The sequence below is a fragment of the Streptomyces sp. BE20 genome, from assembly GCF_036322525.1.
Taxonomy (GTDB): Bacteria; Actinomycetota; Actinomycetes; order Streptomycetales; family Streptomycetaceae; genus Kitasatospora.
Genome location: NZ_JAQYWW010001119.1, coordinates 57363 through 100168, shown reverse-complemented (window position 1 = coordinate 100168; position 42806 = coordinate 57363). Strand labels below are relative to the sequence as shown.

General features: G+C 73.1%; 45 protein-coding genes (1 of these 45 only partly in view). 15 read left to right on the top strand and 30 right to left on the bottom strand.

Annotated elements, in window-relative coordinates:
• Window positions 1-416: 416 nt before the first annotated feature.
• Entirely contained in the window at window positions 417-1682 is a 1266-nt protein-coding gene (tyrS, locus tag PUR61_RS34445) for a tyrosine--tRNA ligase (RefSeq protein ID WP_329883466.1), read from the bottom strand.
• A 316-nt stretch (window positions 1683-1998) separates the two neighbouring features.
• Between tyrS and PUR61_RS34440 the strand changes: the two genes are divergently transcribed.
• On the top strand, window positions 1999-2535 hold the full coding sequence (locus PUR61_RS34440; RefSeq protein WP_329883461.1) for an HNH endonuclease: 537 nt from the start codon (window positions 1999-2001) through the stop codon (window positions 2533-2535).
• 98 nt (window positions 2536-2633) lie between these two features.
• Here PUR61_RS34440 and PUR61_RS34435 read toward each other — a convergent pair whose 3' ends face one another.
• From PUR61_RS34435 to PUR61_RS34405, 7 genes are all read right to left on the bottom strand, one after another.
• Window positions 2634-4529, bottom strand: a complete 1896-nt coding sequence (locus tag PUR61_RS34435) for an outer membrane protein assembly factor BamB family protein (RefSeq protein ID WP_329883460.1) — start codon at window positions 4527-4529, stop codon at window positions 2634-2636.
• 153 nt (window positions 4530-4682) lie between these two features.
• The gene (locus tag PUR61_RS34430) at window positions 4683-4985 is read right to left on the bottom strand and encodes a 4a-hydroxytetrahydrobiopterin dehydratase (protein WP_329883459.1); all 303 of its coding nucleotides are present in this window, start codon (window positions 4983-4985) and stop codon (window positions 4683-4685) included.
• Window positions 4986-5027: 42 nt separating this feature from the next.
• Window positions 5028-5204, bottom strand: a complete 177-nt coding sequence (locus PUR61_RS34425) for a DUF1272 domain-containing protein (RefSeq protein ID WP_329883458.1) — start codon at window positions 5202-5204, stop codon at window positions 5028-5030.
• Window positions 5205-5221: 17 nt separating this feature from the next.
• On the bottom strand, window positions 5222-5980 hold the full coding sequence (locus tag PUR61_RS34420) for a sulfite exporter TauE/SafE family protein (protein WP_329883457.1): 759 nt from the start codon (window positions 5978-5980) through the stop codon (window positions 5222-5224).
• A gap of 198 nt (window positions 5981-6178) precedes the next feature.
• Window positions 6179-7234 carry an SPFH domain-containing protein gene (locus PUR61_RS34415; protein WP_327682004.1) on the bottom strand — a complete coding sequence of 352 codons (1056 nt, stop codon included), beginning with the start codon at window positions 7232-7234 and terminating at the stop codon, window positions 6179-6181.
• A 10-nt stretch (window positions 7235-7244) separates the two neighbouring features.
• Complete coding sequence (locus PUR61_RS34410; protein ID WP_329883456.1) at window positions 7245-7667, bottom strand: NfeD family protein; 423 nt, start codon at window positions 7665-7667, stop codon at window positions 7245-7247.
• A gap of 206 nt (window positions 7668-7873) precedes the next feature.
• On the bottom strand, window positions 7874-8665 hold the full coding sequence (locus PUR61_RS34405; RefSeq protein WP_329883455.1) for an ABC transporter ATP-binding protein: 792 nt from the start codon (window positions 8663-8665) through the stop codon (window positions 7874-7876).
• A 148-nt stretch (window positions 8666-8813) separates the two neighbouring features.
• Between PUR61_RS34405 and PUR61_RS34400 the strand changes: the two genes are divergently transcribed.
• On the top strand, window positions 8814-9611 hold the full coding sequence (locus tag PUR61_RS34400; protein WP_329883454.1) for a hypothetical protein: 798 nt from the start codon (window positions 8814-8816) through the stop codon (window positions 9609-9611).
• Between the two features lie 126 nt (window positions 9612-9737).
• On the opposite strand, the gene PUR61_RS34395 is transcribed toward PUR61_RS34400, so the two are convergent.
• From PUR61_RS34395 to PUR61_RS34385, 3 genes are all read right to left on the bottom strand, one after another.
• Complete coding sequence (locus tag PUR61_RS34395) at window positions 9738-10391, bottom strand: response regulator transcription factor (protein ID WP_329883453.1); 654 nt, start codon at window positions 10389-10391, stop codon at window positions 9738-9740.
• Window positions 10384-11481, bottom strand: coding sequence for a GAF domain-containing sensor histidine kinase (locus PUR61_RS34390; RefSeq protein ID WP_329883465.1), 1098 nt, complete (start codon window positions 11479-11481; stop codon window positions 10384-10386). Before PUR61_RS34390 ends, PUR61_RS34395 begins: the two co-directional genes overlap by 8 nt.
• Before the next feature lie 337 nt (window positions 11482-11818).
• Complete coding sequence (locus PUR61_RS34385) at window positions 11819-14422, bottom strand: FHA domain-containing protein (protein WP_329883452.1); 2604 nt, start codon at window positions 14420-14422, stop codon at window positions 11819-11821.
• Between the two features lie 315 nt (window positions 14423-14737).
• On the opposite strand from PUR61_RS34385, the gene serB reads away from it, so the two are divergent.
• Window positions 14738-15994: a phosphoserine phosphatase SerB gene (serB, locus tag PUR61_RS34380; RefSeq protein ID WP_329883451.1), complete on the top strand. Its 1257-nt coding sequence runs from the start codon at window positions 14738-14740 to the stop codon at window positions 15992-15994.
• A 150-nt stretch (window positions 15995-16144) separates the two neighbouring features.
• On the opposite strand, the gene PUR61_RS34375 is transcribed toward serB, so the two are convergent.
• From PUR61_RS34375 to PUR61_RS34365, 3 genes are all read right to left on the bottom strand, one after another.
• Window positions 16145-16672 carry a SixA phosphatase family protein gene (locus tag PUR61_RS34375; RefSeq protein WP_329883450.1) on the bottom strand — a complete coding sequence of 176 codons (528 nt, stop codon included), beginning with the start codon at window positions 16670-16672 and terminating at the stop codon, window positions 16145-16147.
• A 111-nt stretch (window positions 16673-16783) separates the two neighbouring features.
• Window positions 16784-16906 (bottom strand): SGM_5486 family transporter-associated protein, encoded by a 123-nt coding sequence (locus PUR61_RS34370; protein ID WP_329883449.1) that lies wholly within the window; start codon window positions 16904-16906, stop codon window positions 16784-16786.
• Between the two features lie 118 nt (window positions 16907-17024).
• Window positions 17025-18341 carry a CynX/NimT family MFS transporter gene (locus tag PUR61_RS34365; RefSeq protein WP_329883448.1) on the bottom strand — a complete coding sequence of 439 codons (1317 nt, stop codon included), beginning with the start codon at window positions 18339-18341 and terminating at the stop codon, window positions 17025-17027.
• 86 nt (window positions 18342-18427) lie between these two features.
• Here PUR61_RS34365 and PUR61_RS34360 point away from each other — a divergent pair, with 86 nt between their 5' ends.
• The 3 genes from PUR61_RS34360 to PUR61_RS34350 all read left to right on the top strand — a co-directional run bounded on the left by PUR61_RS34360 (window position 18428) and on the right by PUR61_RS34350 (window position 21751).
• Window positions 18428-19102: a FadR/GntR family transcriptional regulator gene (locus tag PUR61_RS34360; protein WP_329883447.1), complete on the top strand. Its 675-nt coding sequence runs from the start codon at window positions 18428-18430 to the stop codon at window positions 19100-19102.
• A 139-nt stretch (window positions 19103-19241) separates the two neighbouring features.
• Window positions 19242-19589, top strand: a complete 348-nt coding sequence (locus PUR61_RS34355) for a WXG100 family type VII secretion target (protein WP_329883446.1) — start codon at window positions 19242-19244, stop codon at window positions 19587-19589.
• 2 nt (window positions 19590-19591) lie between these two features.
• Window positions 19592-21751 carry a DUF6571 family protein gene (locus PUR61_RS34350; RefSeq protein ID WP_329883445.1) on the top strand — a complete coding sequence of 720 codons (2160 nt, stop codon included), beginning with the start codon at window positions 19592-19594 and terminating at the stop codon, window positions 21749-21751.
• A 175-nt stretch (window positions 21752-21926) separates the two neighbouring features.
• On the opposite strand, the gene fabI is transcribed toward PUR61_RS34350, so the two are convergent.
• Entirely contained in the window at window positions 21927-22694 is a 768-nt protein-coding gene (gene fabI / locus PUR61_RS34345) for an enoyl-ACP reductase FabI (RefSeq protein WP_329883444.1), read from the bottom strand.
• A gap of 1 nt (window position 22695) precedes the next feature.
• Entirely contained in the window at window positions 22696-23415 is a 720-nt protein-coding gene (gene fabG / locus PUR61_RS34340) for a 3-oxoacyl-[acyl-carrier-protein] reductase (RefSeq protein ID WP_329883443.1), read from the bottom strand.
• A 333-nt stretch (window positions 23416-23748) separates the two neighbouring features.
• Between fabG and PUR61_RS34335 the strand changes: the two genes are divergently transcribed.
• The 6 genes from PUR61_RS34335 (at window position 23749) to PUR61_RS34310 (ending at window position 29611) form a co-directional block, all read left to right on the top strand.
• A complete protein-coding gene (locus tag PUR61_RS34335; RefSeq protein ID WP_329883442.1) occupies window positions 23749-24894 on the top strand; it encodes an MBL fold metallo-hydrolase in 1146 nt (381 codons plus the stop codon).
• A 141-nt stretch (window positions 24895-25035) separates the two neighbouring features.
• Window positions 25036-26583, top strand: a complete 1548-nt coding sequence (locus PUR61_RS34330) for a TldD/PmbA family protein (RefSeq protein ID WP_329883464.1) — start codon at window positions 25036-25038, stop codon at window positions 26581-26583.
• The gene (locus PUR61_RS34325; RefSeq protein ID WP_329883441.1) at window positions 26583-27986 is read left to right on the top strand and encodes a metallopeptidase TldD-related protein; all 1404 of its coding nucleotides are present in this window, start codon (window positions 26583-26585) and stop codon (window positions 27984-27986) included. The genes PUR61_RS34330 and PUR61_RS34325 overlap by 1 nt, the downstream gene beginning before the upstream one ends.
• Window positions 27987-28017: 31 nt before the next feature.
• Window positions 28018-28563 (top strand): RNA 2'-phosphotransferase, encoded by a 546-nt coding sequence (locus PUR61_RS34320; protein ID WP_329883440.1) that lies wholly within the window; start codon window positions 28018-28020, stop codon window positions 28561-28563.
• 105 nt (window positions 28564-28668) lie between these two features.
• A complete protein-coding gene (locus PUR61_RS34315; RefSeq protein ID WP_329883439.1) occupies window positions 28669-29052 on the top strand; it encodes a DUF3099 domain-containing protein in 384 nt (127 codons plus the stop codon).
• Window positions 29053-29350: 298 nt separating this feature from the next.
• Window positions 29351-29611: a hypothetical protein gene (locus PUR61_RS34310; protein WP_329883438.1), complete on the top strand. Its 261-nt coding sequence runs from the start codon at window positions 29351-29353 to the stop codon at window positions 29609-29611.
• 42 nt (window positions 29612-29653) lie between these two features.
• On the opposite strand, the gene moaA is transcribed toward PUR61_RS34310, so the two are convergent.
• The 4 genes from moaA to PUR61_RS34290 all read right to left on the bottom strand — a co-directional run bounded on the left by moaA (window position 29654) and on the right by PUR61_RS34290 (window position 34040).
• Entirely contained in the window at window positions 29654-30643 is a 990-nt protein-coding gene (gene moaA / locus PUR61_RS34305) for a GTP 3',8-cyclase MoaA (RefSeq protein WP_329883437.1), read from the bottom strand.
• A gap of 92 nt (window positions 30644-30735) precedes the next feature.
• On the bottom strand, window positions 30736-32394 hold the full coding sequence (locus PUR61_RS34300) for a solute symporter family protein (protein WP_329883436.1): 1659 nt from the start codon (window positions 32392-32394) through the stop codon (window positions 30736-30738).
• A complete protein-coding gene (locus PUR61_RS34295; RefSeq protein ID WP_329883435.1) occupies window positions 32391-32747 on the bottom strand; it encodes a DUF485 domain-containing protein in 357 nt (118 codons plus the stop codon). The genes PUR61_RS34300 and PUR61_RS34295 overlap by 4 nt, the downstream gene beginning before the upstream one ends.
• A 249-nt stretch (window positions 32748-32996) precedes the next feature.
• Window positions 32997-34040, bottom strand: a complete 1044-nt coding sequence (locus tag PUR61_RS34290) for a zinc-dependent alcohol dehydrogenase family protein (protein WP_329883434.1) — start codon at window positions 34038-34040, stop codon at window positions 32997-32999.
• 182 nt (window positions 34041-34222) lie between these two features.
• Between PUR61_RS34290 and PUR61_RS34285 the strand changes: the two genes are divergently transcribed.
• A complete protein-coding gene (locus tag PUR61_RS34285; protein WP_329883433.1) occupies window positions 34223-35221 on the top strand; it encodes a DEDDh family exonuclease in 999 nt (332 codons plus the stop codon).
• A gap of 31 nt (window positions 35222-35252) precedes the next feature.
• Window positions 35253-36050: an SURF1 family cytochrome oxidase biogenesis protein gene (locus PUR61_RS34280; RefSeq protein WP_329883432.1), complete on the top strand. Its 798-nt coding sequence runs from the start codon at window positions 35253-35255 to the stop codon at window positions 36048-36050.
• Between the two features lie 15 nt (window positions 36051-36065).
• On the opposite strand, the gene trxA is transcribed toward PUR61_RS34280, so the two are convergent.
• On the bottom strand, window positions 36066-36398 hold the full coding sequence (gene trxA / locus PUR61_RS34275) for a thioredoxin (protein ID WP_329883431.1): 333 nt from the start codon (window positions 36396-36398) through the stop codon (window positions 36066-36068).
• A 3-nt stretch (window positions 36399-36401) separates the two neighbouring features.
• On the bottom strand, window positions 36402-36839 hold the full coding sequence (locus PUR61_RS34270) for a MerR family transcriptional regulator (protein WP_329883430.1): 438 nt from the start codon (window positions 36837-36839) through the stop codon (window positions 36402-36404).
• Between the two features lie 165 nt (window positions 36840-37004).
• Here PUR61_RS34270 and PUR61_RS34265 point away from each other — a divergent pair, with 165 nt between their 5' ends.
• A complete protein-coding gene (locus PUR61_RS34265; RefSeq protein ID WP_329883429.1) occupies window positions 37005-37778 on the top strand; it encodes an SDR family oxidoreductase in 774 nt (257 codons plus the stop codon).
• Window positions 37779-37844: 66 nt separating this feature from the next.
• On the opposite strand, the gene PUR61_RS34260 is transcribed toward PUR61_RS34265, so the two are convergent.
• The 8 genes from PUR61_RS34260 to abc-f form a co-directional block, all read right to left on the bottom strand.
• Complete coding sequence (locus PUR61_RS34260; RefSeq protein WP_329883428.1) at window positions 37845-38489, bottom strand: alkaline shock response membrane anchor protein AmaP; 645 nt, start codon at window positions 38487-38489, stop codon at window positions 37845-37847.
• Window positions 38486-39019 carry a DUF6286 domain-containing protein gene (locus PUR61_RS34255; RefSeq protein WP_329883427.1) on the bottom strand — a complete coding sequence of 178 codons (534 nt, stop codon included), beginning with the start codon at window positions 39017-39019 and terminating at the stop codon, window positions 38486-38488. The genes PUR61_RS34260 and PUR61_RS34255 overlap by 4 nt, the downstream gene beginning before the upstream one ends.
• A gap of 254 nt (window positions 39020-39273) precedes the next feature.
• A complete protein-coding gene (locus tag PUR61_RS34250; RefSeq protein WP_329883426.1) occupies window positions 39274-39633 on the bottom strand; it encodes a hypothetical protein in 360 nt (119 codons plus the stop codon).
• Window positions 39633-39824 (bottom strand): hypothetical protein, encoded by a 192-nt coding sequence (locus PUR61_RS34245; protein WP_329883425.1) that lies wholly within the window; start codon window positions 39822-39824, stop codon window positions 39633-39635. Before PUR61_RS34245 ends, PUR61_RS34250 begins: the two co-directional genes overlap by 1 nt.
• 55 nt (window positions 39825-39879) lie before the next feature.
• Window positions 39880-40389: an Asp23/Gls24 family envelope stress response protein gene (locus tag PUR61_RS34240; RefSeq protein ID WP_329883424.1), complete on the bottom strand. Its 510-nt coding sequence runs from the start codon at window positions 40387-40389 to the stop codon at window positions 39880-39882.
• 158 nt (window positions 40390-40547) lie between these two features.
• Entirely contained in the window at window positions 40548-41354 is an 807-nt protein-coding gene (locus PUR61_RS34235; protein ID WP_329883423.1) for an enoyl-CoA hydratase/isomerase family protein, read from the bottom strand.
• Window positions 41355-41576: 222 nt separating this feature from the next.
• Entirely contained in the window at window positions 41577-41810 is a 234-nt protein-coding gene (locus tag PUR61_RS34230; protein WP_030059940.1) for a helix-turn-helix domain-containing protein, read from the bottom strand.
• Window positions 41811-42201: 391 nt separating this feature from the next.
• On the bottom strand, window positions 42202-42806 hold the end of the coding sequence (gene abc-f / locus PUR61_RS34225) for a ribosomal protection-like ABC-F family protein (RefSeq protein ID WP_329883422.1). It continues 994 nt past the right edge of the window; the window shows 605 of its 1599 coding nt (coding positions 995-1599); the start codon falls outside the window, past its right edge — the gene reads right to left on this strand; its stop codon occupies window positions 42202-42204.

Below are 42806 nucleotides of genomic sequence, written 5' to 3'. Positions count from 1 at the left end.
TGGCACGCTGTTGAGTTCTCAAGGAACGGACACTTCCTTCAGGCGGCTTTCACACCGGCCCTCCGGGCGCTTCGTTCTTTCGTGTTTCCAGCTTACCAGACGTTTTCCGCTCCGTTTTCCGGAGTTTCATTCATCCGATTTCCCGAACTGGCCGGGTCCGCTTTTTGCGGCGACCTCCACATTAGCGCATTCCGAGTGTTGCTCGAAATTCACTCCCGCCTCGGCCGGCGGAAAAGCCGACCGACCCAATCGAAATGAGATTCGAGTAGGGGTGGGACTTGCTGGGTGGGGTGGCCGCTCCAGCGACTCGTTCAACACTAGGCCACCTGGAGGACATCGTCAAACATCGAGGGCGGGATCCGGCTGGATCCCGCCCTCGATGGTCGAAGCCGCAGCTCAGCGGCGTCGAGATTCAGTCACGAAGCGGTCAGCTCCGCCGCCGCCAGGTTCCGCTTGCCCCGACGCAGGACCAGCCACCGACCGTGCAGCAGATCGGCCTCGGTCGGGACCGCCTCCTCGTCCGTCACCTTGACGTTGTTGAGGTAGGCGCCGCCTTCCTTGATCGTCCGACGGGCCGCCGACCTGCTGGGCGCCAGACCGACGGCGACCAGCAGGTCGACGATCTGCTGAAGCTCACCGACCTGGGCCTTCGGGACCTCGGCCAGTGCCGCCGCCAGGGTCGGGGCCTCCAGGTCGGCAAGGTCGCCCTGGCCGAACAGCGCCTTGGACGCGGCCACCGCGCGCTCGTACTGCTCGGCGCCGTGGACGAGGGTGGTCAGCTCCTCGGCGAGCGCGCGCTGGGCGAGGCGGGCGGCGGGGCGCTCGCTAGTCTCGCGCTCCAGTTCCTCGACCTCCTCCTTCGAGCGGAAGCTGAAGATCCGCAGGAAGTTGGAGACGTCCCGGTCGTCCGCGTTCAGCCAGAACTGGTAGAAGGCGTACGGAGTGGTCAGCTCCGGGTCGAGCCAGACCGTGCCGGACTCCGTCTTGCCGAACTTGGTGCCGTCCGCCTTGACGATCAGCGGCGTGGCCAGCGCGTGCACCGACTTGCCGTCGGCCTTGCGGATCAGGTCCGTGCCTGCGGTGAGGTTGCCCCACTGGTCGCTGCCGCCGGTCTGCAACGCACAGCCGTAGCGGCGGTTCAGCTCCAGGTAGTCCATGCCCTGGAGGATCTGGTAGCTGAACTCGGTGTAGCTGATACCCGCGTCGGAGTTGAGCCGCCGGGAGACGGCCTCCTTGGCGATCATGTTGTTGACCCGGAAGTACTTGCCCACGTCGCGCAGCAGGCTGATCGCGGACATCCCGGAGGTCCAGTCGAGGTTGTTGACCATGCGCGCCGCGTACGGGCCCTCGAAGTCGAGGAAGCGCGAGATCTGGCCACGCAGGCGCTCCACCCAGCCGGCCACCGTCTCGGGGTCGTTGAGCACGCGCTCGGCGGTGGGCTTCGGGTCGCCGATCAGGCCGGTGGCACCGCCGACCAGGCCCAGCGGGAGGTTCCCCGCCTGCTGGATGCGGCGCATGGTGAGGATCTGCACCAGGTTGCCGAGGTGCAGGCTGGGGGCCGTCGGGTCGAAGCCGCAATAGAACGTGACCGGGCCGTCCGCGAACGCCTTGCGCAGTGCGTCCTCGTCGGTGGACAGGGCGATCAGCCCACGCCACCGCAGCTCGTCGACGATGTCCGTCACGGTCACGCTTCTCCTTCGGTCGGGCGTCCGCCCGGTGTGGGCCCGGTCCGGTCGGGCCCCGGTGCAGGACGGCTCCAGCGTGGTAGAGCCTACGCGGTCGGGGCCAGCGAGTTTCGCCCGGACCGACATGAACACGCTCCCGCCTCGGGCTTCGCGGGAACGGCCCCGGAAGGGCCCGGCCCCGCACCGCCACCGGAAATTCCGTTGTTCGACTGCCTTGAGCCCCTTCACAGTGGTCCCACCGCCGTGCGGCGGCAGTGACGTGTGTAGAGACGGTCGTGCCGCCGTGGCACGCCCGTTGAGAAGGGTGGCCGAGGTGCGCAGCACGCTGGTTCTGAACGCAAGCTACGAGCCGCTGACGACGGTGTCGCTCCAGCGCGCCGTGGTCCTGGTGCTCCAGGACAAGGCCGTGGTGGAACAGGCGCATCCCCTGCGCACCATCCGCGGGACGGGGGTCTCCGTGCCGGTACCCCGGGTGATCAGACTCCAGCGGTACGTCCGGGTGCCGTTCCGACAACAGGCTCCGTGGTCACGGCGTGGGGTGCTCGTCCGGGACCAGTACCTGTGCGCCTACTGCGGGCGGCGGGCCACCACCGTGGACCACCTGCACCCCAAGTCGCGGGGCGGTGAGGACAGTTGGCTGAACACCGTGGCCGCCTGCGCCGAGGACAACCAGCGGAAGGCCGCCAGGACGCCCGAGCAGGCGGGGATGAAGCTGCTGCGCAAGCCGTTCGTGCCGACGCCGCAGGCCACCCTGATGATGGCGCTGGGGCTGCGTGGCTCGGACGTCCGGGAGCTGGCCGACTGGCTGCCCGCCCAGGTCGCCCCGGCCACCGTGCACTCCGCGGCCTGAGCCCGGAGCCCGGCCCGAGCGCGCCACGCACGAGCGGTCGGGCCGGGCGGGTGAGCTGGCCGGGCGGGCTGGCCGGGCGGGCGAACCGAACGGCCCGGTCAGCCCTTGGCCTGGTATCCGGTCGCGGTGCCGAAGTTGGTGGAGTGCTCGGGGACGGCGACGACCCGGCCGCCGCCGATCAGCACCCGGCCGGAGACCAGCAGGGAGCCCGTCCCCGGCGGGAAGTTGCCGCCGACCGTCTCCCGGCCGCCGTCCAGGGCGAAGCGGCTGAGGTGCGCGGGCTGGTCCAGGCGTTCGTCGAAGGCGAGCACCAGCGCGCCGCCGTCGATGCCGACCGCCCTGGCCGCGCCCTTGCCGGAGGCGACCGTCCTCCAGCGCTGCTTGCCGCTGTCCAGGTCGTAGCCGACCACCGCGGCCCGACCGCCGCCGTTCGGCACCGGTGTGACGGTGGTGACCATGGTGCGGTCCCGGAAGTACACCCCCGGGGTGGCCGAGAACGCGCCGTGGGCGACCTCCAGCCGGCCCCCGGCGTCGGCGACCGGGATCTCGACCGCCGGGTCGCCGGCCTGGCCCCAGGCGAACACCCGGTCGTCCTCGGGCTTCTCCCCGGTGGTGAGGACGACAGCCGGCTCGGCGGAGAGCACCGTCGCCGTCCTCGGCCGGTTGTTCAGGCCGCGCCACCAGGCGACCGTGCCGTCGACGGTGTTCAGCGCGACGGCCTGGTCGACGGGAGTGGAGTCGGCGCAGGAGCTGGCCACCAGGACGGTCCGGCCGGCCACGCCACCGGACAGCGTGCAGAACTTGCCCTGCCCGGTGTACTGCCAGACGTCCTTGCCGTCGGCCGACTCCCACGCGACGACGTGGTCGTCGCCGACGGCTATCACCTTGTCCTCGGTGACGCCGATCCGGGAGTTGTAGGGGCCCTTGGCCTCGGAGAGCGTCTTGGTCCAGGCGGTCTTCCCGGCCTTGGTGTCGACGGCGGTCACCAGGGCGCAGGGGCTCTTCGGGTCGGCCTGGGCCCGGAACAGCACCGCTCCCACGCCCGCCGCGTTGACGTCCGGGGAGAGCCCGCAGGGCACCGCACCCGCGGCGGGCGGCTCGACCGACCAGACGGGCGTGCCGGCCTCCAGGTCGTACGCGTGCACGCCGGTCGCGTCGGCGCGCACCACCGAGTCGGCGAGCAGCCAGCTGCCGACCAGGGTGTCGTCACCGACCGGCCGGTCGGACCCGGACCGGGCGGACCACGTCTTGGCATGGGCGACGGTGAACCCCGGCTCCCCGCCGGCGGCGGCGCCGGCGGACGCGCGGCCGCCGCCCTCCGAGCCGACCGTCAGTCCGGCCGCGACCAGGACGCCGAGCGCGGCGACCCCGGCTCCGGTCCGGACGGCCAGGGCCCGCCTGCTCGGCGCGTGCTCGGCTGAGACGACGGCGCCGGTGGCGGCCCGGGCCCTGGCCGCGAGGCCGGTCCGGGTGGGCGACGCGGCGGCGGGACCGGCAGCCGGTACCGGCCGCTCCGCCTCCGGGTCGGCGTCGGGGGCCGGCTCGGGATCGGGCTCCGGTTCCGGTTCGCGATCGGGTTCCACGTGCACGTAGCCGTCGGCGGAGTACTCGGCACCGACGGGCGCGTACAGCTCCTCCCCCGCCGGCTGCGGCTGCTGCGGGACGGCGTACGGGGCGTACTGCTGCTCGTGGTCGGGGTACTGGTAGTACGGCTGGTACTGCTGATAGGGCTGGTACGGCCGGTTCTGGTCGTACTGGCTCTGGTCGTACTGGCCGTAGGGCCCCTCGACGTACCCGCCCTGCCCGTAGGCGGCCTCGCCGTACCCCTGTTCCGGGTGCTGCGTGCCGGGACCGTACGCGTACCCGGGCTCGCCAGGCCGGCTCTGGTCGGCGTACTCGCCGTGCCCGGCGGGCCACTCCTGCGGCGCGTGCTGCGTCTGCCACTGGTCCTGGTACTGCTGCGGCCGACCGTCACCGAGGGGGTCCTGAGCCATCCGTTCCGTCCCTCCCGACCGCCTGTACTACGGCAGTCAGCATCTCACGGCCCCGGAGCGGACGGTTCCGGTGTGCCCACAGGGGCATCGGACCGCCGGCCGGGGCAGCGGAAGGGGCAGGACCGGGCAGGACGGGACCGGGCTTCGCGCGCGCTAGCGGGCGGACTCCGTCCGCAGGATGGTGTCGATCCGGGCCGCGAGGGCGAGGTCGAGGGCGGTGAGCCCGCCGGCGCTGTGGGTGGAGAGGGCGAAGCGCAGCGTGCGCCAGCGGATGTCGATGTCGGGGTGGTGGTCCATCGCCTCGGCGGCCTCGGCGACGGCGGTCACGGCCCGGATCCCGGCCGGGAAGTCGGGCGCCTCGGCGGTGCGGACCAGGGAGTCCCCGTCGCGCGACCAGTCCGGCAGGCCGGCCAGTCCGGCCTCGATCTCGTCCTCGGTCAGCCGTGCTCGGCTCATCGGCCCGCTCCCATCACCAGAACCAGAAGGAGAAAAGGGGTGTCAGCTCCGCCGGCGCGGACGGGGCACCAGTTCGCCGCCGCAGTTGGGGCAGGCGGCGGCCGTCGCCTCGGTGCACGCCGGACAGAAGGTGCACTCGTAGGAACATATAGAGGCCGGGCCGTCCGGTGTCAGCGACACCTCGCAGCGCTCGCAGATCTCCCGCATCTCCAGGGCCATCGGGGTCCTTCCCGGTTCTAGGTCGCGAGCAGTTTGACGACGGCCGCGAGGCCGACGACGACGATCACGGCGCGCAGGGCCTGCGGCGGCAGCTTCCGGCCGACCTTGGCGCCGACCAGGCCGCCGACGAGCGAGCCGACCGCGATCAGTCCGGCGGCCGCCCAGTTCACGGTCGACGTGAAGAGGAAGAACAGGGCGGCGACGCCGTTGACGATCATCGCCAGGGCGTTCTTCACCCCGTTGATCCGCTGCAGGTCCTCCTGGAGCATCATCCCCATCAGGGCCAGCAGCAGGACGCCCTGGGCGGCACCGAAGTAGCCGCCGTAGATGCCGGTGAGGAAGATGCCGACGAGCAGCAGCGGGCCGCCGTGCGGGTCGCCGTCGGGCCGGCGGCGGGCGGCGACGGCCTTGGCCACCCGGGGCTGGACGATCACCAGGACCAGGGCGAGCAGGATCAGGACCGGGACGATCGCGTCGAAGGCGCTGCTGGGCAGCTCGATCAGCAGGTAGGCGCCGAGTACGCCGCCGAGCAGGGAGGCCGTGCCGAAGCGGGCGAGCCGGCGGCCCTGGCCCGCCAGCTCCCGGCGGTAGCCGATCACGCCGCTGAGCGAGCCGGGGACCAGACCGAAGGAGTTGGAGACGTTGGCGGTGACCGGGGGGAGCCCGACGGCGAGCAGGACGGGGAAGGTGATCAGGGTTCCCGAACCGACGATCACATTGATCATTCCGGCACCGACACCTGCCACCAGGACGGCGATCGCCTCCCAGGTCGTCATGAGCCACCTCCCGCGCTGGTCCTGTCCCGTCCGCGGCGATCATGCCGGACCACGGGGTGGGCGATCCAGCCTCGCCCACGATTCGGGATGTTCGACACACCCTCGCGGAAAACGCCCGAGGGCCCGCCCCGTGCGGTACGGGAGGCGGGCCCTCGGGCCTCGGGCGGTCCCCCGGCCACCGGGGCCGGGGGCGGAGGATCACTCCGGGTCGCTCTTGCGGTACTCGCGGAGCGGGTCGATCCGGGGCCGGGCGGAGCCCTTGGTGTCGGTGTCCAGCGGGCGCGGACCGGCCGCCGGGTCGAGCGGCACCTGGGTGGCGGCCGGCGGCGCGGCCGGGGCACTCGGGGCGGCGACCGCGGCGCCGTTGGCACCGCCGCCGAGGCCGGACGCACCGGTGAACGCGCCGCCGATGCCCTTGAGCGCGTCGCCGATCTCGCTCGGGATGATCCAGAGCTTGTTGGCGTCGCCCTTGGCCAGCTCGGGCAGCGTCTGCAGGTACTGGTAGGCGAGCAGCTTCTGGTCGGCGTCGCCCTCGTGGATCGCCTCGAAGACGGTCCGGATGGCGGCAGCCTCACCGTCGGCGCGCAGCACCGCGGCCTGGGCCTCACCCTCGGCCTTGAGCACCTCGGCCTGCTTCTCACCCTCGGCGCGCAGGATCTGGGACTGCCGGTTGCCCTCGGCGGTGAGGATCGCGGCGCGCTTGTCTCGCTCGGCACGCATCTGCTTCTCCATCGAGTCCTGGATGGAGGTCGGCGGCTCGATCGCCTTCAGCTCGACGCGGTTGACGCGGATGCCCCACTTGCCGGTGGCCTCGTCCAGCACCCCGCGCAGGCCGGCGTTGATGACCTCGCGCGAGGTGAGGGTGGACTCCAGGTCCATGGAGCCGATGATGTTGCGCAGCGTGGTGACGGTGAGCTGCTCGATGGCCTGGATGTAGCTGGCGACCTCGTAGGTGGCCGCGCGGGCGTCGGTGACCTGGTAATAGATCACCGTGTCGATGTTGACCACCAGGTTGTCCTGGGTGATCACCGGCTGCGGCGGGAACGGCACGACCTGCTCACGCAGGTCGATCCGGTTGCGGACGCGGTCGATGAACGGGACGACGATGTTCAGCCCCGCGTTGAGCGTCCGGGTGTAGCGGCCGAAGCGCTCCACGATCGCGGCGCTGGCCTGCGGGATGACCTGAATCGTCTTGATCAGCGCGATGAAGGCCACCACGACCAGGACGACCAGGACGATAAGGACGGGTTCCACGGACTCTCCCCTAGACGACCAGGGCGGTCGCGCCCTGGATTTCGACGACGTCGACCTGCTGCCCCGGCTGGTAGACCTGCTCGGGGTGGAGCGCGCGGGCCGACCAGATCTCACCGTTGAGCTTGATCCGTCCGCCCTCCCCGTCGACCCTTTCCGCGACGACCGCGGTGGCGCCCTTCAGCGCCTCGATGCCCATTCTGATCTGCGGGCCCTTCCGCAGCGCCCGGTACGCGATGGGGCGGACGACGACCAGCTGCGCGACCGTGGCCGCGACGAAGGCCAGTACCTGCCAGACCGGGTCGGCGCCCAGACCGGCCACGCCGGCCGCGACGAGCGCGCCGACGGCGAACATGGCGAACTCCGGCATCACCGTGATCACCAGCGGTATACCGAGGCCGACGGCGACCAGAAGCCACCAGATCCAGCTGTCCACGTGTCCATCCTAGGGAGGGAAGGGCCTACCAGGCGGTCAGTTCCCGCAGGTGGAGGGGCGGAAACCGGTCGCACGTGCGACCGGTTCCAGTTCAGTGGAGTTCAGTGGGTCCGGTGCCTCCCCGGTGCCTCCCCGGGGCGGCCCCGGCCCGGCCCCGGGAAACCGCCGTTCGCCGGCCCTTCCCGGACGCCGCCGACCGCCGCCGGTCAGCCGAGCGGCAGGCCCTGGGCGGACCAGCGGTCGCCGTGCCGCTCCAGCATGAGCGGCAGGCCGAAGCACCTGGACAGGTTGCGCGCGGTCAGCTCGGTGTCGATCGGCCCGGCGGTGAGCACCTTGCCCTGGCGGATCATCAGCACGTGGGTGAAGCCCGGGGCGATCTCCTCGACGTGGTGGGTGACCATGGCCATGGCCGGCGCGAACTCGTCCTGGGCCAGGGCCCCGAGGCGGCGGACGAGGTCCTCCCGGCCGCCGAGGTCGAGGCCGGCGGCGGGCTCGTCCAGCAGCAGCAGCTCGGGGTCGGTCATCAGGGCGCGGGCGATCAGGGTGCGCTTGCGCTCGCCCTCGGAGAGGGTGCCGAACTTGCGGCCGGTCAGGGCGGACATGCCGAGGCGGTCGAGCAGGGCCAGCGCCCGGGACTCGTCGGACTGCTCGTAGGTCTCCCGCCAGCTGACCGTCATGCCGTAGGCGGCGGTGAGGACGGTCTGCAGCACGGTCTGCTCGGCGGGCAGCTTGTCGAACATGGCGGCGCCGGCCAGGCCGACCCGGGAGCGCAGCTCGAAGACGTCGACCTCGCCGAGCTTCTCGCCGAGCACGGTGACCTTGCCGGAGGTCGGGAAGAGGTACGTGGAGGCGATCTGCAACAGGGTGGTCTTGCCGGCGCCGTTCGGGCCGAGGATGACCCAGCGCTCGCCCTCGGAGATGGACCACGAGACCTGGTCGACCAGCGCGCGCTCCTCCCGGACCACGGATACGTCCACCAGCTCCAGCACGTCGCTCATGACCTACGCCTTCCCCAAAACAGAAATACGGCCGTCGGTGCGGGCGGGCAGCCTACTCCGGCGGCCGGTGGGCACGGAGTGGGTGCGCCGCACGCGCATGGGCAAACCTACGCCACGCGGATGACCGCCGATTCCGTAGGCTGGCCGGATGCTCGCGACTCCTGCCGACAATCCGTACGAAGAGCCCCGTTCGGGACGGCTGGCCGCCTGGGGCAACGCCCTGCTGGCCGGTCTGGTGCCGCCCGACAACGCCGCCGCGGCGGTCCTGGGGGGCGACGAGAGCCACCGGGTGGCCGGTCTGCCCGGGGACGGCCCGGGCGAGCGGCACGGGCTCACCTGGGCCCTGGGCCGGCTGCGCGTCCTCGGTGTGAAGGGGCTGCGGCTGGCGCTGCCGTCGGCCGGGCACCCGCTGGGCCTGACCGGACCGGCCCCGTTCAACGCGAGCGCGCTGGCCGCCGGCGAGGCGGTGCTGGCCGTCGGGGTGCCACTGGGGCTGGTGCCCGAGGTCGAGGTGTTCGGCCCGCCCGGGGACCGCTCGGCGACCGTGCTCTGGCGCTGCCTCGACGTGAACGACGCCCCGCCGGCCGACGTGCCGTCGCTGCACGAGGCCGAGTTCGAGCTGACCGACGGGCTGCGCCAGGCGACGCTGCTGCTGACCCGGCTGGACGTGGCCGGAGCGGGGCCGGAGGCGCTGCGGGCGCTGGAGGCGTACCGCCGGCGCGGGCACGCCGAGCTGCTCGCACCGGGTTACCCGCCGCGCGCCGTCCGGGTGCTGGAGTCCGCGCGCCAGGTCGCGGCGTTGTTGTCGATCGCCTCCGGCAGCCACGGCGCGGCGGTCAGCGCCTCCGAGATCGCGGCCCGGCAGGCGGTGCTGGCGCCGCTCTGGCGGACCGCCCGCCGTGCGCAGGTGGCGGCGTACAACGCGCTGGTGGACGAGCGCCCCTAGGAGCGGTGCGGGCCCGGGAGCGGTGCGGCCCCGGCGGGCCTCCCCGGGGCCGACCCCGCCGACGTCCGCCGAGATCGGCCGGAATCGGTCGGGTCGGCCGGCCGGCCCGGGCTTCGGCCCGCGGGTCTACGGCCGGGACTCACCGTGCCGGACGGCCCAGAGCGCGGCCTGGGTGCGGTCGGCGAGGTCCAGCTTCATCAGGATGTTGGAGACGTGCGTCTTCACCGTCTTCTCGGACAGGTGCAGGCTGCGCGCGATCTCCCGGTTGGAGCGGCCGTCCGCGATGTGCCCGAGCACCTCGCGCTCGCGCTCGGTGAGGGTGCCGCCGCGGCCCTGCGGGGCACGCGGGCCGTCGTCGGCGAGCAGGGCCTCGGCCAGCTCCGGCTGGAGCAGCACGTGGCCCGCGTGGACCGAGCGGATCGCACCGGCCAGCGCCTCCGGGTCGACGTCCTTGTAGACGTACCCGGCGGCGCCGGCCCGCAGGGCGGGAACCATCGTGCGGTGCTCGGTGAAGCTGGTGACGATCAGGATCCGGGCCCGGCTGCCCTCCTCCTTGAGCGTGCGCAGCGCCTCGATGCCGTCCACGCCCGGCATCTTGAGGTCCATCAGCACGACGTCCGGGTCGAGCGCGCGGGCCCGGTCGACGCCCTCCGCGCCGTCGGCGGCCTCGCCGACCACCTCGATGTCGTCCTGCACCTCCAGGAAGGTGCGCAGGCCCCGGCGGACCACCTGGTGGTCGTCGACCAGCAGGACCCGGATCGCGGACACGGTGTCAGGCACCGGGGACCTCCATCTCGACGACCGTCCCCCTGCCGGGGGCCGAGTCCAGGGTGAGCCGGCCGCCGACGGCGGCGGCGCGGTCGCGCATCGAGGCCAGGCCGAGGTGGCGGCCGGCCCGGCGCACGGAGTCGGGGTCGAAGCCCCGGCCGTTGTCGCTGACCCGCAGCACGGCGCCGCGACCGGGCGTGCCGGCCAGGGTGACGGTGACGCGGCGGGCCTCGGAGTGGCGCAGCGCGTTGTGCAGGGCCTCCTGGGCGACCCGCAGCATGGCCGCCTCCTGGGCCGCCGGCAGGGCGCGCACGCCGTCGGCGGCGAAGGCGATGTCGGCGCCGTGGGCGCGGTCGAGGACCTGTACCTGGGAGGCGAGGGTGGCGCTGAGGCCGTCCTCCTCCAGGGCCGCGGGGCGCAGCTCGACGACGACGGCGCGCAGTTCGTCGGCGGCCTCCGCGGCGAGCCGGCCGACCTCGGCGAGTTCGGCGCGGGCGCGGACGGGGTCGCGGTCGACGAGCTTGGCGGCGGCCTTGGCGGTGAGGCGCAGCGAGAACAGCTTCTGCGAGACGGCGTCGTGCAGGTCGTGGGCGATCCGGGCGCGTTCGCCGGCGAGGGTGAGCTCGCGGCTGCGCTCGTACAGGCGGGCGTTGTAGAGGGCGAGGGCCGCGTGGGCGGCGAGTATCCGCAGGAGTTCCTCGTCGTGGTCGGTGAAGCCGCCGCCGCCCTGCTTGTTGGCGAGGTAGATGACGCCGAGGACCTCGGGCTCGTCGTCGGCGTGGTCGGTGTCGACGATGGGCATGCCGAGGAAGGCGCCGAGCTCGGGGTGGGCGGAGGGCCAGCCGCCGAAGGAGGGGGCCTGCCGGACGTCGGCGAGCCGGACCGGGCCGCTCTCGTGGAGCATCGCGGCGAGGACGCCGTGCTGGCGGGGCAGCGGGCCGATGGCCTTCCACTGCTCGTCGGTGACGCCGTCGACGACGAACTGGGCGAAGCCGCCGTGGTCGTCGGGGACGCCGAGGGCCGCGTACTCGGCGCCGAGCAGGCGACGGGCGGAGGCGGTGATCCGGCGCAGGACCTCGCGGACCTCCAGGTGGCGGCTCATCCCGAGGAGGGCCTGGCTGACGGCCTCGATGCCGGCGAGGCACGGTTCACAGGCGGGCAGGGAGCCGTCCGGCGGCGGGCCGACCGGGATGCGGTCGACGGGCAGCAGGCCGGCGTGCCGGTGGTTGCTGGGCACGGGGGGCATACGGCCAACCTACCGCCGCCCGCACGGCGGTCGCGTCGGTCCCCGGCAGGGCGGGGCCCGGGTCCGGAGACCTAGGTCGCACGGCGCGGTCGTGCCCGGGCACTGCCCTGAAACGGCCCGGGAACGGCCCGGGAACGCCGAGGGGCGGCCCACCCCGGTCGGGTGGGCCGCCCCTCGGCGGAACGTGAAGGGGTCAGCCCTTCTGCATGACCTCGGGCTCGTGCCGGCGCTGGAGGCGGGTCACGATGACGCCGATGACGACCGACATCGCGATCAGCACGCCGGCGTCGAACCAGAACTGGCCCGAGTTGTGGCCCCAGAGCGCGTCGTACTCGGGGTTCTGGAAGTCCTTGTTCCAGGGGCCGAGCAGGTGCGAGAGGTCGAGCGTGGTAGCGACCATGCCGGTGCCCCAGCGGGCGGGCATCAGCCAGGCGAACTGCTCCAGGCCGGGCTTGGAGAAGATCTGGAAGAGGCAGCCGGTGAAGACGACCTGGATGATCGCGAACATGACCAGCAGCGGCATGGTCTTCTCGGCGGTCTTGACCAGGGCCGAGATCGCCAGGCCGAACATCATCGAGGCGAAGCTCAGCAGGATGAGGCCGAAGCTCATCTCGATGATGGGCAGGTCCTTGAAGACCAGGCCGTGCTCGGGCAGCTTGCGCGGCAGGAAGCCGACGGCGGAGATGATCGCGCCCTGGATCACGCTGAAGAACCCCAGCACGATGATCTTGGACATCATGTACGCCGAGCGGGAGAGCCCGGTGGCCCGTTCCCGTTCGTAGATCGCCCGTTCCTTGATCAGCTCGCGGACCGAGTTGGCCGCCCCGGAGAAGCACGCCCCGATCGCCAGGATCAGCATGATCGTCGCCGCGCCGCTGTTGAGGCCGAGCTGCGACTTCGGGTTCGGGGCGAGGCCGGGTTCGTTCGGGATCAGCACGCTGACCGCGCCGAGCACCGCGGGCAGCAGCACCGACAGGGCCAGGAAGCCGCGGTCGGAGGCGAGCACCGAGGCGTAGCGGCGGATCAGCGTCCACAGCTGCGAGCCCCAGCTCTGCGGCTTCGGCGGGCGGACCGCCTCCTGCACGATCTGGGCGGACTGCACGGCACCGGATTCCACGTCGGCCGAGTACTGCTGGTAGTGCACCGAACCGCGGTAACGGCCGGCCCAGTCGTGGTCCGGGTAGTTCTCGAAGGCCTGGAAGACGTCGGCCCAGGTCTCGTACCCGAAGAAGTGCAGCGCCTCGTCCGGCGGGCCGAAGTAGGCCACCGAACCGCCCGGCGCCATCACCAGCAGCCGGTCGCAGAGCGCGAGTTCGGCCACCGAGTGGGTGACGACCAGGATGGTGCGGCCGTCGTCGGCGAGGCCGCGCAGCATCTGCATGACCTCGCGGTCCATGCCCGGGTCGAGGCCCGAGGTGGGCTCGTCCAGGAAGATCAGCGACGGCTTGGTGAGCAGCTCCAGGGCGACCGAGACGCGCTTCTGCTGACCGCCGGAGAGCGCCGTGATCCGGTTGTCCGCGCGCTTGTCCAGGCGCAGCTCGTAGAGCACCTCGTCGATCCGCGCCTCGCGCTCGCGCGCCTCGGTGTCACCGGGGAAGCGAAGCCGGGCCGCGTACTTGAGGCCGTTGCGGACGGTCAGTTCCTTGTGCAGGATCTCCGACTGCGGCACCAGGCCGATGCGCGAACGCAGCTCGGCGAACTGCTTGTAGAGGTTGCGGCCGTCGTAGAGGACGTCGCCGCGGTCGGCCGGGCGGTAGCCGGTGAGGGCGCGCAGCAGGGTCGACTTGCCGGAGCCGGACGGGCCGATGACGGCGACCAGGGACTTCTCCGGGACGCCGAAGCTGACGTCGTTGAGCAGGACCTTCTTGCCGCCCTTGAAGTCGACCTCGACGGTCAGGTGGCGGGCGGAGAAGGAGACCGCGCCGGTGTCGACGAACTCCTGGAGCTGGTCCCCGACCAGGACGAAGCTGGAGTGGCCGACGGTCAGGCGGTCCTGCGGGCCGATGAGCTGGCGCTCGACCCGCTGGCCGTTGAGGAAGATGCCGTTGTGGCTGCCGAGGTCGACGATCTCGTACCGGCCGTCGGGCAGCTGGCGCAGTTCGGCGTGGTGGCGGGAGACCTGGAGGTCGGAGACGACGATGTCGTTGTCGAGCGCGCGGCCGATCCGGATGGTGTTCATGCCGGCGGTCAGGTTGCGGATGACCGTCGGCTGCGGGCCGCCGGGGCCCTCGTGCGGCGCGGCGCCCTGCTGCGGGAACCCCTGCTGGTGCGGGAAGCCCTGCTGCGGCGGGTACGGCTGCTGCGCCTGCTGCTGCGGGAACGGCTGCTGCTGACCCGGCCACTGGGGCTGGGCCTGCTGGGCCTGCTGCGGGTACGGCTGCTGGGCCGCCGGGGGCTGCTGGGCCCACGGCTGCTGCGCCTGCTGCTGGGCGGCGTGGGCCTCCGGTGCGGCGCTGCGGCTGGTGGCGGCCTCGTGCCAGGCCGGGGCCTGGGCGGCGGCCTGGGCCGGCGCGGAGAAGGAGAGCCGGGGGCCGTTCTCGGCGTTGCCGAGGTTGACCACGGCTCCCGGGAAGAGCTGGGCCTGCATGGTGCGGGCGCCGGCGGTGTAGGTCCCGTTGGTGCTCCCGTGGTCGTCCAGCTGCCAGCCGGCCCCGTTGAAGGAGATGGTGGCGTGGTGCCACGACACCCGCGCGTCGTCGAACGGGAAGTCCGACTGCGGGTTGCGACCGATGGTGTAGGACCGCCCGGGCTCCAGAGTCCGCTGCTGTCCGTTGATCTCGATGACGAGTTGCGGCACTGCTCGCCTGCCCCGCTCTCTCGGTTCCCCCGATGGTGCGCCCCGTCCCGGGGCGAAATGATCGTCAATCTGACGGGGGAATCATTCCAGCCCCCCGGTCGTCCGTGAAAGTCACCCCCGGTGACTGTGACCAGGCGGCAACGATTCGCGGACGGCCCCCGAACCGTGCGTCCACGGCGCGTACGCGGCGCGCACGCGGCACGTCCACCGCATGTCCACGGGCGCGCGCCCGGCGTCGCCCGGTGCGTCCCGGTGCGTCCACGACGCGGACGGGTGCCGTGGCCCCGTCGGGCGGCGGGTAGCGTGGGAGACACCATGAACGCATCGCCCTTGGCCGCAGAGCCGTTCCCCGCCCCGCAGCCCCGGACCGAGGACGAGCGCACCCTGCTCGTCAAGGTGTTCGGCAAGGACCGCCCCGGCATCACCGCCGGCCTCTTCGCCACCCTGGCCGGGTTCGGCGTCGACGTCATCGACATCGAGCAGGTGGTGACCCGTGGCCGGATAACGCTCTGCGCCCTGGTCACTCCTCCCGGCGCGCCCGGCGCCGAGGGCGGGCTGCGGTCCGTCGTGCACCGCTGGGCCGAGGAGCAGAAGCTCCAGGCCGAGATCCTCTCCGGCATCGGCGACAACCGGCCGCGCCGCGAGGGCCGCTCGCACGTCACCGTCCTCGGCCACCCGCTGACCGCCTCCGCCGTCGCCGCGCTCACCTCCCGGATCACCGCCGCCGACGGCAACATCGACCGTGTCTTCCGGCTCGCCAAGTACCCGGTGACCGCCGTCGAGCTGACCGTCTCGGGTGTGGCCACCGACCGGCTGCGCGCCGAGCTGGCGCAGGAGGCGGCCACCCAGCGGGTGGACGTCGCGGTGGTGGCGTCCGGGCTGGAGCGGCGGGCCAAGCGGCTGGTGGTCATGGACGTCGACTCGACCCTGATCCAGGACGAGGTGATCGAGCTGTTCGCCGCCCACGCGGGCTGCGAGCAGGAGGTCGCCGAGGTGACCGCGGCGGCGATGCGCGGCGAGCTGGACTTCGCGGAGTCGCTGCGCGCCCGCGTGGCGCTCCTGGCCGGCCTGGACGCCGGGGTGACGGAGAAGGTGCGCGCGGAGGTCCGGTTCACGCCGGGGGCGCGCACGCTGATCCGGACGCTTCAGCGGCTGGGCTACCAGGTCGCGGTGGTCTCCGGCGGGTTCACCCAGGTCACCGACCACCTGGTGGAGCAGCTGGGGCTGGACTACGCGGCGGCCAACACCCTGGAGGAGAAGGACGGCAAGTTCACCGGCCGGGTGGTGGGCGACATCGTCGACCGGGCGGGCAAGGCGCGCTGGCTGGCCAGGTTCGCCGAGCAGGCCAAGGTGCCGCTGGAGCAGACGGTGGCGATCGGCGACGGCGCCAACGACCTGGACATGCTGAACGCGGCCGGGCTGGGCGTGGCGTTCAACGCCAAGCCGGTGGTGCGGGAGGCCGCGGACACCGCGGTGAACGTGCCGTTCCTGGACACCGTGCTGTACCTGCTCGGGATCACCCGCGAGGAGGTCGAGGCGGCCGACGTGCTGGACGGCCAGCCGGCCGAGTAGCCCGTACCCGGCGCGGAGGACGACGAGGGGCGCGCGGACCAGATCCGCGCGCCCCCTTGTGCGTCGACCGTGCATCAGCGACGCATCAGCTGTTCGTCCGCCGTGCGCGTCCGCCGCGTGTCCGTCGCGCGTCCGCACCGGCGTCCCGGCTCACTCCTGCGGCGTGAAGTACGAGACCAGTGCGGCGACGCCCGGCTCGACGTTCTTCCACGAACCGCTGAAGCTGAGCACCGCGACGCCCGCGGTGGGGAAGCCCCCGAGCCGCAGCCGCTCCAGCGCTTCGCGGTCCCCCTCGTCGCCGGCCAGGACCTGGGTCAGACCGAGCACACCCGGGTTGTGGCCGACCAGGACGAGGTCGGCGTGGTCGTCCGGGGTCTCCTGGAGGACGGCGATGATCTCGCCGGGGCTGGCCTCGTACACCCGGTCCTCGTACACCGTCTTGCGGGAGCGCTTGGGCAGCTCGTGGGCGGCGAGCTTCCACGTCTCACGGGTGCGCAGGGCGGTGGAGCAGAGCACGTAGTCGGGGTTGAGGGCGGAGTCGGCGAGCCAGCGTCCGGCCTCCGGTGCCTGGTGTCGGCCCCGATCGGCCAGCGGCCGCTCGTGGTCGTCGACGCCGTTCGGCCAGTCGGCCTTGGCGTGGCGGAGAACGATGATCCTGCGGGGCGTGTCGGCGCTCATACCCAGCAAGCTTGGCAGAAAAGCCGCCCGGGAGCGCGGTGCTGCCCGATGCCACCACTCTCCGGAGTGGGAGTACCGTCCTGCGTGTTCACCCGGACGCGGGTGCGGGGTTCAGCCCAGGTTCCGGGCGATGATCGCCACGATCACCAGGAGCACGACGATGCCGCCGATCGCGGCGGCGAGCTGGCCCAGCTTCTTGTGGCCGTCGGTGGGGTTCGGGTCGAGTACGGGCATGCCCGGATTCTCCCACCCCGGCCGTCCCCGCCCGTCACCGGCCCCGGGCCGGTGACGGGGCCGGACCGGGATCGGACCGGGGCCCGCGCCCGTCCCGTCCCGGCCGCGCGGCGCGGCCTCAGGCCCCGGCCGCCGCCACCGGCAGGACCGCCTCGTCCTCGATGTACCGGGCCCGCGCCGCCCGCAGGCCGAACAGCATCTGCGGCACCAGCAGCACCGCCAGGAAGCCCAGCGGGAGGTACCACTCGCCGGTGGCCTCGTAGAGGCGGCCGATCAGGATCGGCCCCGGGATCGAGATCAGGTAGCCGACGCCCTGGGCGAAGGCCGAGAGCTGGGCCACGCCGCCGGCCGTCCGGGCGCGCAGGCCGATCATGGTCAGCACCAGCGGGAACGCGCAGTTGGAGAGGCCCACCAGGATCGCCCACGCCCACGGCGCGGTGGACGGGGCCAGTGCGAGCCCGGAGTACCCGGCGATGCCGCAGGAGGCCAGGACCACCACGAAGAGCCGCTGGTCGCCCCGGCGGGCGGCCAGGTTGGGCAGGACGAAGGAGACCGGCACGCCGATCACCATGGTCAGCGCCAGCAGCACGCCCGACGTGCCCTCGGAGACGCCGGCGTCCTGGAAGATCTTCGGCAGCCAGCCCATCACCACGTACGCGCCGGTGGCCTGGAAGCCGAAGAAGCAGGCCAGCGCCCACGCGGTCCGGCTGCGGGTGATCGGCAGCTTCCCGGCCCCCCGGCCGTTGGCCTGCCCACCGTTCTCGCGCCGCCGGGACAGCAGGACGGGCAGCCAGAGCAGCAGGGCGACCGCACCGAGCGCGGCCCAGACACCCAGGCCGAACCGCCAGTCCCCGCCGAGCGCGCCGGTCAGCGGCACGGTGACGGCGGCGGCGAGCGCGGTGCCGGCCGACAGTGCCATCGAGTACAGGCCGATCATCGGCCCGACCTTCTCCGGGAAGTACCGCTTGATCACCACCGGGATCAGCACGTTGGCGACCGCGACACCGGCCAGCGCCAGCGCGGTGAGCAGCAGGAAGACGGCCGTGCCACCGGCGAAGGAACGGGCCAGCACGCCTGCGGTGATCGCCCCGAGCCCGGCCGTGACCACCGCGATCGGGCCGAGCCGGCGCGCGAGGCCGGGCGCGGCGAAACCGAAGAGGGCGAAGCAGAGCGAGGGCACGGCGGTGAGCAGCCCGGCCACGGTGGGGTTCATCCCGAGGTCGGCCCGGACCTGGTCGAGCAGCGGCCCGAGGCTGGTGACCACCGGGCGGAGGTTGAAGGCCGCGGCGGCGATCGCGACGGCGAACAGCCAGCCGAGGTGGCTGCGGCGGGGCGGGGCGGGCCGCTCGGTCTGCGGTCGGGTCCCGGTACCGGCACCAGTGTCGGTATCGGTATCGGTATCGGGCGAGGCTGCGGTGTCTGCTGCGGACGACATGCCGGCCATCATAGAATGATGGGATGAATTAGCGCATCCTTGAGTTGGCATGATGGCCCGACCCACTCGACCCCAAGGAGTCCCCCGTGGCGCTGTCCTCGCCGAGGCGCACCCCGCTGTCCGACCAGGTGATCGCCCAGCTGCGCGCCCAGATCACCTCCGGCGAGTGGCCCGTCGGCTCCCGCATCCCCACCGAGGCCGCCCTCGTCGAACAGCTGGGTGTGGCGCGGAACACCGTCCGCGAGGCCGTCCGCGCCCTCGCCCACAACGGGTTGCTCGACATCCGCCAGGGCTCCGGCACCTACGTCCTCGCCACCAGCGAACTGGCCGGCGTCATGCACCGCCGCTTCGCCGACGCCGACCAGGCCCACGTCGCGGAACTGCGCGTCACCCTGGAGACCTCCGCCGCCGGCCTCGCCGCCGACCGCCGCACCGACCGCGACCTCGCCCTCCTCGACGCCGCCCTGGCGCGCCGCGAGGACGCCTGGCGCTCCGGCGACGCCGAGGACTTCATCCAGGCCGACGCCGCCTTCCACCAGGCCGTCGTCGCCGCCGCGCACAACGACGTCCTCGCCGCCGTCTACGCCGACCTCGGCGAGGTCACCCGCGCCCACCTGCGCCACGACGTCGGCCCCGAGCTCATCGCCGAGCGCTACCTCGGCCACGACAAGATCGTCGACGCCATCCGCGCCCGCGACCCCCGGCGCGCCTCCCACGAGGCCGGCCGCGCCATCGGCACCTGCACCGACGGCCGGCCCTGACCCGCACGGACCCCGGCCGGAACGCCCCCGGAACGGCCCGCGAACCCGGCGGGAGGGGGGGTTTCGGCGTGCTAACGTCCCGTCACACTTCGTAGACGGCCGGGTTGCGACCCGGGTGCGGGCACGACGGGGAGCAGCGATGGCGGATCCGGACCTGAAGTCGGGCCAGGGCCAGGGCCCGGGCGGCGGAACGCCGACGAAGGTGTCCACGGCGGCGATCGACCGGGCGGCCACCGCGCTCGACGGCATCGCCGGCGACAGCACCGCGGCCGGGAGGACCGCCGACGAGGCGACCGGAGCGGCCGCGGCGGGGCTGAGCGGATGGGACACCGCCGCCGCGTTGCGCGGAGCACTCCGGGAGTGGCACGAGCAGGTGTCCCAGCTGAACGGCCGGCTCAACCAGGAGGCCGGGATGATGCGCCAGACCCACACCAACTACCTGGACGTCGAGCACGGCATCGCCACCTCGTTCACCGGAAAGGCTTGACCGTGCTCGGCTTCGAGGACGTCGTGGAGGCGGACCTCTCCGCCATGGCCAAGGCCGCCGCCGACTGGACCGAGATGGCCCGCAGGTACCGGCTCGTCCAGCACCGGCTGGAGAACGAGGTGCTCTCCGTCACCGGCAACCAGGGCCTCTGGCTCGGCTACACCGCGCTCACCGCCCACCGGCACGTCGGCCACACCCGGCAGCAGACCCTCGACGCGCAGACCGAGGCCGAGGCCGTCGCCTCGATCATCGGCGACGCGCACGACGACTTCGGGTCGGCGCAGCAGAAACTCAGGCGGACCGTCGCGGACGCCCAGGCCGACGGCATGAAGGTGACCGGCACCGGCGCCGTCGTGTTCGACGTCACCACGCTCGACGAGGGGGGCAGGTCCGCCTACCGCCACGAGCCCGACTACCGGCGCGAGCGTGACCGAGCGGCCGTCGCCTGGGCGCAGAAGATCAAGACCTACCTGGAGGAGGCGACCGCCGCCGACTCCCGGGCCGCCCGCGGACTCCGGCGCGCCGCCAGGGTCGGCGACCTGGTGAACGAGTTCAACGGCCAGGCGGTCGGCGGCGGGGACGAGGCCGACGGCAGGCGTGCCGCCTCGCTCGCCCGGAAGCTCAAGGACGGCAGGACCCTCGGCCCGGAGGAGCTCGCCGAGCTCGACAACCTGATGAAGGCCGGCTCCGGCAACCCCGTGTACAGCCGGACCCTGCTCGGCGCGCTCGGCGCCGAGGGCACCCTGCTGCTCGCCGACGAACTGGACGTGCGGATCAACGACCGGAGCGGCAGGCTCAAGGGCGAGTACGGCGGGTTGCGGGCCAACCTGGCCGACACCGTCGCCGGCGCCACCCGCGACACCGGGTCCACGTTCTACCGGGAGTTCCGCGAGGGCCTGCGGGAAGCAGGCGTCAGGAACATCGACGACCGCCACCTCGGCGGCGGTCCGGCGCCGGTCCACGGCTACCAGGCTCTCGTCACCCTGCTCCGGAACGGCACCGCCGGGTACGGCGCGCAGTTCCTCGACGACCTCGGCACCGACGTCCTCGCGGCCGACCGCAGGGGCAACCACTGGAGGGTCCACCAGTTCAACGGCCCCCGCCCCGACCTGGTGCACGACCCGGTGGACGGCGTGCTCGGGCTGATGGGCCGGAGCCCCGAGGCCGCCACCCGGTTCCTCGACCCGAGGGCGCCCGGGGCCGAGGACCGCCTCAGGTACCTGCTGCGCGAGCGCGACTGGCCCACCTCCTGCACCACCGCCCTCGTCGGCCCGCCGATCCAGGACAGGGGCACCCACCAGGCCGGCCTCGCCGCCGCCCTGGAGGCCGCCGCCACCGGCGACGTCCCCGGCGGGGGCAGCCACCGCGGAGGCCCGCACACCCCGGCGCAGGCACGGGTCATGCAGGGCGTCGTCGACGCGCTGGACGCGGACGGCAGGGGCGCCGAGGTCCACGAGGACCTTCGCGTGCCGCTGGCCAACGCCCTGTCCGACTACGTGGCCGACACCCACCCGGTCCTCGGTCAGCACCACACCGGCGCGCACCGCACCGGCGCGTGGGAACAGGACGGCGAGGGCCACCTCGGCGGCAGCGCCGACCACCTCGTCCGGGTCATGCGCGGTGCCTCCGAGGAGCCGGAGGCGTACGCCACGCTCTACAACGCCGAACGGGCCGAGGCCGCCGTGGCCCTGGCCGCCGTCCCGCCCGATCCGCAGGCCGGACCGGCGGAGCGGCAGGGGCCGGCACGCAACATCGGGACGGCGCTCGGGGCGTTCGACGCCATCCGGTCGGACATCGTCCTGGACGCGAAGGACGACCGGATGGAGTGGGCCGAGAAGGCCGGCGGGTTCGCCTCCTCGGTGAGCGGCACCGTGACCGGGTTCGTCCCCGAGGTCGGGGGCGTCGCCGGCGCCTTCGTCGACGCGGGGATCAGCGGCTGGGTGGAGGACGTCAGGAAGGACGCCCAGGACGCGGGCAACACCGCGAACTCCCGGGCGCACTTCGCCTCGCTGACCGAGAGCCAGGAGATGGCCGGCGCCTGGGGCAGGGCCAACCACCTGGACGAGAACGAGACCGAGCTGATCTCGACCGAGCTGGGGACCGGCCACACGAGCGGCAACACCAACGCGCTGATCGCCCTCGGACGGAACGTTCAGCAGTGAGGCTGCCCCGACGCACCCGGACGGTCCGCGCCGGCCCCCTCCCGGGCCGGCACCGTGGCCGCCCGGCTCGGGAGCGAACCGACCGCCCCGCAGTCGTGCCGTGCCACGGACAGCACACCGCCCGGCCCCTTCCTCGACGGAAGGAGAGCCGGGCGGGGGCGCGGGACGCGGGTGGTCAGGCGCCGATGGCGTGCAGGCCGCCGTCCACGTGGACGATCTCGCCGGTGGTCTTCGGGAACCAGTCCGAGAGCAGGGCGACGACGCCGCGGCCGGCCGGCTCCGGGTCGCTCACGTCCCACTTCAGCGGCGAGCGGTTGTCCCAGGTGGCGGCCAGGTCGCCGAAGCCCGGGATGGACTTGGCGGCCATCGAGCCGATCGGACCGGCCGAGACCAGGTTGACGCGGATGTCGCGCGGGCCGAGGTCACGGGCCAGGTAGCGGGAGGTGGCCTCCAGCGCGGCCTTGGCCGGGCCCATCCAGTCGTACTTCGGCCAGGCGAACTGGGCGTCGAAGGTCAGACCGACGACCGAGCCACCGTCCTGCATCAGCGGCAGCAGCGCCATGGTCAGCGACTTCAGCGAGAACGCCGAGACCTGCATGGCGGTCGCCACGGACTCCCACGGGGTGTTGAGGAAGTTCCCGCCGAGGGCGTCCTGCGGGGCGAACCCGATCGAGTGGACGATGCCGTCCAGGCTCGGCAGGTGCTCGCGGACCTGGTCGGCGATGCCGGCCAGCTGCTCCTCGCTGGAGACGTCCAGTTCGAGGACCTTCACCGGGTGGGGCAGCTTCTTGGCGATGCGCTCGGTGAGGCTCGGCCGCGGGAAGGCGGTGAGGATGATCTCCGCGCCCTGCTCCTGGGCCAGCCGGGCCGTGTGGAACGCGATGGAGGACTCCATCAGCACACCGGTGACGAGGATCCGCTTGCCCTCAAGGATTCCGCTCATGTCAGTGACCCATGCCCAATCCGCCGTCGACGGGAATGACGGCTCCGGTGATGTACGCGGCCTCGTCCGAACCGAGGAACCGCACGGTGGAAGCGACCTCGGCGGGCGCCGCGTAGCGGCCCAGGGGCACGCCGGCGACGATCTCCGCGCGGCGCTCGTCACTGAGCACCGCGGTCATGTCGGTGTCCACGAAGCCGGGGGCGACCACGTTGACGGTGATGTTGCGCGGGCCGAGCTCGCGTGCGAGCGAGCGGGCGAAGCCGACCAGACCGGCCTTGGAGGCGGCGTAGTTGGACTGGCCCGGCGAGCCGGAGAGGCCGACCACCGAGGAGATCAGCACGATGCGGCCCTTGCGGGCGCGCATCATCAGCCGGGAGGCGCGCTTGATGACGCGGAACGTACCGGTGAGGTTGGTGTCCAGGACGGAGGTGAAGTCCTCCTCCGACATGCGCAGCAGCAGCGTGTCGTGGGTGATCCCGGCGTTGGCGACCAGCACCTCGACCGCGCCGTGCGCGCCCTCGACCTCGGTCAGTGCCGCGTCGACCTGGGCGCTGTCGGTGATGTCGCAGCGAACCGCGAGCACGTCGTACTTGGCCAGCTGCTCGGGCACCTCGCCCGACCGGCTGGTGATGGCGACCTTGTCGCCCGCCTCGGCGAAGGCCAGGGCGATCGCGAGGCCGATGCCCCGGTTACCTCCGGTGACGAGAACCGAGCGGCTCAACGATCCACCTCTCTCCGTAGTGTGCGTACGCCGTGATGTCCGCGTACGTCGCAATCATGTACGCGGTGTGACGCTATCGGTCGGCCCGGCGCGGCGGCGAATCGAGCTCCCACAGCGCCGCACCAAAGGAACTGTCGGTATCCGACAATCCGTGCCCATGCCATTTTCGCCCGATCCGCCGGACCGCCGGCCCGGCGTTGTGGTGTCCGCTGCGTGCCGGATCGGGAACCCGGCGGCGGGGTGCACCCGTTGCCCCCGTGGTGCGGTACGAGTCGGGGCCGCCGCACAGCAACGCCGGACCAGGCCCCGGCGACGAGCGGAGGCAGAGCGCGGATGAGCGAGGCACAGCCGGGGACCACCCACCGGCGCGGACGACTGCTGGCCCTGGCCGCGCTGGCGGCCGGTGCGGGAGCGGTCGCCTGGGCGCTGCGCGACCTGCCGGCGGCGTTCGGTCGGCGGCCGGACGGGGAGCGGGAGGAGCGGCTGCGCAACTCGCCGCAGTACCGCGACGGCGTCTTCCACAACGCGCCCTCCGAGCTGGCCCGGCCGGCCGGCAGTCCGTCCTTCGACGGGGACACGGTGCGCCGGATGCTGTTCCAGCGCGAGGGCCGGACGCCGCGCCTCCCGGTGCCGACCGTCCGGCCGGCCGGCGGGGCGGGCCCGGCCGCCGAGGGTGTCGCGATCACCTGGTACGGGCACGCCTCGGCGCTGGTCGAGATCGAGGGCTCCCGCGTGCTGCTCGACCCGATCTGGAGCGAGCGCTGCTCCCCCGCCACGCAGGTCGGCCCGCGCCGGCTGCACCCGGTACCGGTGGAGCTGGAAGAGCTGCCGCAGGTCGACGCGGTGCTGATCTCGCACGACCACTACGACCACCTGGACATGGCGACCGTCCGCCGGCTGGTGCGCAGCCAGTCGGCACCGTTCGCGGTGCCGCTCGGCATCGGCGCCCACCTGCGCCGCTGGGGGGTGCCGGAGCACCGGATCATCGAACTGGACTGGGACGAGACCTGCACGCTCGGCGAGCTGGCGCTCACGCTGACCGCCGCCCACCACTTCTCCGGCCGCGGTCTGACCCGCAACACGACGCTCTGGGGCTCGTGGGTGGTCGCGGGGGCGACCCGCAAGGTCTTCTACACCGGCGACTCCGGCTACTTCGAGGGCTACGGGCGGATCGGCGCCCAGCACGGCCCGTTCGACGCCGCGCTGGTCCAGGTCGGCGCCTACGACCCGGCCTGGGCGGACATCCACATGACGCCGGAGGACGCCGTGCTCGCCCACCGCGAGCTGGGCGCGGACCTGCTGGTGCCGGTCCACTGGTGCACCTTCAACCTCGGCCTGCACCCGTGGGCCGAGCCGGTCGAACGGCTGCTGGTCGAGGCCAAGGAGCAGGGCGTACGGCTGGCGGTGCCGCGCCCCGGTGAGCGCGTGGACGTCGACAACCCGCCGGAGCTGGACGGCTGGTGGGAGGCGGTCGGGTAGCGGAACCGCGGAGCTGCGCGTGTCACGGGGGAAATGCGCTGGCCCAAAGCCCTTTGACGGGAAATGATGCCGTGCGGGTACCCCTGCATCCCGGGTGCCCGCACCGCCATTCCGCCCGACCAGGGAGCCCGATTGCCTCCGCTGCCCCCGACCAGCAGCGCCGGCGCCCCGCGCGCCGTCGACCCGCTCTTCCTCGGCTATCCGCTGCGCGCCCTCGCCGACGCCGCCCTGGACCGCGCGCGCCGGCTCGGCGCCGAGCACGCCGACTTCCGCCTGGAACGGGTCCGCAGCGCCTCGTGGCGGCTGCGCGACGCCCGGCCGTCCGGCACCTCCGACAGCCTCCAGCTCGGTTTCGCCGTCCGGGTGCTGCTGGACGGCGCCTGGGGCTTCGCCGCCGGGGTCGACCTCACCCCGGAGGCGGCGGCGGGCGTCGCCGAGCAGGCCGTCGCGGTGGCCCGGCTCTCCGGCGGGATCAGCCGTGCGGCCGGGTCGACCGACCGGGTGGAGCTGGCCGACGAGCCGGTCTACCCGGACGCCACCTGGGTCTCCGCCTACGACGTGAACCCGTTCGAGGTGCCGGACGCCGAGAAGACGGCGCTGCTGGCCGACTGGAGCTCGCGGCTGCTGGCCGCCGGGGGCGTCTCGCACGTCCAGGCCACCCTGCTGACCGTCCAGGAGAACAAGTTCTACGCGGACACCGCCGGCACCGTCACCACCCAGCAGCGGATCCGGCTGCACCCGGTGCTGGAGGCCACCTCGGTGGACGAACGCACCGGCGCCTTCGACTCGATGCGGACGCTGGCCCCTCCGGTCGGGCGCGGATTCGAGTACCTGACGGGCACCGGCTGGGACTGGGACGCCGAGCTGGCCGAGCTGCCGGTCCTGCTGGCCGAGAAGAGGAAGGCGCCGGGCGTCCGGCCGGGCCGCTACGACCTGGTCATCGACCCGTCCAACCTCTGGCTGACCATCCACGAGTCGATCGGCCACGCCACCGAACTGGACCGCGCGCTCGGCTACGAGGCGGCCTACGCCGGGACGTCCTTCGCCACCTTCGACAAGCTCGGCTCGCTGAAGTACGGCTCCGAGCTGATGCACGTCACCGGCGACCGCACCGCCGAGCACGGCCTGTCCACCATCGGCTTCGACGACGAGGGTGTCGCCACCCGGTCGTGGGACCTCGTGAAGGACGGCGTCCTGACCGGCTACCAGCTCGACCGCGGCATGGCGAAGCTGAAGGGTTTCGAGCGTTCCAACGGCTGCGCCTTCGCCGACTCGCCGGCGCACGTCCCGGTCCAGCGGATGGCCAACGTCTCGCTCCGGCCGGCCGCCGACGGCCCGTCCACCGAGGGCCTGTTCGAGGGCGTCGAGAACGGCCTGTACATCGTCGGGGACCGCTCCTGGTCGATCGACATGCAGCGGTACAACTTCCAGTTCACCGGGCAGCGCGCCTACGCCATCCGGAACGGCGAACTCGCCGGCCAGGTCAAGGACTTCGCCTACCAGGCCACCACCACCGACTTCTGGGGCTCGATGACGGCCGTCGGCGGGCCGCAGACCTACGTGCTGGGCGGCGCCTTCAACTGCGGCAAGGCGCAGCCCGGCCAGGTCGCGGCGGTCAGCCACGGCTGCCCCTCGGCGCTGTTCCGCAACGTCAACGTGCTCAACACCCAGCAGGAGGCGGGTCACTGATGACCGCGATGCAGCCCCACGAACTCGTCGAGCTGGCACTCGGCCTCTCCCGCGCCGACGGCTGCGTGGTGATCGCCGACGAGGAGTCGACCGCCAACCTCCGCTGGGCGGGCAACGCGCTGACCACCAACGGTGTCACCCGGGGCCGCCGGCTCACCGTGATCGCCACGGTGGCCGGCGCCGAGGGCACCGCCTCCGGCGTGGTCTCCCGCGAGGCCGTCACGTCCGACGACGTGGCGGACCTGGTCCGGGCCGCCGAGGAGGCCGCCCGCGCGGCCGGGCCGGCCGAGGACGCCCAGCCCCTGGTCACGGTCGCCGACCAGCCGGCCTCTCCGCACTTCACCGAGCCCCCGGCGGAGACGTCGGTCGCGGTCTTCGAGGAGTTCGCGCCGGCCCTCGGCACCGCCTTCGCCCGGGCCGCCGCCCAGGGCGAACTGCTGTACGGCTTCGCCCGGCACGAGCTGGTCTCCAGCTACCTGGGCACCTCCACCGGCCTGCGGCTGCGCCACGACCAGCCGACCGGCACGGTCGAGCTGAACGCCAAGACCGCCGACCTGTCCGGCTCGGCCTGGGCCGGCGCCGCCACCCGGGACTTCTCCGACGTGGACGTCACCGCCCTGCACGCCGGTCTGACCACCCGGCTCGGCTGGGGCTCCCGGCGGATCGACCTGCCGGCCGGCCGGTACGAGACGCTGCTGCCGCCCTCCGCCGTCGCCGACCTCATGGTCTACCTGAACTGGTCCGCCGGCGGCCGGGACGCCTTCGAGGGCCGGACGGTCTTCTCCCGGCCCGGCGGCGGCACCCGGATCGGCGACAAGCTCAGCGGGCTGCCGCTGACGCTGCGCTCCGACCCGGACGAGCCCGGCCTGGAGGCGGCGCCGTTCGTGCTGGCGCACGCCACCGAGGGCGACGCCTCGGTCTTCGACAACGGCCTGCCGCTGTCGAGGACCGACTGGATCCGGGACGGCGAGTTGGCCGGGCTGGTCACCAGCCGCCACTCGGCCGGCCTGACGTCGCTCGCCCTGCGCCCGGCGGTCGACAACCTGGTCCTGGAGACGGCCGACCAGGCGGCGGCGCCGACCCTGGAGGAGATGATCGCCCGGACCGAGCGGGGGCTGCTGCTCACCTGCCTCTGGTACATCCGCGAGGTGGACCCGGCGACGCTGCTGCTCACCGGTCTGACCCGGGACGGCGTCTACCTGGTGGAGAACGGCCGGGTGGTCGGTGCGGTGAACAACTTCCGGTTCAACGAGTCGCCGGTGGAGCTGCTCGGCCGGATCACCGAGGTGGGCCGCACCGAGCGCTGCCTGCCGCGCGAGTGGAGCGACTGGTTCACCCGGACCGCGATGCCGCCGGTGCGGGTCGAGGGCTTCAACATGAGTTCGGTCAGCCAGGCGTCGTAGCCGGGCCGGCCGGGGGGAGGGAACGAGGAACGTGGACGAGAAGCGCACGGTCAGGACCAGCAAGATGCTGTCCCGCATCCTGCGGCACGAGCCCGAGCGGGTGGGGGTGACGCTGGACGGGGCCGGCTGGGTCCGGGTGGACGTCCTGCTGGCCGCCCTGGCGGCCCGGGGCACCCGACTCACCCGGGTCGAGCTGGACCACGTGGTGGCGACCAACAACAAGCGCCGCTTCGCCTACTCGGAGGACGGCCTCTCGATCCGGGCCAGCCAGGGGCACACGGTGGCGGTCGACCTCGGTCTGGCCGCCGCCGCGCCCCCGGCGGTGCTGTTCCACGGCACCGCCGCCCGGAGCCTGGACGCGATATTCCGCGAGGGCCTGCGGCCGATGGCCCGGCAGGACGTCCACCTGTCCGCCGACACCGGGACGGCCACCCGGGTGGGCGCCCGGCACGGCCGTCCGGTGGTGCTGGAGGTCGACGCCGCCGCGATGGCGGCGGCCGGCCACGAGTTCCGGATCAGCGCCAACGGCGTCTGGCTGACCGACGCGGTGCCGCCGGAGTACCTCTCCCAGCCGTAGGGGCGCGTGTCCGTCCGACCCGGTCTCGTCGCCGGTCGCCCTGCGGCGTACCGTGGGAAGGCCGCGCGGCGAGGCGCGCGGGTGCGCGGACGAGGGCGGTTGGACATGGGAAAGAGCGCCGGCGACGACGAGGTCTTCCGGATCACGGGGGCCCGCAGCAGCCTGACCGAGGACGTCCGCGGGCGGCAGCGCCGCTACGTGGCCTCGATGCTGCTGCGCACGGTCTGCGTGCTGCTCGCGGTGGTGCTGTGGGACGTCCAGCGCTGGGTGGCGGTCGCGGCACTGGCGGGCGGGGTGCTGCTGCCGTACTTCGCGGTGCTGATCGCCAACGCGGGCCGGGAACGGGCGCCGGGCCTGCCCTCCACCTTCGACGTGCCGCCGACCACTCCGCTGATGCTCGGCCCCGGCGGGAGGGGCGGGTCCGGTGTGACGCACGGTACCGATGTGGCCGAGCGCATGCCCACCGATTCTTCACAGACGTCGAACTGACTGCCCGTTTTGATCTGTTTTCCGCCGTTGCATTCCACAGAAAGCTCAGAAGAAGCTCAGATTAATCATGCAAGACCTCCCCATGCCCGGGTCGGACCGTGACATACTGCGTACGCGCTCCGCATCCCCCGTCGGAGCGACGGACCGACGCCGGGCGGCTCCCCCCGTGGCTGCCCGGCGTCGCCATGCCCGCGCGCACCGCGGGGCCGCAGGCCCGCCGGACGGCGGACGGACCCCCTCCGGGCGCGTGACAGACTGGCGGTGACGACCCACCCGCCGACCGCCTGAGGACGACGCCATGCTGTTCCCGGACACCCAGCCGCAGACCCCGATCTGCTCCGCCAAGGGCTGCCGGTCCGACGCCGCGTGGGTGCTGGTCTGGAACAACCCCAAGCTGCACACCCCGGACCGCCGCAAGACCTGGCTCGCCTGCCCGGAGCACCGCGAGCACCTCTCCCAGTTCCTGGGCGTGCGCGGCTTCCTCAAGGAGGTCGTCGCCTTCACCGACCGGAGCGCCGAAGAGGGCGACCCCACGGACGGCACCCCCGCAGAGGGCTGAGCCCGGGCCCGGCACGGTCCGGCCGGCGACCGGGGCCGGACCCTAGCCGCCGATCGCCGACATCGGGCGGTCGGGCTGGTGGAACTCCGGGTCGTCGATCCCGGCACCGGCCTTCTTGCCCCACATCGCCCGGCGCCAGAGCGCCCCCAGCTCGGCGTCGTCGGCCCCCGAGCGCAGCGCCGTCCGCAGGTCGGTCTCGCCACTCGCGAAGAGGCAGTTGCGCACCTGCCCGTCGGCGGTCAGCCGGGTGCGGTCGCAGGCGCGGCAGAACGGGCGGGTCACCGAGGCGATCACCCCGACCCGGGCCGGACCCCCGTCCACGACCCAGCGCTCCGCGGGAGCGGCGCCCCGGCCGGCGGACGACTCGGGGGTGAGCGTGAACCTGGTGGCCAGCCGGTCCAGGATCTCCTCCGCGGTGACCATGGCCGAGCGGTCCCAGCCGTGCTGGGCGTCCAGCGGCATCTGCTCGATGAACCGCAGCTCGTAGCCGCGCTCCAGGCACCAGGCGAGCAGCTCGGGCGCCTCGTGGTCGTTGACCCCGCGCATCAGCACCGCGTTGAGCTTGACCGGCGTCAGCCCGGCGTCCTCGGCGGCGGCCAGTCCGTCCAGCACGTCCTGGTGGCGGCGGCGCCGGGTGAGGGTGTGGAAGGTGTCCGGGTCCAGCGTGTCGAGCGAGACGTTGACCCGGTCGAGGCCGGCGGCGCGCAGCGCCCCCGCGGTCCGCGCCAGGCCGATGCCGTTGGTGGTGAGCGAGAGCTCGGGGCGCGGCGTCAGCTCGGCGCAGGCGGCGACGACGGCCACCAGGCCGGGCCGCAGCAGCGGCTCCCCGCCGGTGAAGCGGACCTCCTGGACACCGAGGTCGCGGACGGCGACGGTCACCAGCCGGACGATCTCCTCGTCGGTGAGCAGCTCCGGCTTGGCCAACCACTGCAGGCCCTCCTCCGGCATGCAGTAGGTGCAGCGCAGGTTGCACCGGTCGGTGAGGGAGACCCGCAGGTCGACGGCGCGGCGGCCGAAGGTGTCGAGCAGCACGGCGATCCCTTCCCGAGAGTGGCGGCCCTGGACAGCGGCCGACCCGGCCCGCCGTCGCGGCGGGCCGGGCCAGCTTAGCCATCGGCCGTTCGTCAGTGGGCGCCCAGTCCGGTCAGCGAGCGGACCTCCAGTTCAGCGTACTTCGCCGGGTCGGCCGGCTCGCGCGAGAGCACGGTGCCGATCCAGCCCGCCAGGAAGCCGACCGGGATGGAGACCAGGCCGGGGTTCTCCAGTGGGAACCACTGGAAGTCGGAGTGCGGGAAGAGCGAGTTCTTGCCACCCGAGACGACCGGGGAGAACGCCACCAGCACCACCGAGCTGATCAGACCGGCGTAGACCGAGCTGACCGCGCCCGCGGTGTTGAAGCGCTTCCAGAACAGCGAGAAGAGCAGCGTGGGCAGGTTGGCCGAGGCGGCCACCGCGAAGGCCAGTGCGACCAGCGCGGCGGTGTTGAGCTTGTCCGCGAAGAGGCTCAGCACGATCGCCACCGCGCCGATCGCGGCGGCGGCCCACTTGGCCGCGTGGACCTCCTCCCGCTCGGTGACCTTGCCCCGCCGGATGACGTTGGCATAGAGGTCGTGTGCGAAGGAGGCCGAGGAGGCCAGGGTGAGGCCGGCCACCACGGCGAGGATGGTGGCGAAGGCGACCGCGGAGATCACCGCCAGCAGGACGGCCCCGCCGGTGGTGCCCGAGCCGCCGCCGAGCGTCTCGGCGAGCTGCGGGGCCGCGGTGTTGCCGGCCGCGTTGGCCGCCTTGATCGCCTTGGGTCCGACCAGGGCCGCCGCGCCGAAGCCGAGCGCCAGGGTCATCAGGTAGAAGCCGCCGATGATCCCGATGGCCCAGAGCACCGACTTCCGGGCCGCCTTGGCGGTGGGCACGGTGTAGAAGCGGACCAGGATGTGCGGCAGGCCCGCGGTGCCCAGCACGAGCGCCAGGCCGAGGCTGATGAAGTCGAGTTTGCTGGTCCCGGTGGCGCCGTACTTCAGCCCGGGTTCGAGGAAGGCGTTGGCCTTGCCGCTGGCGTCGGCGGCGGCGCCGAGCAGTGCGGAGATGTTGAAGTTGTACTTGGCCAGCACCAGGACGGTCATCAGGGCGGTGCCGGCGATCAGCAGCACGGCCTTGACGATCTGCACCCAGGTGGTGCCCTTCATACCCCCTATGGCGACGTAGACGACCATCAGGGCGCCGACCGCGACGATCGTCCACCGCTTGGCGCTGTCCCCGCTGACGCCGAGCAGCAGGGCGACCAGGGTACCCGCGCCGACCATCTGGGCGAGCAGGTAGAAGATCGACACCACGATGGTGGAGATGCCCGCGGCGGTGCGGACGGGCCGCTGGCGCATCCGGAAGGCCAGCACGTCGGCCATGGTGTAGCGGCCGGCGTTGCGCAGCGGCTCGGCGACCAGCAGCAGCGCGACCAGCCAGGCGACCAGGAAGCCGATCGAGTAGAGGAAGCCGTCGTAGCCGAAGAGCGCGATGGCTCCGGCGATACCGAGGAAGGACGCGGCCGACATGTAGTCGCCGGAGATGGCCAGACCGTTCTGGAAGCCGGAGAAGCTGCGGCCGCCGGCGTAGAAGTCGGCGGCGTCCTTGGTCTGCCGCCCGGCCCAGACGGTGATGCCGAGGGTGGCGAGCACGAAGAGGCCGAACAGGGTCATCGTCAGACCGCGGTGCTCGGTGGCGCCCGCGGCGAGGGTGAGGGGGTCGGCGAGCGCGACGGCGCTCGCGGCATGGCTGGCGAGCAGGGTCATTCGGCGGCCTCCCGGGGGGCGTGGACCACCGCGCCGCGCGCCTCGCGGATGGCGGCGGCAGGTGGGTCGAGCCTCCGGTCCGCGTAGCGCGCGTACCAGGCCGCGATGGCGAAAGTGGTGACGAACTGCAGCAGTCCGAGGACCAGGGCGATGTTGATGTGCCCGACGACCTTGGTGCCCATCAGGCCGGGGGCGTAACTGGAGAGCAGCACGTAGAGCAGGTACCAGAGGACGAAGCCGATGGTGACCGGGAACGCGAAGTTCCGGAACGAGCGCCGGAGGGCGCGGAACTCCGCGCCCTCCTCGATGAGTTGGGTTTCCTTGGCGGTGGTGGTGATCGGCGGCGATTCCACTCTGACTCCTCACTCCTTCGGCGTAGTGGTCGCACCAGTGGAACGATCGGACGTGAGCGGCGTCACAGTCCGGATGCGCGCCGCGCAATGCTAGGAGGGTGGCGCGCGGGCCGAAAGAGGTTGACCGTGATCAGCCAGACGTTCACTCCGTTGCACTAGCCGATTGGCCGAAAACAGACGTATCCGGACATGCCGAAGGGCGGCACCGGACTGCGGTGCCGCCCCTCGAAAAACGTCAACTTGGAGGCGTCAGAACGTGATCCGCACCTTCAGCGCCGAGCGGTCGTCCATCGCCCGGTAGCCGTCCGGCACGCCCTCCAGGTCCACCGTGCGGTCGAACACGAGGCCCGGCTCGATGGCCCCGGAGAGGACGTCCGGCAGCAGCTCGGGGATGTAGGCGCGGGCCGGCGCGACCCCGCCGTTCAGCGAAACGTTTCGGCCGAACATCTGCCCGATGTCGACACCGGCGCTGCCGCCGTGCGGCACCCCGACGTAACCGACCGCGCCGCCGTCCCGGGCGATCGAGACGGCGGTGCGCATCGACTCCTCGGTGCCGACCGCCTCCAGCACGGAGTGCGCGCCCTGGCCGCCGGTCAGCTCCCGGACCGCCTCGATCGCCGCGTCGCCGCGCTCCGCGACCACGTCGGTGGCCCCGAACCGCCGGGCCAGGTCGGTCCGGGCGGTGTGCCGGCCGAGCGCGATGATCCGCCCGGCGCCGAGCCGGTGCGCGGCCAGCACGCCGCACAGGCCCACCGCGCCGTCGCCGACCACCGCCACGGTGGATCCCGGCCGGACCCGCGCGGAGACCGCGGCGTGGTGCCCGGTCGCCATCACGTCCGAGAGCGCCAGCAGGCCCGGCAGCAGCTTCTCGTCGCCCTGGGCCTCCTTGGGCAGCTTCACCAGCGTGCCGTCCGCCCACGGGACGCGCACCGCCTCGCCCTGCCCGCCGTCCGAGCCGACCTGCCCCCAGAAGCCGCCGTGCGGGCAGGAGGTCTGCAGCCCCTCGCGACAGAAATCACACCTGCCGTCCGACCAGACGAACGGCGCGACCACCAGATCGCCGACCTCGAAGTCGCGCACCTCGGCGCCCGTCTCCTCGATCACACCGAGAAATTCGTGCCCGATCCGTTGCCCGGCGACCCGCGCCGCGACACCGCGGTACGCCCACAGGTCGCTGCCGCAGATGCAGGCGTTCACCACCCGCACCACCGCGTCGGTCGGCTGCTGCACGACCGGGTCCGGCACCTGCTCGATCCGGATGTCACTGGGGCCGTGGATCACGGTGGCGCGCATGAGGGTTCGTCCTTCGGAGAGGCGTCCGCGGGGTGCGGCGGGCGGCCGGCAGATATTCGACCAGGTGTACGACGAATACTCCGCCCACTCTATTCCGGCCCGCCCCGTCCAACATTCCGAGCGGCACCGGTCCCACCCGTATCGCGGCGGCGCACCGCCCGCGGGCCTTATTCTGTTGGACCATGTACGCGATCCAGCCCGAGACGCCCGGCGCGGTACCGCGGACGGCTCCCGTCCCGGCCCAGCGCTCCGCCGCCCCCGCCGAGGGCTTCGCGGTGGTGGACGTCGAGACCACCGGCCTCGGCCGCTCGGACCGCGTCATCTCGGCGGGCGTCTACCAACTGGACGAGGACGGCACCGTCACCGACCACTGGTACACGCTGGTGAACCCCGAGCGCGACCCCGGACCGGTCTGGATCCACGGCCTCACCAGCGACCTGCTGGTGGGCGCGCCCACCTTCCCGGAGATCGCCGACGAGTTCGCCGAGCGGCTGCGCGGCCGGGTGATGGTCGCCCACAACGCGCTCTTCGACTGGAACATGATCTCCCGAGAGTTCTCCCGGGCCGGCCTGCGCGCCCCGGTCGACCAGCGGATCTGCACCATGGTGCTGGCCCGCGACCTCCGGCTGCCGCTGCCCAACGGCAAGCTCTCGTCGCTCGCCCGGCACTTCGGCGTCCACCAGCAGCAGGCGCACAACGCGCTGGACGACGCCCGGGTGCTCGCCGAGGCGTTCCGGCCCAGCCTGCACCTGGCCCGCCAGGGGGGCGTCCCGCTGCCGCTGCAGACCTGCGTGGCCGTCACCGACCTCGGCGACGACCAGCCGGCCTCGCCCGCCCGGGGCAACTGGACCGGTGCCGCCTACCGCCAGGCCCGCAAGCGCCCCGCCTGCCCGTACCCGAACCCCGGGCGCTGGGAGGACGGCGAGCCGCTGGTCCAGGGCATGCGCGTGGCGTTCACCGGCGACACCTCCACCGACCGCGAGCTGTTGGAGGACCGCGCCGTCGAGGCGGGCCTGCACATCGCCTCGTCGGTGAGCCGGCTCACCAGCCTGCTGGTCACCAACGAACCGGGCAGCTGGAGCGGCAAGGCCCGCAAGGCCCGCGAGGTCGGCACCCCGGTGATCGGCGAGGACGCCTTCCTCCAGCTGCTGCGCGAGGTCGCCCCGCACCCCGGTGCGTGAGCCGGTGGTGAGGTGGGCGTACCGTGCCCATGTGTACCGTTTTCTGCTCTCCCGGCGCTGGCTGATCACCCTGTTGGTCGCCGTGCTGCTGATCCCCACCACCATCCGGCTGGGGTTCTGGCAACTGCACCGCCACGAGGCGCGGGTGGACCGCAACGAGCTGATCGCCCGGGCCCTCACCGACCGGCCCGTCCCGTACGAGACCCTTTCGGCGGAACCCGGCTTCGCCGTCCCCAAGGGGCTCACCTGGCGCGCGGTGACCACCACCGGGCAGTACGACCCGGAGCACGAGTTCGTGGTCCGCAAGCGGACCGACTCCAGCGGTGACAAGATCGGCTACTTCGTGATCACCCCGCTGGTGCTCGACGGCGGCAGGGGCACCGTCCTGGTCAACCGCGGCTGGGTGGCCTCCGGCACCTCCGCCGTCACCTACCCGGACGTCCCGGCCGCGCCGTCCGGCCAGGTCACCCTGACCGGACGGCTGCGCGCCGACGAGGCCGCCGGCAACGGCCTCAAGGACCGCGCCGGCCTGCCGGACCGGCAGTTCAACCTGATCAGCTCCACCCAGCAGGCCAGGGAGACCGGTGCCGCCCTCCTCGGCGGCTACCTGGAGCTCACCGCGACCGTGCCGGCGCCGGCCGACGAGCCCGAGCTGCTGCCCGAGCCCAACCACTCCGACATCGGCCCGCACATGGCGTACGCGATCCAGTGGTGGCTGTTCACCGCGATGATCCCGGTCGGGTTCTGGGTGATGGCGCGGCGCGAGGCCAAGGACCGGCGCAAGGAGGCCGGCGAGGCCGAGGTCGCCCCGGTCGCCGTCCCCGCCTGAGCCCGCCCGCTCCCGTTACAGGACGTCCGCGAGGTCGCGGAGCAGCCGGGCCTTGGCCCGGGCACCGACCACCGACTTCACCGGCTCCCCGCCCCTGAACACCATCAGCGTCGGCATCGAGAGCACCCCGTACTCGGCCTGGGTCTCCGGATTGCGGTCGACGTCCAGGCTGACCACCGTCAGCCGGTGCGCCTCCTCCCTCGCGATGTCCGCCAGCACCGGCACCATCTGCCGGCAGGGCGGGCACCAGTCCGCCGTGAAGTCCACCAGCACCGGCCCCTCGGCCGCCAGGACCTCCGCGGCGAAGGTCTCGTCCGTGACCTCCGCGACCCCTGCGATCTGCACCATGGTCTACTTCTCCTCCCACTCGACTGCCGGCTGCGCGGCCCATTCGCACTGCGGCGGCTCTCCGGCGGTGCCGACCGCCAGCTCGTCCCGCTCCCGCTCGGCCCGGGCGAACTGCCCGGCCACCTGGGTACGGACCTCCTGGAGCCGGTCGATGCACTCGTCCAGTTCGGCCAGCTTCCTCCGGTAGACCTCCAGCGAGGCCGGGCAGGAGTCCCCGTGCGGGTGACCGGCCTGCAGGCACTCCACGAACGGCCTGGTCTCCTCCAGGCCGAACCCGAAGTCCTGCAGCGTGCGGATCTGCCGGAGCAGCCGCAGGTCCTCCTCGCCGTACGCGCGGTAGCCGTTGCCGGCCCGCCGGGCCGGGAGCAGCCCGAGCTGCTCGTAGTACCGCAGTGCCCGGGTGGTCGTCCCCGCCCGCCTCGCCAGTTCACCGATCCGCATGACCGCATCCTCGCCCTTCCGGCCGCTGTCCGAAGGCCGCTGTCCGAAGGCCGCCGGGAACGACGGTAGACCTTGACGCCGACGTCAACGCCAGGGGCGGCGCGGGCCCGGGCCCCGCCGCGTCCGCACTACCTTCCGCCCGCCCTCACCCGGCAGGATGGCCCCATGGATCTTGGACTGCAGGACAAGGTGTACGTGGTCACCGGCGCCACCCGGGGCCTGGGCCTCGCGACCGCCCGCGAGCTGGCCGCCGACGGTGCGCGGGTGCTGGTGAGCGGCCGGAGCCGGGAGTCGGTGGACGCGGCGGTCGCCGAACTCGCCGGACTCGGCGGCGGAGCGGACGCGGTGCACGGGCTGGTGGCCGACAACGCCGCCCCGGAGACCGCCGAGCGGCTGGTCCGCGAGGCCGTCGAGCGGTTCGGCCGGCTGGACGGCGTGCTGATCAGCGTCGGCGGTCCGCAGGCGGGCCCGGTGGGCACCGTCGCCGAGGATGCCTGGCGCGACGCGTTCGAGTCGGTGTTCCTCGGCGCGCTGCGGATCGCCCGGACCGCCGCGGGGACGCTCGGCGAGGGCGGGGTGATCGGGTTCGTGCTCTCCGGCTCGGTCCGCCAGCCCATCCCGGGTCTCGGCATCTCGAACGGTCTGCGCCCCGGCCTGGCGATGGCCGCCAAGTCGCTGGCCGCCGAGCTCGGTCCGCGCGGCATCCGGGTGGTCGGCCTGCTCCCGGCCCGGATCGACACCGACCGGGTGCGCGAGCTCGACGCGCTCGGCGGCGACGCGGAGGCCTCCCGCGTCCACCACAGCGCCGCCATCCCGCTCGGCCGCTACGGCACCCCGGAGGAGTTCGGCAAGGTCGCCGCGTTCCTGCTCTCCCCCGCCGCGTCCTACCTCACCGGTGTGATGATCCCGGTCGACGGCGGCGCACTGCCCGGACTGTAGGACGGCGTTCGCCGGCCGCGCGTGGAGGCATCCGCCCGGCGCGCGGCAGGCGGATGCGCCGGGCGGTCAGAGCACGCGCGGGTGCTTGTCGCGCCGTCCGCCGCGCCGCGCGGCGGTCTCGTGCCTCGCCGGCACCACCCGGATCCGCAGGTCGGCCGGAAGGTCCGACAGCCCGAGACTGACCAGCGCATCGGTGCGCGGGCCGGTCTCGAAGTGCTCGGCGAGCGCCGCCGGATCGCCGCCGGACGTCATCCGGACGGCCGCCCGCAACCGGGGGTGCCGGGCTCCGCGCAGCAGCCGGACACCCACCCGCTCGACCTCGGGGAGCGCCACGGTGCCGGTCTCCAGAGCGTCCTCCAGTGCCCCGGTGCGCAGCCGCAGCCGCAGCCCCGGCGTGCCGGGGGTCGGCACCGGCACGGTCGCCGGCCCGCTCCGCCGCAGCTGGGCGAGCAGCCACCAGGCGGTCCCGACGACCACCACGGCCAGCCCGGCGATCACCGCCGGCCACCACCAGGCCTCGGACACCCAGCGGGTCCGCGCCCGCGCACCGATCACCGGCCGGTCCGGCGAGGCCTGCGGCCACCGGTCCGGCAGATCCACGCCCAGTCTCCGGTACAGGTCGAGGCCCCCGGCCAGGACCAGCAGCCCGGCCACCAGCAGGACCACCCCGACCGCACCCACCAGCACCCGGTTGACGGTGCTCCGGCTCACCCGCTCCCACCACCCTCCACGACAGCGCCCTGCACTCCCCCGCCGGACCCGCGCCGGCGCCCGCGCCGGGTCCTGACGTCCAGCCGCAGCGGTCTCGCCAACCCGACGACCGCCAGCTCGTCCCGCAGCTGCCGCTGCACCGAGGCCGGATCGGCCGGGCCGGTGAGGGTGATCCGGACCCGGCGGCGGCCGGTCCGCACGTGCAGGTGCTCGACGCCCGGCAGGTCGGCGGCCCGGTGGACCAGCAGCGCGGTCACGCCGGACCGGTCGATGGCCGCGGAGGTGCCGCCGACCGGGCGGAGCGGGAGCCAGCGGCTCAGGCCGGGGGCGAGGGCGAGCCAGAGCAGCCAGCCGCCGAGCAGGGTGGCAGCGCCCGCTCCGAGCAGCACCCAGGTGTCGTCGAGGTGCCGGGTGGCCAGTTCGTCGGCGATCTCGGCACGCCAGCGGCGGGCGGCGTGCCCGGTGCGGACGGCGACCACGTCGTAGAGCAGCGCCACCGCGGCCACCAGGACCACCGTCGCGACCACCACGGCGGCCGTGGTCCGCGGTGCCCGCAGCCGCGGCACCCTGACCGCGGCGGGCCCTGGCTCCGGAGCCTGTTCCCCGGCCGCACCGGCCGCACCGGCCTCCGCCGGTACGGCGGGCCCCGCAGGCCCCTCAGGACCCCCAAGCCCCTCATGCGCTCCGGACTCCGCATGCGCTCCGGACTCCGCCGCCCCGGCAGCCTCCGCCGGTACGGCGGGCCCCGCGGGCGGCGTCCCCGGCTCCCCCTCCGCCGGCCCGGTCATCCCGTGCCCTCGGTGACGAGCCGTTCCACCACGACCACCACCTCGGCCACCCGGGTCCCGGTCAGCGCACCGACCTGGGCGGCCACCCGGTCGCGGACGGCCCGGGCGAGGGCGGCGAGGTCGGCGGGGAACGGCAGGTCGACGGCGACCCTGACGGTGACGGCGGCGGAGGGCGAAGCGGGGCCGGTGACGGAGACCTTCGGCGGCCCGCCCGGTCCGCTCCGGCCCGGCCGGACCTCGGCGAGCGCCTCACCGGCGGCCCGGGCGGCGATCCGCGCGTAGACGCGGTCGGCGATGCGCAGCCGGCCGCGCGCGCCGGGTTCGCGGGTGGCGGGCGCCGGGACGAGGGCCGCCATCAGCGGCGCCGGTCGCGGCCGCGCAGGAGATCGCCGAGGTCGCCGAGTTCGAGGTCGCCCTCCAGCAGGCGGCCGACCACGAAGCCGACCACCCCGAGGGCCGCCACCAGCAGGAACGCCGCGAACCCGCCGAAGTAGCCGGCGAAGCCGAGGGCCATTCCCACCACCAGGCCGATGAGGGCCAGGTTCATCCGTTCCACCTCGTCTTCCGCCGCCCGCCGCTCCGGGCGTGCTGCCGCACAGGGACTACTTCAGCTTGGGCCGCTGGCCGGAGGAGGGGAGCTCCTCTTCCTCCTCCTCGATGTCCGGCTCGTCGGGCAGGTGGACGTCGTTGACGGCGATGTTGACCTCGACGACTTCCAGCCCGGTCATCCGCTCGACCGCGTCGACGATGTTCTCCCTTACCTGCCGGGCGAGTTCGGGGATGACGACGCCGTACTCGACGACCAGCGCGATGTCGATGGCGGTCTGCTTCTCCCCCACCTCCGCCTTGATGCCGCGCCCGATGTTGCCGCGCCCGCCGGGGACCCGGTCGCGCATCGCGGCGAAGGTGCGGGCGAGCCCGGAGCCGAGGGAGTGGATGCCGGTCACCTCGCGGGCCGCCATCCCGGCGATCTTCTCGACCACGCCGACGGCGAGCGCGGTGCGACCGCGTTCACCGGCGGCCCCGCCGAGGCCGGCGGTCGAGGAGCCACCGGTGGAGGCACCGGTGGAGGGGTTCTTGTGCAGGGTGGCGGGCGTCGGAGTGTCAGGCATGGGCTCATCTCCCGTCGTACGGCTCCAGCTATATCGCAAATCGCTCCAACTCTGGCATTTCGCCACGAATCCCGCCCCCGGAACCGGCCGGTACGGCGAAGGCCCTGCCCCCCGAGGTCGCCTCGGGGGGCAGGGCCTTCGCCGGCCGGGGAGGCCGGTCAGTCCCCGATGCCGGCCAGGTCGCGCAGACGGCGGGCCTGGGCCGCCCGTTCGGCCGAGCGCTGCTCGTCGTAGGAGCGGCCACCGGCGCCCCGGAGCAGGGCCTTGGTCTCGATCACGGCGTTGCGCGGTGCGGCGAGCAGGGCGGCGGCGAGGTCGCGGGCGGCGGCGTCCAGCTCGCCCGCGGGGACGGCCAGGTTGGCCAGGCCGATCGCCGCGGCCTCCTCGGCGCCGACCCAGCGCCCGGTCGCGCAGATCTCCAGCGCCCGCGCGTAACCGACGAGTTCGGTGAGCGGCTTGGTGCCGGCGAGGTCGGGGACGAGGCCCAGCGAGGTTTCCTTCATGGAGAACTGCACGTCGTCGGCGACCACCCGCAGGTCGCAGCCGAGGGCGAGCTGGAAGCCGGCGCCGACCGCGTGGCCCTGGACGACGGCGATGGTGACCAGGTCGGGGCGGCGCCACCAGCTGAAGGCCTCCTGGTAACCGGCGATGATCCCGTCGAGCTCCTCGGGCTCGGCGGCGGCGAGCTGGAGGAAGCTGGGCTCGCCGGGGATGCCCTCGGGGGTGAACATCGCACGGTCGAGGCCCGCCGAGAAGGAGACGCCCTCGGCGCGGAGCAGCACCACCCGGACGGTGCCGGGCAGGTCGCGGCCGACGGCGGACAGGGCGCGCCACAGGGCGGGCGACTGGGCGTTGCGCCGCTCGGGCTGACAGAGGGTGACGACGGCGAGTGCGCCGTCGATCTCCAGGCGGACGCCGTCCCGCTCCCGGCTCGGGGTCTGCGGATCGGTGGCGGGAGCGGTCATGAGGGGACCTCCGGTGGCGAGGATGCTTGGCTACCGGAGAGTAACAAAACTGGTGGAGCGACGGCAGGGGGCAGCACGGAGCGGCGGACGGCCCGCCCGCGCACCGGTCGCGGATATGACGATCGGCGGCCGGTTCACTCGGACCGGGGAGTGGACGACCCTCGGTCGCCTCCCCGGCCGGCGCCCTGCCGCCGAGTCATCCGTCCGTTGACCGACGGAGCGTCAGGAACCTGCCCCGGCAGTAGCTTTGTTCTTGCCCCGCGTGGCACCGCCGCGGCCCCGGAGAATCACTCCGGACTCGCTCAGCATCCGGTGCACGAAGCCGTACGAGCGGCCGGTCTCCTCCGCGAGAGCGCGAATGCTCGCCCCGGAGTCGTACTTCTTCTTGAGATCGGCCGCGAGCTTCTCACGCGCGGCACCGGTTACCCGGCTGCCCTTTTTCAGAGTCTCGGCCACCCGTGCCTCCTCGTAGCGTTGCTCGGTCAGATTCCCATGATCACCCATCCACCGCGTCCTGGCCACCCATTCGACAAGGTCCATGTCGGGAATGCGCGGTCCTTCGGTAGTGATCCGAGCGCACAAGGGCGCTCACGCAGAGTGCACGCCCCCGGACGAATACCGCCGTCCGGCGAGAAAGGGCTGATCAGCAGCGTCGGCCCGGCCACGATCGAGTGGCGGGCCGACGGAAGCTCCTTAAACGGAATGCGGGACCTCTTCATTCCCGGACACGCCGATGGGACTAGTTTTTCTGGTCCAAAATGTGGATGGAATGTCTAGTTCCGGCCAGACGGACAGCCGGATGCCCGGCCGTCCGTACGGGCGACCGGGCACCGGGAGGTCGGCGGGATCAGGCCAGCGTGACCAGGTCGTTGTAGGCGGGGCTCCAGAGGTCCTCCACGCCGTCCGGCAGCAGGATGATCCGCTCCGGCTGGAGCGCGTCGACCGCGCCCTCGTCGTGGGTGACCAGCACGACCGCGCCGCTGAACTCGCGCAGCGCGCCGAGGATCTCCTCGCGGCTGGCCGGGTCCAGGTTGTTGGTGGGCTCGTCGAGCAGCAGCACGTTGGCACTGGAGACCACCAGCGCGGCCAGCGCGAGACGGGTCTTCTCACCGCCGGAGAGCACCCCGGCCGGCTTGTCGACGTCGTCGCCGGAGAAGAGGAACGAGCCGAGGATCTTCCGGATCTGCACCAGGTCGGTGTCGGGCGCGGAGGAGCGCATGTTCTCCAGCACCGTCCGCTCCGGGTCCAGGGTCTCGTGCTCCTGGGCGTAGTAACCGACCTTCAGGCCGTGGCCCGGGATCACCTCGCCGGTGTCCGGCTTCTCCACCCCGGCCAGCATCCGCAGCAGCGTGGTCTTGCCCGCACCGTTGAGCCCGAGCACCACGACGCGCGAACCGCGGTCGATGGCCAGGTCCACGCCGGCGAAGATCTCCAGCGAGCCGTAGGACTTCG

What these genes read in the sequence shown, in the direction of transcription:
- PUR61_RS34285 (WP_329883433.1), top strand. Translation starts at nt 34,223, where the DNA reads ATGTACGCGATCCAGCCCGAGACGCCCGGCGCGGTACCGCGGACGGCT.
- PUR61_RS34405 (WP_329883455.1), bottom strand. Translation starts at nt 8,665, where the DNA reads ATGAGCGACGTGCTGGAGCTGGTGGACGTATCCGTGGTCCGGGAGGAG.
- PUR61_RS34400 (WP_329883454.1), top strand. Translation starts at nt 8,814, where the DNA reads ATGCTCGCGACTCCTGCCGACAATCCGTACGAAGAGCCCCGTTCGGGA.
- PUR61_RS34355 (WP_329883446.1), top strand. Translation starts at nt 19,242, where the DNA reads ATGGCGGATCCGGACCTGAAGTCGGGCCAGGGCCAGGGCCCGGGCGGC.
- PUR61_RS34390 (WP_329883465.1), bottom strand. Translation starts at nt 11,481, where the DNA reads ATGAGCCGCCACCTGGAGGTCCGCGAGGTCCTGCGCCGGATCACCGCC.
- fabI (WP_329883444.1), bottom strand. Translation starts at nt 22,694, where the DNA reads ATGAGCGGAATCCTTGAGGGCAAGCGGATCCTCGTCACCGGTGTGCTG.
- PUR61_RS34300 (WP_329883436.1), bottom strand. Translation starts at nt 32,394, where the DNA reads ATGACCCTGCTCGCCAGCCATGCCGCGAGCGCCGTCGCGCTCGCCGAC.
- PUR61_RS34435 (WP_329883460.1), bottom strand. Translation starts at nt 4,529, where the DNA reads ATGGCTCAGGACCCCCTCGGTGACGGTCGGCCGCAGCAGTACCAGGAC.
- serB (WP_329883451.1), top strand. Translation starts at nt 14,738, where the DNA reads ATGAACGCATCGCCCTTGGCCGCAGAGCCGTTCCCCGCCCCGCAGCCC.
- PUR61_RS34375 (WP_329883450.1), bottom strand. Translation starts at nt 16,672, where the DNA reads ATGAGCGCCGACACGCCCCGCAGGATCATCGTTCTCCGCCACGCCAAG.
- PUR61_RS34265 (WP_329883429.1), top strand. Translation starts at nt 37,005, where the DNA reads ATGGATCTTGGACTGCAGGACAAGGTGTACGTGGTCACCGGCGCCACC.
- PUR61_RS34420 (WP_329883457.1), bottom strand. Translation starts at nt 5,980, where the DNA reads ATGACGACCTGGGAGGCGATCGCCGTCCTGGTGGCAGGTGTCGGTGCC.
- PUR61_RS34365 (WP_329883448.1), bottom strand. Translation starts at nt 18,341, where the DNA reads ATGTCGTCCGCAGCAGACACCGCAGCCTCGCCCGATACCGATACCGAT.
- PUR61_RS34325 (WP_329883441.1), top strand. Translation starts at nt 26,583, where the DNA reads ATGACCGCGATGCAGCCCCACGAACTCGTCGAGCTGGCACTCGGCCTC.
- PUR61_RS34335 (WP_329883442.1), top strand. Translation starts at nt 23,749, where the DNA reads ATGAGCGAGGCACAGCCGGGGACCACCCACCGGCGCGGACGACTGCTG.
- PUR61_RS34240 (WP_329883424.1), bottom strand. Translation starts at nt 40,389, where the DNA reads ATGCCTGACACTCCGACGCCCGCCACCCTGCACAAGAACCCCTCCACC.
- PUR61_RS34270 (WP_329883430.1), bottom strand. Translation starts at nt 36,839, where the DNA reads ATGCGGATCGGTGAACTGGCGAGGCGGGCGGGGACGACCACCCGGGCA.
- PUR61_RS34310 (WP_329883438.1), top strand. Translation starts at nt 29,351, where the DNA reads ATGCTGTTCCCGGACACCCAGCCGCAGACCCCGATCTGCTCCGCCAAG.
- PUR61_RS34315 (WP_329883439.1), top strand. Translation starts at nt 28,669, where the DNA reads ATGGGAAAGAGCGCCGGCGACGACGAGGTCTTCCGGATCACGGGGGCC.
- PUR61_RS34250 (WP_329883426.1), bottom strand. Translation starts at nt 39,633, where the DNA reads ATGGCGGCCCTCGTCCCGGCGCCCGCCACCCGCGAACCCGGCGCGCGC.
- PUR61_RS34290 (WP_329883434.1), bottom strand. Translation starts at nt 34,040, where the DNA reads ATGCGCGCCACCGTGATCCACGGCCCCAGTGACATCCGGATCGAGCAG.
- PUR61_RS34425 (WP_329883458.1), bottom strand. Translation starts at nt 5,204, where the DNA reads ATGGCCCTGGAGATGCGGGAGATCTGCGAGCGCTGCGAGGTGTCGCTG.
- trxA (WP_329883431.1), bottom strand. Translation starts at nt 36,398, where the DNA reads ATGGTGCAGATCGCAGGGGTCGCGGAGGTCACGGACGAGACCTTCGCC.
- PUR61_RS34370 (WP_329883449.1), bottom strand. Translation starts at nt 16,906, where the DNA reads ATGCCCGTACTCGACCCGAACCCCACCGACGGCCACAAGAAGCTGGGC.
- PUR61_RS34430 (WP_329883459.1), bottom strand. Translation starts at nt 4,985, where the DNA reads ATGAGCCGAGCACGGCTGACCGAGGACGAGATCGAGGCCGGACTGGCC.
- PUR61_RS34245 (WP_329883425.1), bottom strand. Translation starts at nt 39,824, where the DNA reads ATGAACCTGGCCCTCATCGGCCTGGTGGTGGGAATGGCCCTCGGCTTC.
- PUR61_RS34235 (WP_329883423.1), bottom strand. Translation starts at nt 41,354, where the DNA reads ATGACCGCTCCCGCCACCGATCCGCAGACCCCGAGCCGGGAGCGGGAC.